At 26.2% G+C, this 57,671-nt stretch carries 53 protein-coding genes, 1 riboswitch and 1 other annotated feature (1 of these 55 running past the window's edge); of the genes, 43 read left to right on the forward strand and 10 right to left on the reverse strand.

What is annotated here, in order from left to right; genetic code table 11:
- Positions 1–270: 270 nt before the first annotated feature.
- The 7 genes from O212_RS0113830 to ribE (O212_RS0113860) all read left to right on the forward strand — a co-directional run bounded on the left by O212_RS0113830 (position 271) and on the right by ribE (O212_RS0113860) (position 8,126).
- Complete coding sequence (locus O212_RS0113830; protein WP_024615691.1) at positions 271–1,686, forward strand: alanine/glycine:cation symporter family protein; 1,416 nt, start codon at positions 271–273, stop codon at positions 1,684–1,686.
- Positions 1,687–1,823: 137 nt separating this feature from the next.
- Entirely contained in the window at positions 1,824–2,366 is a 543-nt protein-coding gene (locus tag O212_RS0113835; protein WP_024615692.1) for a DUF6512 family protein, read from the forward strand.
- A gap of 39 nt (positions 2,367–2,405) precedes the next feature.
- On the forward strand, positions 2,406–3,758 hold the full coding sequence (locus O212_RS0113840) for a PHP domain-containing protein (RefSeq protein WP_024615693.1): 1,353 nt from the start codon (positions 2,406–2,408) through the stop codon (positions 3,756–3,758).
- 100 nt (positions 3,759–3,858) lie between these two features.
- A riboswitch (FMN riboswitch) is annotated at positions 3,859–3,976 on the forward strand.
- A 349-nt stretch (positions 3,977–4,325) separates the two neighbouring features.
- Positions 4,326–5,522, forward strand: a complete 1,197-nt coding sequence (ribD, locus tag O212_RS0113845) for a bifunctional diaminohydroxyphosphoribosylaminopyrimidine deaminase/5-amino-6-(5-phosphoribosylamino)uracil reductase RibD (protein ID WP_024615694.1) — start codon at positions 4,326–4,328, stop codon at positions 5,520–5,522.
- A 96-nt stretch (positions 5,523–5,618) separates the two neighbouring features.
- The gene (gene ribE / locus O212_RS0113850) at positions 5,619–6,275 is read left to right on the forward strand and encodes a riboflavin synthase (protein ID WP_024615695.1); all 657 of its coding nucleotides are present in this window, start codon (positions 5,619–5,621) and stop codon (positions 6,273–6,275) included.
- 25 nt (positions 6,276–6,300) lie between these two features.
- Positions 6,301–7,590 carry a GTP cyclohydrolase II gene (ribA, locus tag O212_RS0113855; protein WP_024615696.1) on the forward strand — a complete coding sequence of 430 codons (1,290 nt, stop codon included), beginning with the start codon at positions 6,301–6,303 and terminating at the stop codon, positions 7,588–7,590.
- 74 nt (positions 7,591–7,664) lie between these two features.
- Positions 7,665–8,126, forward strand: coding sequence for a 6,7-dimethyl-8-ribityllumazine synthase (gene ribE / locus O212_RS0113860; RefSeq protein ID WP_024615697.1), 462 nt, complete (start codon positions 7,665–7,667; stop codon positions 8,124–8,126).
- 95 nt (positions 8,127–8,221) lie between these two features.
- Here the strand turns inward: ribE (O212_RS0113860) and O212_RS0113865 are convergent, their stop codons facing one another.
- On the reverse strand, positions 8,222–9,463 hold the full coding sequence (locus O212_RS0113865) for a hypothetical protein (protein ID WP_024615698.1): 1,242 nt from the start codon (positions 9,461–9,463) through the stop codon (positions 8,222–8,224).
- A gap of 154 nt (positions 9,464–9,617) precedes the next feature.
- Here O212_RS0113865 and O212_RS0113870 point away from each other — a divergent pair, with 154 nt between their 5' ends.
- Positions 9,618–10,970, forward strand: coding sequence for a tetratricopeptide repeat protein (locus O212_RS0113870; protein ID WP_024615699.1), 1,353 nt, complete (start codon positions 9,618–9,620; stop codon positions 10,968–10,970).
- A 196-nt stretch (positions 10,971–11,166) separates the two neighbouring features.
- Positions 11,167–11,440, forward strand: a binding site (T-box leader).
- A 197-nt stretch (positions 11,441–11,637) separates the two neighbouring features.
- Complete coding sequence (brnQ, locus tag O212_RS0113875; RefSeq protein WP_024615700.1) at positions 11,638–13,020, forward strand: branched-chain amino acid transport system II carrier protein; 1,383 nt, start codon at positions 11,638–11,640, stop codon at positions 13,018–13,020.
- A gap of 48 nt (positions 13,021–13,068) precedes the next feature.
- Here the strand turns inward: brnQ and O212_RS0113880 are convergent, their stop codons facing one another.
- A complete protein-coding gene (locus tag O212_RS0113880) occupies positions 13,069–14,091 on the reverse strand; it encodes a polysaccharide deacetylase family protein (RefSeq protein WP_024615701.1) in 1,023 nt (340 codons plus the stop codon).
- 154 nt (positions 14,092–14,245) lie between these two features.
- Complete coding sequence (locus O212_RS0113885; RefSeq protein ID WP_024615702.1) at positions 14,246–14,470, reverse strand: hypothetical protein; 225 nt, start codon at positions 14,468–14,470, stop codon at positions 14,246–14,248.
- A 222-nt stretch (positions 14,471–14,692) separates the two neighbouring features.
- On the opposite strand from O212_RS0113885, the gene O212_RS0113890 reads away from it, so the two are divergent.
- Positions 14,693–15,043, forward strand: coding sequence for a hypothetical protein (locus tag O212_RS0113890; RefSeq protein ID WP_024615703.1), 351 nt, complete (start codon positions 14,693–14,695; stop codon positions 15,041–15,043).
- 258 nt (positions 15,044–15,301) lie between these two features.
- The gene (locus O212_RS16305; protein ID WP_024615704.1) at positions 15,302–17,587 is read left to right on the forward strand and encodes an EAL domain-containing protein; all 2,286 of its coding nucleotides are present in this window, start codon (positions 15,302–15,304) and stop codon (positions 17,585–17,587) included.
- Between the two features lie 57 nt (positions 17,588–17,644).
- On the opposite strand, the gene O212_RS0113900 is transcribed toward O212_RS16305, so the two are convergent.
- A complete protein-coding gene (locus tag O212_RS0113900) occupies positions 17,645–19,066 on the reverse strand; it encodes an amino acid permease (RefSeq protein ID WP_024615705.1) in 1,422 nt (473 codons plus the stop codon).
- Between the two features lie 220 nt (positions 19,067–19,286).
- On the opposite strand from O212_RS0113900, the gene O212_RS0113905 reads away from it, so the two are divergent.
- From O212_RS0113905 to O212_RS0113915, 3 genes are all read left to right on the forward strand, one after another.
- Positions 19,287–19,757 (forward strand): methylated-DNA--[protein]-cysteine S-methyltransferase, encoded by a 471-nt coding sequence (locus O212_RS0113905; RefSeq protein WP_024615706.1) that lies wholly within the window; start codon positions 19,287–19,289, stop codon positions 19,755–19,757.
- A 458-nt stretch (positions 19,758–20,215) separates the two neighbouring features.
- Positions 20,216–21,811, forward strand: a complete 1,596-nt coding sequence (locus O212_RS0113910) for an alpha/beta hydrolase (protein WP_024615707.1) — start codon at positions 20,216–20,218, stop codon at positions 21,809–21,811.
- A gap of 144 nt (positions 21,812–21,955) precedes the next feature.
- Positions 21,956–22,525, forward strand: coding sequence for a carbonic anhydrase (locus O212_RS0113915; RefSeq protein ID WP_024615708.1), 570 nt, complete (start codon positions 21,956–21,958; stop codon positions 22,523–22,525).
- Between the two features lie 48 nt (positions 22,526–22,573).
- Here O212_RS0113915 and O212_RS0113920 read toward each other — a convergent pair whose 3' ends face one another.
- Positions 22,574–23,179 carry a DUF6143 family protein gene (locus tag O212_RS0113920; protein ID WP_024615709.1) on the reverse strand — a complete coding sequence of 202 codons (606 nt, stop codon included), beginning with the start codon at positions 23,177–23,179 and terminating at the stop codon, positions 22,574–22,576.
- A 121-nt stretch (positions 23,180–23,300) separates the two neighbouring features.
- On the opposite strand from O212_RS0113920, the gene O212_RS0113925 reads away from it, so the two are divergent.
- From O212_RS0113925 to htpG, 5 genes are all read left to right on the forward strand, one after another.
- Positions 23,301–23,693, forward strand: coding sequence for a zinc ribbon domain-containing protein (locus tag O212_RS0113925; RefSeq protein ID WP_024615710.1), 393 nt, complete (start codon positions 23,301–23,303; stop codon positions 23,691–23,693).
- 255 nt (positions 23,694–23,948) lie between these two features.
- Positions 23,949–24,611 (forward strand): MFS transporter, encoded by a 663-nt coding sequence (locus O212_RS16980; RefSeq protein WP_278244717.1) that lies wholly within the window; start codon positions 23,949–23,951, stop codon positions 24,609–24,611.
- The gene (locus O212_RS17055; protein ID WP_278244718.1) at positions 24,599–24,796 is read left to right on the forward strand and encodes an MFS transporter; all 198 of its coding nucleotides are present in this window, start codon (positions 24,599–24,601) and stop codon (positions 24,794–24,796) included. Before O212_RS16980 ends, O212_RS17055 begins: the two co-directional genes overlap by 13 nt.
- A 36-nt stretch (positions 24,797–24,832) precedes the next feature.
- Positions 24,833–25,084 (forward strand): hypothetical protein, encoded by a 252-nt coding sequence (locus O212_RS16985; protein WP_242829582.1) that lies wholly within the window; start codon positions 24,833–24,835, stop codon positions 25,082–25,084.
- Between the two features lie 223 nt (positions 25,085–25,307).
- Positions 25,308–27,179: a molecular chaperone HtpG gene (gene htpG / locus O212_RS0113935; RefSeq protein WP_024615711.1), complete on the forward strand. Its 1,872-nt coding sequence runs from the start codon at positions 25,308–25,310 to the stop codon at positions 27,177–27,179.
- Positions 27,180–27,239: 60 nt separating this feature from the next.
- On the opposite strand, the gene O212_RS0113940 is transcribed toward htpG, so the two are convergent.
- Entirely contained in the window at positions 27,240–27,671 is a 432-nt protein-coding gene (locus O212_RS0113940) for a DUF2680 domain-containing protein (protein ID WP_024615712.1), read from the reverse strand.
- A gap of 182 nt (positions 27,672–27,853) precedes the next feature.
- On the opposite strand from O212_RS0113940, the gene O212_RS0113945 reads away from it, so the two are divergent.
- The 6 genes from O212_RS0113945 (at position 27,854) to pfkA (ending at position 34,264) form a co-directional block, all read left to right on the forward strand.
- Positions 27,854–28,546 (forward strand): response regulator transcription factor, encoded by a 693-nt coding sequence (locus tag O212_RS0113945; RefSeq protein WP_024615713.1) that lies wholly within the window; start codon positions 27,854–27,856, stop codon positions 28,544–28,546.
- A complete protein-coding gene (locus O212_RS0113950) occupies positions 28,536–29,984 on the forward strand; it encodes a HAMP domain-containing sensor histidine kinase (RefSeq protein WP_024615714.1) in 1,449 nt (482 codons plus the stop codon). The genes O212_RS0113945 and O212_RS0113950 overlap by 11 nt, the downstream gene beginning before the upstream one ends.
- A 114-nt stretch (positions 29,985–30,098) precedes the next feature.
- Positions 30,099–30,476: a MerR family transcriptional regulator gene (locus O212_RS0113955; RefSeq protein ID WP_024615715.1), complete on the forward strand. Its 378-nt coding sequence runs from the start codon at positions 30,099–30,101 to the stop codon at positions 30,474–30,476.
- A 35-nt stretch (positions 30,477–30,511) separates the two neighbouring features.
- Positions 30,512–31,669: an iron-containing alcohol dehydrogenase gene (locus O212_RS0113960; protein WP_024615716.1), complete on the forward strand. Its 1,158-nt coding sequence runs from the start codon at positions 30,512–30,514 to the stop codon at positions 31,667–31,669.
- Positions 31,670–31,899: 230 nt separating this feature from the next.
- Positions 31,900–33,054, forward strand: a complete 1,155-nt coding sequence (locus O212_RS0113965) for an iron-containing alcohol dehydrogenase (RefSeq protein ID WP_024615717.1) — start codon at positions 31,900–31,902, stop codon at positions 33,052–33,054.
- Positions 33,055–33,313: 259 nt separating this feature from the next.
- Entirely contained in the window at positions 33,314–34,264 is a 951-nt protein-coding gene (gene pfkA / locus O212_RS0113970; RefSeq protein ID WP_024615718.1) for a 6-phosphofructokinase, read from the forward strand.
- 64 nt (positions 34,265–34,328) lie between these two features.
- On the opposite strand, the gene O212_RS0113975 is transcribed toward pfkA, so the two are convergent.
- The 3 genes from O212_RS0113975 to O212_RS0113985 form a co-directional block, all read right to left on the reverse strand.
- Entirely contained in the window at positions 34,329–34,616 is a 288-nt protein-coding gene (locus tag O212_RS0113975) for a phage holin family protein (protein WP_024615719.1), read from the reverse strand.
- A 90-nt stretch (positions 34,617–34,706) separates the two neighbouring features.
- Positions 34,707–35,570, reverse strand: a complete 864-nt coding sequence (locus tag O212_RS0113980) for a cation diffusion facilitator family transporter (protein WP_024615720.1) — start codon at positions 35,568–35,570, stop codon at positions 34,707–34,709.
- 281 nt (positions 35,571–35,851) lie between these two features.
- Positions 35,852–36,616, reverse strand: coding sequence for a DeoR/GlpR family DNA-binding transcription regulator (locus O212_RS0113985; RefSeq protein ID WP_024615721.1), 765 nt, complete (start codon positions 36,614–36,616; stop codon positions 35,852–35,854).
- Positions 36,617–36,766: 150 nt separating this feature from the next.
- Here O212_RS0113985 and O212_RS0113990 point away from each other — a divergent pair, with 150 nt between their 5' ends.
- The 5 genes from O212_RS0113990 to O212_RS16625 all read left to right on the forward strand — a co-directional run bounded on the left by O212_RS0113990 (position 36,767) and on the right by O212_RS16625 (position 42,842).
- Positions 36,767–37,669, forward strand: a complete 903-nt coding sequence (locus tag O212_RS0113990; RefSeq protein WP_024615722.1) for a glycyl-radical enzyme activating protein — start codon at positions 36,767–36,769, stop codon at positions 37,667–37,669.
- 16 nt (positions 37,670–37,685) lie between these two features.
- Positions 37,686–40,091, forward strand: coding sequence for a glycyl radical protein (locus tag O212_RS0113995; RefSeq protein WP_024615723.1), 2,406 nt, complete (start codon positions 37,686–37,688; stop codon positions 40,089–40,091).
- Positions 40,092–40,165: 74 nt separating this feature from the next.
- On the forward strand, positions 40,166–40,846 hold the full coding sequence (locus O212_RS0114000; protein WP_024615724.1) for a fructose-6-phosphate aldolase: 681 nt from the start codon (positions 40,166–40,168) through the stop codon (positions 40,844–40,846).
- A 345-nt stretch (positions 40,847–41,191) separates the two neighbouring features.
- Positions 41,192–42,691, forward strand: coding sequence for a sodium-dependent transporter (locus O212_RS0114005; protein WP_024615725.1), 1,500 nt, complete (start codon positions 41,192–41,194; stop codon positions 42,689–42,691).
- A 22-nt stretch (positions 42,692–42,713) separates the two neighbouring features.
- Positions 42,714–42,842: a MetS family NSS transporter small subunit gene (locus tag O212_RS16625; protein WP_152524878.1), complete on the forward strand. Its 129-nt coding sequence runs from the start codon at positions 42,714–42,716 to the stop codon at positions 42,840–42,842.
- A 103-nt stretch (positions 42,843–42,945) separates the two neighbouring features.
- Here O212_RS16625 and pnuC read toward each other — a convergent pair whose 3' ends face one another.
- Positions 42,946–43,731, reverse strand: a complete 786-nt coding sequence (pnuC, locus tag O212_RS0114015; RefSeq protein ID WP_024615726.1) for a nicotinamide riboside transporter PnuC — start codon at positions 43,729–43,731, stop codon at positions 42,946–42,948.
- A gap of 332 nt (positions 43,732–44,063) precedes the next feature.
- Here pnuC and O212_RS0114020 point away from each other — a divergent pair, with 332 nt between their 5' ends.
- The 13 genes from O212_RS0114020 to ssnA all read left to right on the forward strand — a co-directional run.
- Complete coding sequence (locus O212_RS0114020) at positions 44,064–44,567, forward strand: DUF4358 domain-containing protein (RefSeq protein ID WP_024615727.1); 504 nt, start codon at positions 44,064–44,066, stop codon at positions 44,565–44,567.
- 8 nt (positions 44,568–44,575) lie between these two features.
- Entirely contained in the window at positions 44,576–45,952 is a 1,377-nt protein-coding gene (locus O212_RS0114025; protein WP_024615728.1) for an MBOAT family O-acyltransferase, read from the forward strand.
- A gap of 9 nt (positions 45,953–45,961) precedes the next feature.
- Complete coding sequence (locus O212_RS0114030; RefSeq protein ID WP_024615729.1) at positions 45,962–47,062, forward strand: DHHW family protein; 1,101 nt, start codon at positions 45,962–45,964, stop codon at positions 47,060–47,062.
- 110 nt (positions 47,063–47,172) lie between these two features.
- Positions 47,173–47,559, forward strand: coding sequence for a YxeA family protein (locus tag O212_RS0114035; RefSeq protein ID WP_024615730.1), 387 nt, complete (start codon positions 47,173–47,175; stop codon positions 47,557–47,559).
- 125 nt (positions 47,560–47,684) lie between these two features.
- Positions 47,685–48,401, forward strand: a complete 717-nt coding sequence (gene yqeC / locus O212_RS0114040; RefSeq protein ID WP_024615731.1) for a selenium cofactor biosynthesis protein YqeC — start codon at positions 47,685–47,687, stop codon at positions 48,399–48,401.
- A 22-nt stretch (positions 48,402–48,423) separates the two neighbouring features.
- Positions 48,424–49,011, forward strand: coding sequence for an NTP transferase domain-containing protein (locus O212_RS0114045; protein ID WP_024615732.1), 588 nt, complete (start codon positions 48,424–48,426; stop codon positions 49,009–49,011).
- Positions 49,008–49,814 (forward strand): selenium-dependent molybdenum cofactor biosynthesis protein YqeB, encoded by an 807-nt coding sequence (gene yqeB, locus O212_RS0114050; RefSeq protein WP_024615733.1) that lies wholly within the window; start codon positions 49,008–49,010, stop codon positions 49,812–49,814. Before O212_RS0114045 ends, yqeB begins: the two co-directional genes overlap by 4 nt.
- A gap of 3 nt (positions 49,815–49,817) precedes the next feature.
- Entirely contained in the window at positions 49,818–50,627 is an 810-nt protein-coding gene (locus O212_RS0114055) for an XdhC/CoxI family protein (RefSeq protein WP_024615734.1), read from the forward strand.
- A gap of 31 nt (positions 50,628–50,658) precedes the next feature.
- Positions 50,659–52,443 (forward strand): sigma 54-interacting transcriptional regulator, encoded by a 1,785-nt coding sequence (locus O212_RS0114060; protein WP_024615735.1) that lies wholly within the window; start codon positions 50,659–50,661, stop codon positions 52,441–52,443.
- 366 nt (positions 52,444–52,809) lie between these two features.
- Positions 52,810–54,012 (forward strand): diaminopropionate ammonia-lyase, encoded by a 1,203-nt coding sequence (gene dpaL, locus O212_RS0114065; RefSeq protein ID WP_024615736.1) that lies wholly within the window; start codon positions 52,810–52,812, stop codon positions 54,010–54,012.
- 33 nt (positions 54,013–54,045) lie between these two features.
- Positions 54,046–55,233, forward strand: a complete 1,188-nt coding sequence (locus O212_RS0114070; protein WP_024615737.1) for a YgeY family selenium metabolism-linked hydrolase — start codon at positions 54,046–54,048, stop codon at positions 55,231–55,233.
- Between the two features lie 12 nt (positions 55,234–55,245).
- Complete coding sequence (locus O212_RS0114075) at positions 55,246–56,832, forward strand: D-aminoacylase (protein WP_024615738.1); 1,587 nt, start codon at positions 55,246–55,248, stop codon at positions 56,830–56,832.
- A 14-nt stretch (positions 56,833–56,846) separates the two neighbouring features.
- Positions 56,847–57,671, forward strand: the 5' portion of a protein-coding gene (gene ssnA / locus O212_RS0114080) for a putative aminohydrolase SsnA (RefSeq protein WP_024615739.1). Its footprint extends 504 nt past the window's final position; only the first 825 of its 1,329 coding nucleotides appear in the window; its start codon is at positions 56,847–56,849; its stop codon lies off the right edge, out of view.

The raw sequence follows: 57,671 nt of genomic DNA on the forward strand, positions 1-57,671 counted from the left end.
ATATAGGAACTTTTTTGTTTTTTAATTTTTTGTATATTAAATAAGTTTTTATTTTAAAATTAAATTTAAAAAGGGTGAAAATTAAATATATCAATAATTAGTGAATAAACAATGTATATGACTTGCACAATGAAGAAAAAATAACCAATAAAAGTATATAAATTGTGTCTACAAAGTTAAAAAATGAATAAATTATAATTGTTTCTTGCATTTTCAAAGTTCTTATTATAAAATGAATTAAAAGTTTTTATTTTTAAGGGGGCTAAATAAATGGAAACATTAAATGGAATAATATCGAGTATAAATGATGTCCTGTGGACATATATTTTAATTGCAATGCTTATAGCATTAGGTATTTATTTTTCTTTTAGAACAAAATTTGTACAATTCAGATATTTAAAAGAAATGATAAGATTATTAGGAGATGGAATAACATCATCATCGAGAAAAGATAAAAAGAAGGGGAGTATTTCATCATTCCAAGCATTCTGTATAAGTACAGCATCAAGAGTTGGTACTGGAAATATTGCAGGTATTGCAATTGCAATTTCAGTTGGAGGACCTGGAGCAGTTTTCTGGATGTGGTTAATAGCGCTTATTGGGGCAGCTTCAAGCTTTGTTGAATCAACATTAGCACAAGTTTATAAGCAAAAAAATCCAGATGGTACATATAGAGGTGGTCCTGCTTATTATATGGAAAGAGGACTTAATAAAAGATGGATGGGCGTAGCCTTTTCAATACTTATTTCAATTTGTTTTGGATTAATATTTAATTCAGTACAAGCGAACACTATAACAATAGCATTTAATAATGCATTTGGTACAGATAGATTATTAGTTGGAATAGTAATAACTGTTATAACTTGTTTTGTAATATTTGGTGGAGTTACTAGAGTTGCAAAAGTTTCAGAAGTAATAGTTCCAGTTATGGCAGTAGCTTATATTGCAGTTGCTATATTTATAGTAATTATAAATATAAATGAAATACCTTCAGTTATATCATTAATATTCTCAAATGCTTTTGGATTTAGAGAAATAGCAGGTGGTACTATTGGTGGAGCTATGCTTATGGGAATTAAGAGAGGACTTTTCTCAAATGAGGCTGGTATGGGTAGTGCACCAAATGCAGCAGCAACAGCTGATGTAAGTCATCCAGTTAAACAAGGTTTAATTCAAACTTTAGGGGTATTTACAGATACAATAATAATTTGTAGCTGTACTGCATTTATGATACTTTTATCAAATACTAATTATATGGATAAGTCAGCCACTGGTATAATTCTTGCACAAAATGCATTAACAACAGAGCTTGGTTCATGGGCAGGAATATTTTTAGCTATTTGTATTTTATTATTTGCATTTAGTTCCATAGTAGGTAATTATTATTATGGTGAATCAAATATAGAATTTTTAAATGATAAAAAATATTTTTTAGTTATATATAGAGTATTAGTTATTGGAATGGTTTTATTTGGTTCAATTGCTGAGCTTCAAATAGTTTGGAATTTAGCTGATCTTTTCATGGGACTTATGGCAATACTAAACTTAATAGCTATAGCAATGCTTAGTAAAAAAGCATTTTTAGTCCTGAAAGACTATACAGAGCAAAAGAAATTAGGAATAAAGGAGCCATTATTTAGAGCTTCATCTATTCCAGGTTTAGAAAATGTTTCAGAATGGAAATAAGATTTAGGCATATAAAAAATAAATAAAGTAAATAATAAATTATGAAGTAATTTAAGATTTTAATAATACTTAGATTACTTCTTTTTTAATTTTAACTAAAGAATAATTTTAATGATATAAAATTAGGAGGTTTTTGTATGTATAAGTCATTGTCACCGCAAAAAAAATGGATTATAAAAGGGATTCCAATTTTATTTATAATAAGCGCATGTATACATTCTTCGTATAAATTATTAGAAGGAAATAAAATAGCAGCAGCTTTTCTTCCTATGAATGAAAGTATTTGGGAACATTTAAAAATGATTTTATTACCTATAATTTTATGGTGGAGTATTTATTATTTAGTAAATAGCAAAAGGTATAATATAAATAAAAAGAAGTGGTTTACTGGTGCTTTAGTTTCATTAATAGTTTCATTAATTACAATTCCTTTAATATATTATTTTTACACAGGAGCTTTTGGAGTTCAGTCAATTATTATGGATATTATATTATTATTTTTATCTATTTTATTTGGGCAGTTATTAGGGCTTTATGCATATACAAGATTTAGAGGAATAAATGCAAATTTTTGTATAGTAGTATTTATTGCTTTGATATTAATTTTTGTATTATGTACATATTTTACACCTAAAATACCTATATTTATGGATAGTGCAACTGGTAAATATGGAATGTAATGAATATAATAATAAATTATTTTTTAACAAATAATAAGTTTGTTAGGAGGTGATTTTATTATTAATAAAAAGTTATTTTTAAAATTAATATTAGTATTTATTTTATCAATAAATTTATCAATTTATATTTTTTCAATATCTGCAAATGCTAGTGAAATAAATTATGTTGATTATAAAGTAAAAATAACAAAAAAACATACTATGTTAAAAGTAGGATTAATGGAAGATATTATTGTAAAAATTAATCCAAATTTATCTAAACAGATTAACAAAGGAAATTTAATATGGAAATCATCAAATGAGGATATTGTTGAAGTTAATATGGAAGGTAAAATATTTGGAAAGAATATTGGGAAATCAAGAGTAACAGTTCAAACTAAGGATGGTAAGTATAGTGATTTTGTAGATGTTAAAGTTGTAAATGATATAGATTATAAAATATATAATCCATATAAAAATATAAACTGGAGTAAAGTGAAAACTTTAAAATCAAATTTGCATTGTCATACTAATAAAAGTGATGGTAAAAATACCATTCAAGAGGTAGTTGATGCTCATGAGAAGTTTGGATATGATGTCTTATCAATAACAGATCATAATAAAGTGACTTATCCATGGAATGATTCTAGTAAAGGTGATTCAAGCTTAAAAATGACAGAAAATTTAAAAGGAATACCAGGAAATGAATATTCATATAAAGGTCAACATCATATAAATGGTTATTTTGTAAAGAAAAATAAAAGTTATGAAAAAGAAGTAGATGTATTAAGACATATAGCAAGGCAAGGAGGATTATCACATTTTAATCATCCAGGAGGGTACAAAAAAGATTATATGTGGTACATAAATTTTTATAAAAGATTTAATAGTTTAATTGGGCTTGAAGTAATAAATAATAGAGATGGTTGTTCAAAAGATAGAATACTTTGGGATGATATTTTAACTGAAATGATTTATAAGAGAGATATATATGGCTTTGCTAATGCAGATTTACATAGACTAGATCACATAGAATCAAGTTATAATATGATGTTACTTAATAATGAATTTACCAATAGAAGATATAAAAATGCTATGAAGAATGGTGAATTTTATTTTGTTGCTAGAGTATGTGAAGAAAATAATAGAATGTACGATGATGCTGTTGATTCACCATTTATAACAAATATAGAAGTAGATAATAAAAATGACACTATAAAAATAGAAGGAAAAAATATAAAGAACATTGAATGGATTGGTTCAAATAGTAGATATATAGGAAATGGAGATATTTTAAAATTAAATGAAGTAACTCAAGCTGAACCTTATGTAAGAGCTGTAATAAAAGGTGATGGTGGGGTTGCTTTTACTCAGCCTTTTAAGATTATTGCAAGAGAGAAAATTATAAGTTAATTTAGTTAGATAAAAAGTTATTATTATGTAATTTTAAAAATGTGATAAATATTAATGGTTTACATTAAAAAATTACTATGTTATAATATTAACAAATTTAATATATCTTCAGGGCAGGGTGTAATTCCCTACCGGCGGTAAAGCCCGCGAGCTATTAATTTAGCAGATTCGGTGAAACTCCGAAGCCGACAGTATAGTCTGGATGAAAGAAGAGAAATAATAATTAAGTATTTTTATATTATAATTTAATTAATAATAGTTTTATGTAAAAAAATTATTAATCAATAGTATAATTTTAATTTTGTATTTTAGCTCTGAAATATTTATATTTCAGAGTTTTTTAATTTTATACTTGAGAAGTTCCATTATAAATTTATATTTTACTATTAAGTATTAGTTAGTTGTATTTATAATAAGTTTATTTTAGAATAATTTTTAATATATAAAACTTAATTGTTTATATGTAGAAGTCATAACCAAATTAATTTAAGGCCCTGAGAAATTTTCTCAGGGCTTTTTTTATACCCTAAAGATTTATTAAAAATCTAAAAGAGAGAGATGATGCTAATGGATGAAAAGTATATGAAATTAGCTATGGAGCTAGCAAAAAAAGGAGAGGGAAAAGTTAATCCAAATCCTTTAGTTGGAGCAGTTATTGTAAAAGATAAAGAGGTGATTGGCAAAGGGTATCATAAAATATTTGGTGGCAATCATGCGGAAGTTGAAGCTTTTAATAGTTTGGATAATGAAAGTTATGGAGCAACTATGTATGTAACATTAGAACCTTGTTCTCATTATGGAAAAACACCACCTTGTGTGGATAAAATTATTGAAAATAAAATTTCAAAAGTTATTATAGGGTGCTTAGACCCAAACCCTATAGTTAAAGGTAATGGGTTAAAAAAACTGAAAAGTGCTGGTATTGAAGTTGAGATTAGTAAATTAGAAGATAAATGCAAAAGTTTAAACGAAGTATTTATGAAATATATAAGTAGTAAAAAGCCTTTTGTAGTTTTAAAAACAGCTATGTCATTAGATGGAAAAATATCAACATATACAGGTGAGTCAAAGTGGATAACTGGAGAAAATTCAAGAAAATCTGTGCATAAGTTAAGAAATAAATATATGGGAATAATGGTTGGCGTTAACACTGTAATTAAGGATAATCCGGAGCTTACGTGTAGATTAGAAAGTGGAAATAATCCTGTAAGAATTATAGTTGATAGTACACTCAGAATTCCAATGAATTCTAAAGTTATTTTAAATAATAAAAACTTATATGACTTAAATATATTAAAGAAAATTAATGGTGAATTAGAAAATAGTAGAGATTATTTTAGAGTTGATAATAATTTATCCTTTAATAATAAAAAAAGTTTAAAAAATATAACTATAATTGCAACAACTAATAAAGCAGATAAAGAAAAAATAAAGCTTTTAGAAAGTAAAGGTATTTTAGTTATAATTACAAAACAAAAAAATAATAAGGTAGATTTAAATGATTTAATGATTAAACTTGGAAGGCTTAACATAGATAGCATTTTACTTGAAGGCGGGTCAGAATTAAATTTTTCTGCTATAAATGAAAAAATAGTAGATAAAGTTATTTGCTATATAGCTCCTAAAATAATTGGAGGAACTTTGGCAAAGACTCCTATAGGTGGACAAGGAATAGGAAAATTAATTGATGCAATAAATATTAAAAATATGAGTTTAAAAAGTATAGGTGAAGATGTAGTAATTGAAGGATACATAGAAGGATAAAAAAGGAATAAGTTTAGTATTTAATTTTTATTACACTAATCTTAAATAAAAGAAGTTATTCAAAATATTTATATAAATATTTTTTTGAGGTGAAATATGTTTACTGGGATTATTGAAGAAATAGGAGAAATTAAATCTATAAAAAGTGGTATTAAGTCATCAAAGCTTTTAATAAAAGCAAGTAAGGTTTTAAAAAATACTAAAATTGGAGATAGTATTGCAACAAATGGAGTATGCCTTACAGTTACAAATATAAATAAAGATATTTTTGAAGCTGATGTTATGGCAGAAACTTTAAGAAGAAGTAATTTAGGAAGTTTAAAAAGTGGAAGTAAGGTAAATCTTGAAAGAGCATTAACACTAGAGAGTAGACTCGGTGGACATATAGTTAGTGGTCATATTGATGGAACTTCTAAAATAATATCATTTTTAAAAGAGGATAATGCGACTTGGGTAACATTAAGTGCAGATAAAAATATTCTTAAATATATTATTTTTAAAGGTTCGATTACGATAGATGGAGTAAGCCTTACTGTAGCTTATGTAGATGATGAAGTTTTTAAAGTTTCTATAATACCTCACACTGGGTGTGAAACTAATTTATTAAATAAAAAGGTTAATGAAACAGTTAATATTGAGTGTGATTTAATTGGAAAATATGTTGAAAAGTTATTAGGGTTAAATAAAAAATTTGAAGAAAAAAAATATGGTTCTATAAGTGAAGAATTACTTAGAAATAATGGATTTATATAAAAATTATAAAAATGGAGTGATAAAGATGTTTGAGTTTAATAGTATTGAAGAAGCAATAAAAGATATAAAAGAAGGAAAAATAGTTATAGTTATTGATGATGAAGATAGAGAAAATGAGGGCGATCTTTTAATGGCTGCTGAAATGGTTACAGGTGAATCTATAAATTTTATGGCAAAGCAAGGTAAGGGACTTATATGTATGCCAATTGAGAAAAAAATTGCAGAGAATTTAAAATTTCATCCAATGGTTTCAAATAATACAGATAATCATGAAACAGCTTTTACTGTCTCAATAGATCATAAAAATACTACAACAGGAATTTCAGCATTTGAAAGAGCTTTTACTATAAAAAAAGTTTTAGAGAGTAATAATTGTGATGATTTTAGAAGACCAGGACATGTATTTCCATTAGTTGCAAAGGAAGATGGTGTATTAGAAAGGTTAGGACATACAGAGGCAGCAGTTGACTTAGCAAAACTTTCAGGGTTTAAGGGAGCAGGAGTTATTTGTGAAATAATGGGTGATAATGGAGAGATGATGAGAACAAGAGAGCTTATAGAGTTTTCTAAAAATTTTGGATTGAAAATTATTACAATAGCTGATTTGGTTAAATACAGGAAAGAAAATTTAGAAGTATATAAAGAAAAATACAAAACTTTTAAAAATGTTATTGAAAAAGAAATTATTTGTGATAGTAAAGATTTTGAAAATAATAAAAGTAATTTTATTGTAGAAAGAGTTGTAGAAACTAAAATGCCAACACGATATGGTGAGTTCGTAATGTATGGCTTTATAAATAAATTAAATGGAGAGCATCACGTTGCATTAGTTAAAGGGGATATAAGTGATGGAAAAGATATTTTAGCAAGAGTTCACTCAGAATGTTTAACAGGAGATGCATTGGGTTCAAAAAGGTGTGATTGTGGCGAGCAATATGATGCAGCAATGAAAAAAATATCAGAAGAAGGAAGAGGAATACTTCTTTATATGAGACAAGAAGGAAGGGGAATAGGTCTTATAAATAAATTAAAGGCTTATGCACTTCAAGATGAGGGATATGATACTGTTGAGGCAAATATAAAACTTGGATTTAAAGCTGATATGAGGAAGTATGATGTAGCTGCTGATATATTTAAGGACTTAGGAGTTAAAAGTATAAGACTTATGACAAATAACTTAGATAAAATATATAGTTTAGAAAAAGAAAATATAGAGGTAATAAAAAGAGTTCCAATACAAATGAATCATAATGAAAATAATGAATTTTATTTAATAACTAAAAAAGAAAAAATGAATCACCTTTTAAATTATTAAATTAAATTTAAAAGTTATTATGAATTTAAAAAAGTAAATTTTATAAGATTAATAAAACTAGGGAGGAATTTATAATGAAAGTATTAGAAGGTAATTTAGTAGCAAGTGAGTTAAAGGTTGGTATAGTAGTTGCAAGATTTAATGAATTTATAGTATCAAAATTATTAGGGGGAGCGTTAGATGGACTTAAAAGACATGGAATGAATGAAGAAAATATAGATATTGCTTGGGTTCCAGGAGCATTTGAAATACCACTTATAGCAAAGAAAATGGCGAAGAAGGAAAAGTATGATGCTATTATATGTTTAGGTGCAGTTATAAAGGGTTCAACACCTCATTTTGATTATGTATGTTCAGAAGCTTCAAAAGGAATAGCACAAGTATCAATGCAAACAGAAAAGCCAATTATATTTGGGGTATTAACTACTGATACAATAGAACAAGCTATTGAAAGGGCTGGAACTAAAGCAGGAAATAAAGGTTATGATGCAGCAGTATCAGCCATTGAAATGGCAAATTTATTGAATAATATTTAAGAATATTTATAAAAAAGACTATAACTTTAAATTAGAATTTATTCTGTGTTAATGAATTAAAAAAAGTTATAGTCTTTCTTATATTTAATTAGTTATTAGGATTTTCTACCAACAGATGTATTATCACAAGTTCTGTCTTGAAATTCTGGAATTGGATTTTTGTCAATTTCAAAACGATAATCTTCTTTATTTTTACAAATGTAATCATTAATTACATTATGACTTGGCACAATATTATCTGAACTATTAACTATATTTTGGAACTTACAGAAATCACTAGTAGAAGAAATTTTAGAAACATTAATATATTGTTCTTTATCTGAAGTTTCATTTACTGTTTCTTTTAATATGTTTCTTACGTAGTCAACATTTGGTCTAAGTTCAAGAAGCTCAGGAAATTCACCATTTGGAATAACTTGTTGCCACTCTTTGTTTTCATATTTTTTAAGCAATTCTGCTGCTTTATGTAATTGAGAAATTTCCATATATAAATTTTCTTCCCATAAGGCTTTTATGTATGGATCTTTTTCAGTAATGTAACATGAGTAATATAAATAACATTCAGTATATTCATGGTTTAGAAGATTTTCAAGCCAAGTACAATTAGGGTCAAGTAAGCTTTCATAATGACTTACATGTTGCTCTTCTATTAATCCAATTTCTTGATATAATTTTCTTCCTATATCTTCTTTAGATGTATTAGAAACATTCATATAATAATTCATAGTTTGTTGTTCTGCAGCAGTTATAATAGATACATTTAGTTTTGTAATAGGATTAGCTTTAGAGTTATCTATAAAGCGTTTAACATTATCAAACGGATAACGATGTTCTGATATTGTTGGGCGTCCTGGCATGATTTCAGTAAATCCTCCAACTAGATGTTCAGCGCGTATACCTTCTTTCATTTCTAAAAGATCTGCATAACGATATAAGTGATCAAAATCTTCTAATAAAGCAAAATCTAAGGCTTTTTTTACATATGGATCTGGTTCTCTTTGAGCTAAAACAGCAGTTAAATCAACAGCTAATTGCTCATAACTAATTGTATGTTCAAGTGTTGATTCATTTTTAGGTTTTAAATTTGATATCTTCATTTGTTGTTGTTTTTCAATACGACGGGTAAGCGCAAGTTCTCTACGAAGATCATTGTTGTTACAATGTCTAGCAAATTGATGTGAGAACCAATTTGCCTCAAATTCTGCTCCATTCATAAGAATTATTCGAGTTTTAGTATATGGATCTACTTCATATTTATTATAAGGTTTTGGATAAATATTATCCCAGTTTTCAAATGTATTCCAAAGATCCATAGGTTTTTCATTAAATGGATTCATATCTATAATTTTACCTCCATAATCTAAGATTTAGTTTTCATTATTATTGTTACATAAGTTATATTAAATATGCACTATTAATACAAGTAAAATGTTTACAAAATATTGATGTAATGTTAATATTTAAATGGGTTTAAAGTGGAAGGGGATAAAAATGAAAATATTAAAAAGTATTGGGATTATTTTATTGTATATTATATGCTTAATAGCATATATGTTTTTAAGTGTGCTATTAAATTTTAGAGATAATATAATATTATCTGGAATATTAATAGCTATTTTTTTAGTAATAATATTAAAGCAAGGAATTAATGTATTTAAGAGATATAAAGGAAATAGTGTAAAGGTAAATTTTTTAAAATTAATTCTTAATATAATAGTTTTATTTATTTTATTTACATCAGTAGTTATGTTTAATGATACTTATAAAATGGAAGATAAAAGTGTTTCTTTATATGCAACAATTTTAAAATCAGAAGGTGAATCTGAAGAGTATAATAATAAATTTAAATCTTTAGATTATAAAAGTAATAAAATATTTTATACAGAAAAACAAGAATCAATTATAGATTTAATAAAACAATATATTGATGAAGGAAATAAGAAAAATATAAAGATTTTTGGTGATTTTGATACGAGTACATTAAGTATTAAATTGGATTATGATAAAGATGTATTTTATACAAGAAGTGATAACGATAAAGTTGGTGGATATTATCTTGTACATGCTAATAGCATGTATTTAAGTGTTGAAGATCCTTATAAAGATGTGTTACTTGGATATAATTTAAAAAATAACTTTAAATTTAAAGAAACTTTTTTACATGAGTATACACATCATATAGTCTATGAATTCATGGAAAAAAATAATATAGATATAAGCAAAGTTCCAATTTGGTTTATAGAAGGAATATCTGAATATGTTGGAACATCAGGTAATACTTTATATGAACCTGAAAAGATTTTAAGTTTTGATAAATTAAGCAATGAGGAAGATTGGAATGAAAGTTTAAAAGATGCTTATGTATATCTTCAAAGTAATTATGCTGTAAGTAAAATTGCAAATGAAAATGGAGACAGTATAATAAAAGATATACTATTAAATATTAAAGATATGGATTTTGATGAGGCTTTTAATAATGCAACAGGAATGGAATTTAAAGAGTTTGAAAAAATGTTTATAGAAGATTTTAAAAATGGATTTGTTGAATATTATGATTTAATTAAATACGAAGATAATGATATAAATGATGAAATAAGAGCAAAATGTTATGAAAAATACTTAGAGAGTAATGATAATATTGAAGCATATAAAATTTTATCAAATATATATAATTATAGTTTTAATAATTATGAAGATGCAGTAAAGACAATAAAAAAAGGAATAAAAAAATATCCAACGAATGCAGAACTTTGGAGATATCTTGCTATAATTTATGAAGAAAATGGTAAATGTGATTTGGCTGAGGAAGCTTTTGCTAAGGAAAAGGAATTTTTGAAAAAATAAGATATTTAATTTTAATAATCGTTTTATTAAAATTAATTTTAGTTAAGGATAGAGATGAATTTGAAACAAATTAGTTAAATTGTTTTTAATTTAATAGATAATATTAGAAAAAAACAAAGTATATTTAAAAAATTAAATGAATAGTTGACAAGTTGGAAAATAAAGTATAATATATATTTAAATTTTAAAAAAATTTATAAATTCTATGATGAGAAAAAGTAAGTTATATAATTGTTCTACAGAGAGTTGGCATCTTGCTGCAAGCCAATGTTCGATGTATTTCTGAAAATCATCTCTGAGAAGTAAAGCTGAACATTAATTTAGTAAGTTTTATCGGATTTTCACCGTTACAGGAAAAACGTATTAAGATGTACGTATTTAAGGTGCTATAAGCATATTTAATTTATAAGAAAATTATAATATATGTTTATAGAATTAGGGTGGTAACGCGATTTAACCTCGTCCCTTTTATTAGGGACGGGGATTTTTTATTTTCTTATAAGTTTTGTTTATATTTTAAAATAATAAATTTTGTAAATTTAAGTAAAAGCTTAGAGAAAGTATTATATTAATTATTAAAAATTAAAAGGGGGCATTTTTTATGGATATAGAAGGCGAGATACAACTAGAATGATTTGTAAAATTTAATTAATTGGGGGCGTTTTTAATGAAAAATTTATCAAAAAAAGATTTAGTATTAGTAAGCTTAATGCTTTTCTCATTATTTTTTGGAGCAGGAAATTTAATTTTTCCACCATTTTTAGGACAATCAGCTGGAGTTGATACTTGGATAACTATGATTGGTTTCTTAGTTACATCAGTGGGGTTTCCTATCTTGGGTGTTGTTGCAGTTGCAAAATCATCAGGATTGTATAATTTAGCAAGTAGAGTTAGTCCTTTATTTGCAACAGTATTTACTATTCTTATTTATCTTTCAATTGGTCCAGGACTTGGTATACCAAGAGCAGGTAGTTTACCATTTGAGATGGCAGTAAGACCATATTTACCAGAAGGTTTTGTATCTCATGGATTAGCATTATTTATTTATACATTTATATTTTTTTCAGTAGCTTATTGGCTTTGTTTAACACCGTCTAAATTAGTAGATCGTATGGGAAAAGTTTTAACTCCAACATTATTAATTTTGATTTTTTCAATATTTGTAGCTAGTATTTTTAAACCTTTAGGAGCTTATGGAGAAGTAACAGGTGAATATATTAAATCACCTTTAGTAAGTGGATTCTTAGAAGGATATATGACTATGGATACAATTGCAGCATTAAATTTTGGTATTGTTATTTATCTTGTAATTAAACAAAAAGGAATTAAAGAGGAGAAGGCAATTGTAAGAAATTCAGTAAAGGCTGGAATTTTTGCAGGTGGACTTTTAATTTTAATTTATTCAATGCTTGCTCATTTAGGAGCAGCAAGTGGTGGAAGATTTGGAGCAACTGAAAATGGAGCTCAAACTTTATCAAATATTATGTTATATCTTTTTGGAGATATGGGAGCTGTACTGCTTGCAGTAATTTTTACATTAGCATGTCTTACAACTTGTGTTGGACTTATAACATCATGTAGTCAATATTTTGTAACATTAAATTCAAAGGTAACTTATAAAACCTGGGTTAGAGTATTGGCATTATCAAGTATGATTCTTGCTAATATGGGACTTACAAAAATTTTAAGTATATCTGTTCCAGTGCTTGATGCAATTTATCCAGTTGCAATAGTTTTAATTTTACTTGCAATGTTTGATAAATTTTTAAAAGGAAATAGGTTAATTTATTCTGTAACAGTATTTATTACAGCTTTTGTAAGTATTATTTATTCTTTAAGTAATACGAAATTAAATATTTTATTCCTTCAAAATATGGTTAAATGGTTACCTCTTTATGCAGAAGGATTAGGGTGGGTTTTTCCAGCACTTTTTGGAGCCTTTCTAGGAGTTGTATTAACATTAGTTAAATACAAAGTTAATAGTAATAAAGTAGTTTTAGAAAAAGAAATTAGTGATGAAAAATCAGTTTTAAAAGAATTAGAACTTTAAAAATAATTAAAAAGAGTTGCTATTTTAGCAACTCTTTTATATGTAAATTTATTTTATTGTTCTAAATTCAAATCCTTTATCTTTAAAATATTCAATTATTTGAGGTAAAGCTTTTGCTGTTTCAGCTTTTCCATAAGTATCATGCATTAACACTACAACACTATCTGCATTTGGACCAAGTTCATTAACGCTTTTCTTTAAGAAATTAACTAATTCAGGTGCATTTTTCTTTTTACCTTCAGCATCACCATTTAATGCATTCCAATCAATGTTGCTTATATTAAGTTCAATCATTTTTTTCTTAAATGGTTCTCTACCATTCCATGACCAATATCCTCCAGGTAATCTAATGACTCTAGTTGAAAAATCTTTTCCTAATACGCTTTTCATAAGGTCATCATTTTTTTTGAAATCTTTTAGCATATTACTTACATTCATAGTTCTACCTGGATATAAATAATCATAATCATGGCTATAACTGTGATTTGCAATGGCATGTCCATTTTTAGCAATTTCTTTTAAAAGTTCTTTTGCTGTATTATTAGCAGCCAAAGATTTTCCCATTATAAAGAATGTACCTTTAACATTATACTTGTCCAAAGTCTTAAGGACTGTTGGTGTATTTGTAGTTGATGGACCATCATCAAAAGTTAAGTAAACAACTTTTTTACCATCAGTTCTAACTGGGTATTGTTTAGTTCCAGTTAGCAAATCGTTTGTATTTTTTGCAACTATTTTTGCATCGTCAGCATTTGGATCATCTTTTAAAGATAAATATCCACTATTATGTATCTTAACTTCTTCTTTTTTATTAGAAGAAGGATCCTTACTATTAATATCTTTACCGTTATCTTTACTGTTATCAGTATTTTTACTTGAAGAAGCTTTAGGTTTTGCCTCTTTATTTTCAGCTTTAACTATTTCGTTATCAGAACCTTTTTTATTTAAAATTAAAAATAATGGAATAGAAACAATTAATATAGTAATAAATGAAAGAGAAATTATTTTTCTTCGTCTCATTTCTTTTTTTCTTTTTATTATTTTTGATTTTCTGTTATTAGAACTTCTCATTACAATATCCCCCTTACTTTCATACTTAAACTATATATTATCTATTAAGATTAATAGTTACATAAGGGTTAATTTTTGGATACAATTGTTGAAAATTAAACTAAAATCTCTTATTTTAAAAGAGTTTAGTTTAATTTAGTAGAATATGTAGTAATTATTTTGTTTTAATAGAAATAGAGCTAGTTCTACTACGAGCTTTTATAACTGGAGTTTCTTCATCATTACTTGAATTATTATTAGATAAAACATTAAATGTAAAAATTGATATGGTAGTTAAAATCACAAAAAATGTAATTCGTCTTCTTCGAAGCATTTTTTTTCTGTAAAGAAATTTTTTTTTGTTAATTATTTTAGCTTTTGTATTTTGGCTTTTATACAATTAAAGCTCCTCCTTGGATATAACTTTTATGTAATTAAGTAAATAATTATTAATATATAATTAATAATTACGTATTTGATTACATTATAAATAAAATATGAAAAATTTACACAAGTAAATTATGGTAATTTAAAAGGTGTATAATAATGAATAAAAATAAGGAATAAAATATTAAAATTTGAATATATTTTAACTGATAATAAGTGTAATAGAAGGTATTACATGAAAGTAAAAACCTTTTTTATTAAAAAGAACATTTATACAATTGATGATAATAGAAATAATGTAAATTCAATTAGATTTAGAAAATGTCATATGGATGGTAAAGAAGTTTATGAAGTAATGTATACTTTCATTAATAAAGGATTTTTTTCTTATAAGTATGAAACTTTAAATGATTATGAAAAGATTATAATTATACATGAAAAACTCAAAAATATTGTTACAAATGGAACTTTTAGATATGTAAGTAGTTCAATAGAAGATATTTTAAATTTTATAAAAAAGACATATAGTATTGATGAGTATAAGGCAATAAGTAAAAAAATTAATGAATGTAAATATAATCTTTAATTTGACTAATTGAAAAATATGATGAAATATATCAATATCATTTTATAAAAAATCATCTTAAAAGAAGATGATTTTTTTATTTATATATTTTAAAACTATATTTTATGGTGGAATATATAACAAATTTATTGAAATGGTAAATTTAGTTAACCTTTTGTTAGTATTTATTTTTAATAAGGAAAAAAATAAATAACTTTGGTATTATATTTATGAAAGTCTATTTTATAGTGCTAGTTAACTGACTTAGGGGGAATTAAATTGAAGATAATAAGAGAGTTAAGAGCCTTTTTTGCTATTAATTTAATATTAGTATTTACTTTATTAATGTGTGAATATATATTCTCTAGAGCAATTATCAATAGGATAGATGAAAAATGTTATTTGAGCTATAGTCAACAAATAGAAAAATTATCCAAAGGAACATTTGATGGTTTAAACGAGCTTGTAGAAGACTTTGCAACTAATGAAGCACTAATAAAATTAATGGATAAAAAGGAACCTTATGAGAAAAAAGAAAAAAATATTATGAATACAATAAGGTATGCAAAAGGGTTATTAATAGCAACAAGTTTTGTAAAATCAATAGATATTATAGATAAAGGAGATAAAGAATTATATAGTTCTACAGGAGAACATTATAATTTTGATATGGAAACTAGGCCATGGTTTAAAGAAGCTTATAAAGAATCTTTAGCAGGAAAGAAAGTAATTATGACTCCTATGCATAAAGATTTTTTTAATGGGAGATATACAGTAGCAATAGTTTCTTTTATAAAGAATGGTAATAATAAAATAATTGGTTGTGTAATTTTAAATACTTATATGGATGCTCTTACAAAGTATATGGAAAATTTATATGGTGACAATGGAAATGTAAAAATATATGTAAAATTACTTAATGGAAATTATTATGGATATTCAGATGGGATAAAGACACTTGATGAAATAAAGTCTAATAAAAATAATTTTATTGTACAAAATAAAGACGTACTTTTTGCATATAATAAAAATTCTACATTGCTTCATAGAACAATGAGCAAAGTAAACAGAGTAAATTTATTTATGTTTTTAATATTCGTAATTGCAACTATTATAACCTTTTTTATTGTAAAAAAGAAAATTTTAGAATCAATTATTTTTAATATATCAAAATTAAAAAATATATTAAAGCAACTAAATAAATATGATGAAAAAGTTTTTGAAAGCAAAAAAGGATTTGAGCAATTAGATTTTATAGTTAATGCTTTTGATAATGCAATCAATGAAAAAGCTAAAGAATATATACAATATGATTCTCTTACTAAGGTTTTAAATAGAAGAGGGTTAGAAGAAGTATTTAATAAAGAAATTAAAGGTGAAGAAAGTGTTGCTATAATATTTATAGATTTAAATAAGTTTAAGAATATAAATGATGTATATGGACATTTAATTGGTGATCAATTTTTAAAAGAATTTTCAGAGTTGTTAAAAAAAGCATTTTTAGGCAAAGGACTTTTATCAAGGATTTCAGGTGATGAATTTATAGTTTTATATAAGAATTTTTCAACTGATAAGGAGTTAAAAGATTTTTATAACAAAAATGTAGTTGATTTATTTAAAAGAGTAAAATTAATTAATAATAAATTTTCTGTAAGCTTTTCAGCAGGTGTAGCAGTATATCCTAAGGATGGTACTGATTTAAGTGATTTAATAAAGAAAAGTGATTATATGATGTATACAAATAAAAAGAAAGGAATACTTAATGAATTAGTATTTTTTGATGATGAAGTATATAAAGAAATAGAAGAAGAGGAAACTATATCAATAGAATTAGGACAAGCTATAAAAAATAAAGAGTTAACAATGAAGTATCAACCAATAGTAGATAGAAATAAAAAAATTATAAAAGTAGAAGCATTAATGAGATGGAATAATAAAAAATTAGGAAATGTTCCACCTGATAAATTTATTACAATAGCAGAAGAAAATAGGGATATAATTAAGATTGGTTATTGGGCAATAAATAAAATATGTCAAGATATAAATACATTAAAGGAATATGGTATTGATGATTTAATTGTTAATGTTAATGTTTCTGCAATTCAACTTTTAGAAAATAATTTTGCTTATAAAGTAAAACTAATATTAGAAAAGAATAGAATAAGCTGTAATAAATTATGCATCGAAATTACAGAATCTGTTATGATTGAAGAAGATGAAGTATCATTAGAAAATTTAAGTTTATTAAAGAAATTTGGATTTAAGCTATCCTTAGATGACTTTGGAACAGGGTATACTTCTTTTGCATATTTAAAAAAATTTAAAGGTGAATCTTTAAAAATAGATAAAACATTATTAGATGATGCAAAGGACGATGAATATAGAATTATAAGAAGCATAAAAGAGATAGGAAATGAATTAGATTTTAAAACAGTTATTGAAGGTGTTGAAACTAAAAAACAATTTATAGCATTAAAAAATATTGGATGTGATTTATTTCAAGGATATTATTTTTCAAAACCTATTGATTTAGATGAATTAAAATCACTTATAAAGAAACATTAAGGAGTTTAATTATATAAAAAAAGGAGCTAAATTTTTAGCTCCTTTTTTATATTTAAATTATACTAATCCTTTTTGTCTTCTTTCTCTTTCAGCAAGTTTTGGCATTATTAATCCAAGTCCAACTAAAACGAAAGGAGTTATAATATTTAAAATTAATTGGAAAGTATTTTCTGAATACATACCACCTATACAAGCAAAAGCTGTAAAGAAGAAGCACCATGCTCCCATAAATATTCCAAGTCCCTTACTCTTTGTAAAACGGTATTCTGATTGGAATTTATCTCCGGCTTTCTTTAATGCAATGTAAGCTACAAATACCCATAAGTAACGTAATGGCATACAAACAGCATTTAATTTAACTAACCATTTAACTATAGCATCAACATTTCCTATTCCAAATGCAGGAATTATAATTAGTATTGAAACAATTATAGCAATTAATATATTACCATTTATAAATGCACCATGTTCATTTTGTTTAAGTAATTTTGATGGTATAAATTGTTCATCAGCATTTTCAAGTAAAATACGTAATGGAGCATCAATTGATAATATTAAAGTTGAAACTTGTCCAATAACGTTTGTTATAGCATAAATTACAACGAATGTATTTCCGATTCCGTAATATTCACCAAGTTTTTGGAATGCATAGTAAGCACCATTAGTTAATAGGTCTTTAGGTACATTGTTTGAATTAAACATCATACCAAGTGAGATAGTTCCTAAAATAGCACATACAGCAACCATAATTGCTAAAGCAATCATACCTTTTGGGAATCCTTTTGATGGATTGTCCATTTTGTTTACATAAGGTGAAATTTTTTCACATCCTCCAACAGCAAATACTAATATTGAAAGACTAGTAAAATACTTAACATCAAATGTAGGCATGAATGTTTTAAATGACCAATCAATATTTATTAATTTAGCATCAGTAATAGCAGGTGCTGCTATCATAAGAAGAATAAATAAAATTGACATAATAAACATTGATGTACCAGCAATAGTTGTAATTCTCTTTAAAGGTTTTATACCTTTTGAAGCAACCCATATTCCAATTAAGAATATGATTAAACAAAGTGTTTGTAGAACAACTGGATTTAAAGCACTAACTCCGTTATTTTGGAATATAGCCCAAAAACCAGCAATAATAGCGCCTTGTGGTTTTTGAGAAATATAAGGTAAATGTACAACCCAATAAGTCCAACCAGCGTAATATGCAAGTCTAGGTCCAATAGTTTCATTAATCCATGAACTTACACCACCACCTAAATCTTTAAAAGCAGAACCAAGTTCACCTACCATTAAAGCATAAGGTACAAAGTAAATAGCAAAAATAAGAATCCATGATACTATAGCCTTTAATCCACCAAATTCTGAGAATCCATTAACTACGTTTCCGAATCCCCAAACAGCAGAGAATGCCATAAGAGCAAGGCTATACCACATAATTTTTTTAGTTTCTTTAGTTCCTTCCATTTAAACTCCCCCGATTTTTAATTTTCTGTTGTGAATAAATACTGTATAATTTCTTTTTGTGTATATCATATTTGAATGATATATTTAAATGCATTAAAATAATTTTAATATAACGTATACAAATAGTCAAGGACATTTGTATATTATAGGCGAACAATTGTGGAAAACATATGTCTCTAATAGAAAAAGTTTGAATATTACTAAAAAGGAGAGATAGTAAATGATTAATACATATTGTTATGATACAAAATTGGGAGAAATCACTATTGTTGAAGAAAATGATTTTATAACAAAAATTTATTTTGGAAATAGTAAAGAGATAAATGCAAATTATATAGAAACGGAATTGATAAAAGATACTAAAAAGCAATTAGAAGAATATTTAATTGGAAATAGAAAAATATTTGATTTACCTATTAATCCAAAAGGTACAAAATTTCAAAGTGATGTTTGGAAATCACTTATAAAAATTCCCTATGGAAAAACAGTAAGTTATAAGGAAATTGCAATTTCTATTGGAAATGAAAAAGCTTCAAGAGCAGTTGGAATGGCAAATAATAAAAATCCAATACTTATAATAATTCCTTGTCATAGGGTGGTTGGGTCAAATGGGAAATTGATAGGTTATGCAGGTGGACTTTATATAAAGAAGAAACTTTTAAGTATAGAAAAAGAAAACTTTAATAAATAAATTCTTATAAGCCATAATTGTGACATAATTTTATAAAATAGTATATATAGTAAAATTTAAAGATTAAGTTAAAACATATAACAAATATTCATTTCATTAAATAATGAAAGTAATGGCTAAAGTAGTAGTGTTTATTAATGTATAATGTTGAAAGTTTATGTGGAGATATAACAGTAAAATAAAAAGTAAGAAAAGCAAGTATATTTTAGAAGAGAGATTTAAATAAGAGATATATAAGAAAATTTTCTTATATATCTCTTATTTTTACTTAGAAATTTCTTCTATGTAATTATTTAAAGAAGATATTTAAGGTAACAAAAATATTACAGTATACAATAAATAAAAAACAATGTTGTAACATACATTGTTTTAGTTTTTGGTGAAATATATAATCAAGCTAAATAATTAAATTTATAAAGTATATAATAAGGGATTTATTATAGTGGGGGAATTATTATATGAAAAAATTAATTTTTAGTACTTTAATTAGTTCTGTATTATTAATAACTGGATGTAGTGTTGGTGTAGAAATTAACAATACAAATAATGTTACATCTGTTGAAAGGGAATGCTTAGAAGTAAAAGCAAAAGAAAAAAGTCTAATAGAAATAGAAAAAAATGATTTTGATTTAGGAAAAAATTTTTATAAATCACAATCAGGAAAAGTATTGCCTTACAATGTAAGTGGAGCAATGTCTTTACCTAAAAAAGATGGAAAGAGTCCTTTAGCATTAATAATTCATGGTTCACATGATAATGATAATTTAAATACTCCATTGTATAAGGGATTTCAATATTTAATAGATTTTTTAGCTTCAAGAGGTTACGCTGCAGCATCGTTAAATGTACAACCAGCTTATGTTTGGAGCTATGGTGATAATGATGACAATGAAAAAATTAGAGCAATGTATAAAGTATATATAGATGACTTAAAAAAATCTAAATTCAAAGATAAAATAGATTTTGAAAATATAGTTTTAATTGGACATTCGAGAGGTGGACAAACAGTACTTGATATAGCAAAAGAGAATGAAAATATTAAGGGGATTATAAGTATAGCACCGACAGAACCAACGGATTTAAATAGTAAGTTTAAAGATATTCCATCAGCGATTATAATTCCAGAATTTGATGGCGATGTTATTAGTTTAGATGGTTTTCCAGTTTATGAAGCTATTGTTTCAGATTCAAGTAGATTAAGTAATGCTAGTTTAGTCCTATTAAAAAAGGCAAATCATAATTGGTTCAACTCAGAATTAAAAATTAACGACACCAAATTACTTTCTAATGAAGATAAATTAAAAACACAGTTAAAAAAGGAGGAACAGCAAGTATTTATTAAAAATTTTTCTGCTGATTTTGTAGATTATATATTAAATAAAGATAATAATATTTCTTTATTTGATGGACATAAAGCAGAACCATCAAAAATGTATGGAGTGGATGTAAAAACTAAAATATTTAAAAGTGGGAAGAAGAATATTATTGATTATAATGAAGTGAAAAACATACAAGCAAATGGTGTTGAATTAAATTCTTTAAGAGCTGATATTTTTTATAAAAAAGATGAAAGTGAAGGTTTTAGAATCCCTTTATCAGGACAAGATGGGTTTGATCATAAAAACTTAATTAAATTAGAATGGAAAAATAGAGGTGCATCAATAGATATTTTCTTAGAGGATTTAGATAATATAGAATTTAAAAATAAAAGCAGTTTATCTTTAGATATAGCCGTAAATGCAGCAAGTAAATTAAACGAAAAAAATAAAGAGCAGATGTTTACTATAAGAGTAGTTGACAAAAAAGGAAATATAGCTGATGTAGTTATAAACAATAAAAATAATTCTTTAGAATACGTAAAGGGATTTTTGGACTTTACTGAGATAGAAGGGAAGAAGTATTATTTTTGGTCTGAATATATTCCATTATCAACAATAAAAGTTCCAATTGAAAGTTTTAAAGAAATAAATATTAATGAGATAGAAAGCTTAAGTTTAATTTTTGATAAAACAGATAGTGGATCAATAATGTTGGAAAATATTAGTGTGAATTAAATATAAAAAAATAAATTTTTGTTGAAGATTATTTTTAGAATTTTTAGAATAATGTGATAAAAATTATAGTTTAAATTTAATAAATATTGTATAATACATCTTAAATATTTTAAACTATGGGGTGTTTGTATGAGAAAAGAAAATTTGAAAAGGTTAGATGAAATTTTAGTATATAATAAAGAATTTGTTGAAAATGGATATTATGAAAAGTATAAAGCTGATAAGAATCCGAATAAAAAGTTAGTAGTATTATCATGTATGGATACAAGATTAACGGAACTTTTACCAAAAGCAATGAATATTAAAAATGGTGATGCTAAAATAATAAAAAATGCAGGAGCTGCTATAATGCATCCTTTTGGAAGTATTATGAGAAGTATAATAGTTGCAATTTATGAATTTGGAGCAGAAGATATAGTAGTTGTTGGACATAGTGGATGTGGAATGAGTAATTTAAATTCTAAAGATATTTTAGAAAAAGTAAAGGAAAGAGGAATTTCAGAAGAAACTATAGGAACAATTAAAAACTGCGGAGTAGATGTTAATAAGTGGTTACGTGGATTTGAGTCTGTTGAGGAATCTGTTAGAGAATCAGTAAATTCAATAGAAAATCATCCATTAATACCAAGTGATGTTAATATTCATGGTCTTATTATGGATCCATACACAGGAAAACTTGATGTTATAGTAAATGGATATGAAAATAAAATATAATTAAAATAAAGAGAGTTCCATAATATCATATATTATGGAACTTTTTTATTAACAATCGAAATAGTGTATAGGTTCTTCAAACCAACCAAAAGCAACAGCTACATCTTCAAGTAGAGGGGCATTAAAATAAACTATAAGTTTTTGACCTGGTGCGAGTATTAGTTTTCCGTCATTTTCATCTACTAAAGTTGAAGATGGAGGTGCTATTCTAGTAAATATTTGAGAACCGTATAATGGTTTTTCATTAAGAGAAACAGAAGTAAATTGAATTTGGCCTTTAGGACATGGCTCAGGATAAATAGCAATATTTGAAGGACTTACTAATTGAGAGATTGTTATTTCAGAAGTTTTTGGAAAATCAGATCCAAGATATATATTAGCAATTATATTTTTTGATGTTCCAAAATTTGAAATAGTTATTACATTAACATGAAGTATTATATTTGAATCATTTGGATTTGCTATTGCAACCATTTTTGTACCATTTGAACTAGCATTTAACACTCCAGTTTCTCCTATAAAGTAATTTCCTTTTATAGATTCATACAAAATATAAGGAATAGATATTGTTTTTTGTGAATTAACTAAGGAGTTTTCAAAATCATAATTATTACATTTAAAATTAATACATTTATTTAAACAATGAGTAGTCATAAAATCATCTCCATAAATATCTATACTACATAATATTCATAGTGAATAGTTTAGTGATTATTATAGTATAAAAATATATAATATAAATAGATTAAAATTATAAGTATTTATAGGAGGAATTATGTTTTTTATAGGAATATTCGGTATAGAAAGTAAGTCAAAAGAAATAAAGAATTTAGATAATATACAATGTAAAACTTTTAATATGAGGAGAAGTGGAAAATTAATAAAAACATTTGATTTTTTTCATTTTTTCTTTATACCATTATTTAAATGGAATGAAAAATATTATGTAGTTTGTAATAGATGTAATTCAGTATATGAAATTCCAAAGGAAAAAGGAAAAGCGATAGAAAAAGGAGAGAATATTGATATAACATATTGGGATTTAAATGATGTAAAAAGTGAATATAATAGCAATTATTATGGATATGAAAGAAGATGCCCAAACTGTGGAAAAGTAATAGAAGGTGATTTTAAATATTGTCCATATTGTGGAGAAAAGATAAATTAATTATTAAAAGAAAAAAGTTTAAAGCATGTACACAGCAATCAATCAAAATATTAATAAGTTACCCTTGTAATGTGAATTAAATTGAAGAGTTTTTATAAGGAGTAAAGTTTTATGAATGATATAGTTAATGCAATTTCTAAAAGTAGAAAATCTAAAATATTGATGTGTGTTATAACAATGATATTTATGTAATGTATTGATGGGAGTATAGTAAATGTTGCCCTTCCACTTATAGCACATGATTTAAATGTTACAATGGCTAAAGTTGAATGGGTAGTTACAAGTTATCTTTTAGTAATTTCAGTATTAGTTTTATTAAATGGCAGAATTGGTGATATAAAAGGTAAATATAAAGTGTTTAAAATTGGTATTTTTATATTTACTATTGGATCAATCTGTAGTGGTATTTCAAAAGATATTACATTACTTATTATTTCTAGAGTAATACAAGGGATTGGAGCTTCTTGTACAATGGCAGTAATTATGGGAATAATAACTAGCATTTATAAAGAAGGAGAGGGAAGGGGAAAAGCACTTGGAACAATGATAGGACCATCTATAGGCGGAATACTTGCATCAATAAGATGGGATCTTATATTTTGGATTAATGTTCCTATTGGAATAATAAATTTAATAGTAGCAAGTAAAGTATTTAACAAAGATAATAGTGTAATTAATGAAAAGATTGATTTTAGAGGAACAATTGCTTTTGGAATTTTTATAGTTTCTCTTATATTATCAGTAACTAAGGGAGAATTTATAGGTTATACAAATAAATATATATTATGTGGATTGTTAATTTCATTAATAGGATTAATCATATTTATATATTTACAAAAGACTGTTAAATCACCGGTTTTAGATTTGAATTTATTTAAAAATAGATTATTCGCAACAAGTATAATATGCAATTTTTAACTTTTATTGGGTTAAGTTCAGTAACAATAATATTGCCATTTTACTTACAAGATGTACTTAAAATGTCAACATTACATGCTGGATTTTTCCTTATGATATATCCATTAGTATTAGGAATAGTTTCACCGTATAGTGGTAAGCTTTCTGATAAATTAAATCCTAAAATTATTTCAAATATTGGTTGATTTATATTATCAATAGGATTAATTCTTTTAGGAACAGTGAAGGAAAGCACTCCTTTATTTCAGGTTGCTATTTATAGTGCAATAATGGGATTTGGGAATGGATTATTTAAATCTCATAATAATGGACTTGTTATGAAAAAAATCAAAAAAAATCAACTTGGAATAGCTGGAAGTGTTAATTCATTACTTAGAACTGTTGGTATGGTATTTGGTATAACTCTTTCAACAACACTTCTATATAAGAGAATGAGTCATATTATTGTATATGAAGTTTCAAGTTATATATAAGGAAGAAATGATGTATTTATTTATGCAATGGATGTTGTATTTTTAACTACAGGAGTTGTATGTGTTATAGCAACAATATTAAGTATAATAAGATCTAAAAATTATTAAAATAAATTGATATTGACATAAATTTCAAATAGTGATATATATAAAATATGTATTAGCACTCTATGTGGTAGAGTGCTAACAAAATATCTTTTATGTTTGAAGGGAGAGATTTAAATTGGAAAAAAGACAATTTAAAGCAGAGTCAAAAAGATTATTAGATATAGTAATTAATTCAATTTATACTAACAGAGAAATATTTTTAAGAGAACTTATTTCAAATGCAAGTGATGCAATAGACAAGATTTATTACAAAACTTTAGGTGATAATTCATTATCATTTAATAAAGATGATTATTTTATAAAAATAGTTCCAAACAAAGAGAATAGAACTCTTACTATATCTGATACTGGTATAGGTATGACAAAAGAAGAATTAGATGAGAATCTTGGTGTTATTGCAAAGAGTGGTTCACTTAAATTTAAAGAAGAAAATGATTTGAAAGATGGATTTGATATAATAGGACAATTTGGTGTTGGATTTTATTCAGCATTTTTAGTTGCGGATAAAGTTACTGTTATAACAAAAGCTTTTGGAGAAGATAAAGCTTATAGATGGGAATCTGATGGAGTAGATGGATATACAATAGAAGATGCAGAAAAAGAAAATCATGGAACAGATATAATTCTTCATTTAAAAGAAAATACAGAAGATGAAAACTTTGATGAGTTTTTAGATGAATATAAATTAAGAGCTTTAATTAAAAAATATTCAGATTTTATAAGATATCCAATAAAGCTTGATGTTACAAAATCAAAGCTTAAAGAAGGAACAGAAAATGAGTATGAAGAATACCAAGAAGAAGAAACAATAAATAGTATGGTTCCTATTTGGAGAAGAAATAAAAATGAACTTACAGATGAAGATTACAACAATTTTTATTTTGAAAAAAGATTTGGATTTGATAAGCCATTAAAACATATCCATATAAGTGTTGATGGTATGATAAGTTACAATGCAATACTTTATATTCCAGAAAATATACCATATGATTATTACACAAAAGAATATGAAAAAGGATTAGAGTTATATTCAAATGGTGTATTAATAATGGAAAAATGTTCTGATTTATTACCAGATTATTTTGGATTTGTAAAAGGTATAGTTGATTCACAAGACTTATCTCTTAATATATCAAGAGAATTACTTCAACATGATAGACAATTAAGACGTATTGCTAAAAATATTAAAAATAAAATTAAAAATGAATTAGAAAATATGCTTAAAAATGATAGAGAATCTTATGAAAAATTCTATAAATCATTTGGAAGACAATTAAAATATGGAGTTTATGATGACTTTGGAGTAAATAAAGATACGTTAAAAGATTTATTAATGTTCTATTCATCAAAAGAAAAGAAAATGGTAACATTATCTGAATATGTAGATAGAATGGCAGAAGACCAAAAATATATTTACTATGCAGTTGGTGAATCAAATGAAAGAATAGAAAAAATGCCACAAACAGAAATGGTATTAGATAAAGGATATGAAATTCTTTACTTTACTGAAGATATAGATGAATTTGCAATTAAAATGCTTATAAATTATAACGAAAAAGAGTTTAAGTCAGTATCAAGTGGAGATTTAGGAATAGAATCAGAAAAAGATAATGAAAAAGTAAATGAGGAAAATAAAGATATTTTTGAAGCTATGAAAGAAACTTTAAATGGTAAGATAAAAGAAGTTAAAGCTTCAAGTAGACTTAAAAATTATCCAGTATGCTTATCAAGTGAAGGTGAGCTTTCAATAGAAATGGAAAAAATATTAAGTCAAATGCCAAACAATGGTGAAGTTAAAGCTGATAAGATATTAGAAGTAAATACAGATCATGAAGTATTTAATTCCTTAAAAGATGCTTTCTCAAATGATAAGAATAAGTTTAATCTTTATACAAATCTTTTATACAATCAAGCACTGCTTGTGGAAGGATTAAGTATTCAAGACCCAGTAGAATTTACAAATGATATATGTAAGTTAATGAAATAAATTTAATTAAAATAGAGATATCTCATATGGAGATATCTCTATTTTAAAAATAAATAGTTATTATTGATTTAAACAATTACCATTTTGAAAGTTTTTTCCTTTCCCTTTACCTCTATTTAAACCAAGTTTCATTTTAGTAGAAGAACCACTACCATTACAATTAGATTGATTTTCTTCAATAGTCTTAATTAATTTATTAGCTTCATCTTGAGTAATAGTACCATTAGTTACTTTTTCATTTATAGTTTCTTTCTTTAATTCAAGATTTTCTTTTTTAAACTCCTCAATTTTAGAAGCTTCATTTGCTATAGTTCCATATGTCTTATTCTCGTTAATATGTTCTTCAATTACACTATCAGTTGTACGTCCAGTTAATCCTGCAACTATATCTGCTGGTGAAGTATATTTTGAAGCTGCAAATGCAGTTACAGAAGTAACACCAACGCTTGTAATTAGTGCACCAATTGCCAAAATTTTAGTTAGGTTTTTCATTTTAAATACCTCCTAAGAATTTAATATTTATTATTTACATTTATAGGATACTAACAGGTTGTGACGAAATTATGTTTTTATTTTTCTTTTTTTGTGGAAAATATTTTATATAACATACAAAAGACAAACTTAACAAATATAATTAATTTAAAAGAGTTAAATTTTGAAAGGAATGAAGTTGTGTGGAAAATATACTTATTGCAGATGATAATAAACAAATATCTTCAGTTTTAGGGCAATATTCAAAAAAAGAAGGATTTAATCCAATTTTTGCATATGACGGAGAAGAAGCTGTAATTGAATTTAAAAGAAATAAGTTTGCTGTGATTTTATTAGATGTTATGATGCCAAAAAAAGACGGATTTGAAGTATGTAGAGAGATTAGAAAAGAATCAAATGTACCAATAATAATGATAACGGCAAGAGGAGAAGATTTTGAAAAAATTATGGGACTTGATATTGGAGCAGATGATTATATTGTTAAGCCTTTCTCACCAGGTGAAGTTATGGCGAGAGTTAGAGCAATACTTAGAAGAATAAATAGAGATAATAGTTCTACAAATATTATAGTTATAGATAATCTTACTGTTAATACAAATAATTTTATAGTTAATATAGATAATAATGAAATTTCACTTACTAAAAAAGAATTTGAAATTTTGTGGATGCTTTCAAGTAACAAAAATAAAGTTTTTACAAGAGATAATTTGCTTAATAGTTTATGGGGATATGAATATTTAGGCGATACACGTACTGTTGATTCACATATAAAAAGGCTTAGAGCTAAGCTTGATGTATATAATCATAAAAATTGGGATATAAAGACTATTTGGGGAATGGGATATAAATTTGAGGTAAACACTTATGAAAAATAAAATCGCTAAAAAGTTAATATTATATTTTTTAATATCTTTAACTATATTTTCAATAATAATAGGTGGAATCTTTTCGTATTTATTCAAGAAACATTCTGTAGAAATTTATAAAAATGATTTAGAAAAAAGAGCTATTAAAATATCAAATACTTTATCTGAATATTGGAGTGAATTTGGAGAAAATGGACATAAAAAGGGATCAGGATATGGAGCTTATATGAAGTTTTTAGATGATATAGCTATGTCAGATATTTGGATTGTTAATGAAAATAAAGAAATATTAACATATGATATGAGAAATAAGGAAATTTTATATAAGGATTTACCAACTGGGGCTGAAGACGGGATAGAGGAAGCTTTTAAAGGAAAAATATATTTTAGTGAAGATTTTACTGGATTATTAGGATTAGAATCAATAACCGTAGCAGTTCCAATAAAAAATAACACTAAGACAATGGGTGTGGTTTTATTACATTCTCCAATAGAAGGAATAGATTCAGCAGTTCAAGATGGTATTAAGACATTATTTATAAGTATTATAATTGCATTAATTATATCAGGTGGAATTGCTATGTTATTATCCTTTAAGTTTACTAGGCCTTTGAAGAAAATGAAAGATACAGCAAAACTTCTATCAGATGGCAATTATAAGGCTAAGACTGGAATAAGCCAAAATGATGAAATTGGAGAACTTGCAGAAACGATAGATATATTATCAGATAGACTATATGAAGCATCACGAGAAAGTGAAAAATTAGAAAAAATGAGACATGAATTTGTATCTAATATATCTCATGAATTAAGGACACCTGTGACTGTATTAAGGGGGTCTCTTGAGGCAATATGTGATGGCATTGTTTATGAAGATAATGAAATAAAAGAATACAATAATCAAATGCTTTTAGAAACAATACATTTACAAAGGCTTGTTAATGATTTATTGGACTTATCAAGATTACAAAATTCAGATTTTAAAATAGAGATGATGATATTAAATATTGAAAATATTATTGATGATGTAATAAGAAGTATGAATAGGTTATCTAGCTCTAAAAATATTAGAATAAGTAAGAATTATAATAGCTCTAATTTAAAAATAATAGGAGATTATAATAGACTAAGACAAATGCTTATTATTATATTAGATAATGCAATAAAATTCTCAGATGAAGGTTCAAATATTTATATAAATATTAAAGATAATGATGAATATTTTAGTTTATCAATAATAAATAGTGGGATTGGAATTAGTGAGGAAGAATTACCATATATTTTTGATAGATTTCATAAAGCACGTTCAGAAGAAAATAAAAATGGAACAGGACTTGGGCTTGCAATAGCAAAACAAATTGCAGATAGGCATAATATAAAAATAGAGGTTTATAGTAAAGTTAATAGTATTACTGAGTTTAAATTCAATATAAATAAAGTTATATAAATGAAATTATCTATATTGATTTGAAAAGATTAATATATAAGTATATTGACCTAGAGTAAACTCTAAGTAATACAATATAATAAAGAATATAATTAAAAAGTAGGAGTGTTATTTATGGAATATACTATAGGGCAAATTTCAAAAATAACTGGATTAAGTGAGCATACTATAAGATTCTATGAAAAAGAAAAGTTAATACCAAAGATAAATAGAAATAAAAATAGAATTAGAATATTTAGTGAAGAAGACTTAAATTGGGTTAATATAGTAAAGTGTTTTAGGGATACGAATATGTTAATTGATGATATAAAAAAAGTGGTATTACTTTATGAAGAAGGAGAACATACATTAGAGGAAAGAAAAACTCTTATAGAAAATCATAGACAAAAGATAGAATCTCAAATACAAGAATTAAAACAGTATTTAAATAGAATTGATGATAAATTAGATATGTATGAAGGTAAAATAAAAAATAGAAATAATAATATTTAGAGATATTTTAAAGAAACATAAAGGAGGAAAAAGTTATGGATAACTTTGATTTTTATAATCCAACTCATATAGTGTTTGGAAAAGATAGAATAAAGGACATTAATAATCTTGTGCCAAAGGATGCAAGAGTATTAATACTTTATGGTGGTGGAAGTGTTAAGAGATTTGGAACATTAGATAAGGTAAAAGAAGCATTAGGTGAGAGAGTAGTATTTGAATTTTCAGGAATTGAACCAAATCCAAAATATGAAACATTAATAAAAGCAGTGGATTTAATAAGAAAAGAAAAAATAGATTTTTTACTTGCAGTTGGTGGAGGATCTGTTATAGATGGAACTAAATTTATATCATTAGCTTCACATTATGATGGCAATTTAACTGATTTATTAATACCAAACTTTACTTTAGAAAATATAAAGGTTGCGCTTTCAATAGGAGTTGTATTAACATTACCAGCAACAGGTTCAGAAATGAATAGTGGTGCTGTTATAACATATGATAAGGGAAAGTATAGTGTATATAGTCCATTAGTATTCCCTAAATTTTCAGTATTAGAGCCTGAAATAACATTCACATTACCAAAGACTCAAGTTGCAAATGGAGTTGTTGATACATATGTTCATGTACTTGAACAATATTTAACATATCCAGTTGATGCAAAATTCCAAGATAGAATGGCAGAGGGAATATTATTAAGTCTAATTGAGATAGGGAGAAAGACAATTGATGAACCTGAAAATTATGATTTAAGGGCAAATCTTATGTTAAGTGCAACTATGGCTCTAAATGGATTACTAAAAATGGGCGTTCCAGGAGATTGGAGTACTCATAAAATAGGTCATGCACTTACAGCTTTATTTGAAATAGATCATGCTAAAACTTTAGCTGTAGTTTTACCTGCATTATGGACTGTAAGAAAAGATAAAAAGAAAGCTAAATTAGCTCAATATGCAGAGAGAGTATTTAACATTACAGAAGGTGATGATGATTATAAAGCTAATATAGCTATAGAAAAAACAAGAGAATTTTTTGAAAGCCTTGACATAACTACTAAACTTTCAAACTATAATATAAATAGAGAGAAAATAGAAGAAGTGGTTGAATCATTAAAGAAACAAAACTTAACTAATTTATCTGAAACTTGCGATTTAACTCCAGATATAGTTAGAGAAATATTAATAGAAGCATTATAGCAAAGAAAAGCAACTGATAATTATATTTTTATCAGTTGTTTTTTATTAAATTATATTAACTATAATTTTTAAAAAATAATATAAATAATTCATTGACTTAGAGTAAACTTTAAGTAATACAATTATATTAAAGCAAAAGAAAAATTATATACAATCATAAAAATACAATAAGATAATTTTATAAATAAAATAAGTTAAATATAAATTATAGTATGGAAGGAATGGAGAATATGAATAATTTTGATTTTTATAACCCAACTCATATAGTATTTGGAAAGGATAGAGTAAAAGATATTAATAATCTTGTGCCAAAGGATGCAAGAGTATTAGTACTTTATGGTGGTGGAAGTGTTAAAAGATTTGGAACGTTAGAAAGAGTTAAAGAAGCATTAGATGATAGAGCAGTATTTGAATTTTCAGGAATTGAACCAAATCCAAAATATGAAACATTAATAAAAGCAGTGGATATAATTAAAAAAGAAAATATAGATTTTTTACTACCAGTTGGTGGAGGTTCTGTTATAGATGGAACTAAGTTTATATCATTAGCTTGTAATTATGATGGAGATTTAACTGACCTTTTATTAAAAGGAGTATCAGGAAAAATTAAAAAAGCTATACCAATAGGTACAGTATTAACATTACCAGCAACAGGTTCAGAAATGAATAGTGGTGGAGTTATAACATATGATAAAGGTAAGTTTGTAATTGGAAATCCATTAGTGTTCCCTAAGTTTTCAATATTAGAACCAGAAATAACATTTACATTACCAGAGTCTCAAGTTGCAAATGGTGTAGTTGATACATTTATTCATGTTGTTGAGCAATATGTAACATATCCAGTTGATGCAAGATTTCAAGATAGAACAGCAGAAGGAATACTTAAAACATTAATTGAAATAGGTAAAGATACAATTGATAATCCTAAAGATTATGATTTAAGAGCAAATCTTGTTTTATGTGCAACAATGGGATTAAATGGGTTAATTAAAATGGGAGTTCCAGAGGATTGGAGTACGCATATGATAGGACATGAACTTACAGCTTTATATGGTATAGATCATGGAAAGACTTTAGCTGTAGTTCAGCCAGCATCATGGAGTGTTAGAAAAAATCAAAAAAGAGAAAAGTTAGTACAATATGCAGAGCGTGTTTTTGATATAAAAGATGGAGATAAAGATACTAAAATTGAAATGGCTATAAATAAAACAAGAGAATTTTTTGAAAGCTTAGGAGTAAAAACAAAACTTTCAGATTATGGGTTAGATAAGAAAAATATTGATGAAGTAATAAATTCATTAGAAAAACATGGACTTTTAAACTTAGGTGAGAATGGAGATGTAACTTTAGAAGTATCAAGAGAAATACTTAATAAAGCTTTATAATGAATTAAAATGTTAAAATAATAATATAAATAAATTAAAATGCTTTATGTTACCTTAACATAGAGCATTTTAACTTTTAAGATAATATGACAATAAGAGTAAAAAGTGTCAAATTTTTTTGGTGTTAATTACAAAATTCGTGAAAAATTTTATAAATTTACCGGTTAACTATTTATAAATTCACAAAAAAGTATTATTATAATAATATAGATGTATACAATTACATTGAGAAAATTATGGATATACAGAGGAGAAGTTTATGAAAATTGGAATTTTAACAAGCGGTGGAGATGCTCCGGGAATGAATGCAGTTATTCGTTCTATAGTAAAGGTTGCGAATAACTATGGTATTGAGACTTTTGGAATAAAGAGAGGTTATACAGGTCTTTTAAATGAAGAAATAAAAAAGATTGATGAGTTTGATGTAGATTATATTTCAGAAGTTGGAGGAACTATACTAAAAACATCTAGATGTCCAGAATTTACGACAGTTGAAGGAAGACAAAAAGCAGTAGAGAATTTAAAAAAATATGATATAGATGCTGTTATTGTAATTGGTGGAGATGGTTCTTTCCAAGGTGCAAATAAATTACATGAATTAGGTGTAAAAGTTATTGGAATCCCTGGAACTATTGATAATGATTTAGAGTATACAGATTATTGTATTGGTTTTGATACAACTTTAAATACAGTTTTAGAATGTATAAGAAAAATAAAAGATACAGATGCATCTCATGAAAAACCAACAATAGTTGAAGTTATGGGAAGATATTGTGGAGATTTAGCTTTATATTCAGCTATGGCTGGAGGTGGAGATATAATATCAACACCTGAGAAAAAGTTAAGTTTTGAAGAAATTGCAGCAAAGCTTAAAAAGAATATAGAAAAAGGAAAGCAAGACAGTATAATAATAATAACAGAAAGAATGTATGATATAGAAGAACTTCAAAAATATTTAGAAGAAACATTAAATATTGGAGTTAGAAATACAGTTTTAGGATTTATACAAAGAGGTGGAAATCCATCTGCTTTTGATAGAGTACTTGCATCAAGAATGGGAATTCATGCAGTAGAGCTTCTTAGAAATAATGAATCAGGTAAGGCTGTAGGAATACAAGATAATAACATGATAAGTGTTGATATAAATGATGTAAATAATAAAAGAGATATAAAAGAAAGTAAATATAACCTTATGGAATTACTTTTATAATATAAATATAGATTTAGTTTACGCTTAAAATAAAAAGGGCATTAAATATATGCCCTTTTTATTTTTATTCTTTATTACTTGTGCTATTTGTAAAATTAGATTCATTTATAAGGTTTTTAAACATTTGATGGACTCCTGTACTTGCAAGTCCTGAGAACATACCAGCAAGAATTATATCTAATGTAACTGCTTTGTTTATAAAAATATTTAATGATAAACCAAGAATTAGCATAATTAGTGGTATATATTTGTTTGGAATAAAATCTAAGCTACTTTTAATTACATAACCAATACATAGACAAATTCCAACTATAGTAGGAATACAATAATTTTGTAAAAAACTTAAATCCATAATAACCCCTCCACTTTATATAAATATTAATTAATTAAATAAAAATGACGGTTATATTTAAAATAAAAAAGCCATGAAATTCATGACTTTTTATTTTGGATCTACATGTATTGTAACTCTTACATTTTTAAATTTTTCATTCATAGCTTTTTTTATTTTTGATATTATATCATGGGATTCTTTTACTGTTACTGCAGGATCAAGAGTTATATGAAAATCAATATGTTTCATGTTCCCAGATTTTCTAGTTTTTAATTTATGATAATCTATAAACATATTATTATATTTTTCAATAATTGATTTTATTTCAAGTTCATCATAATCACTTAATCTTTTATCTAATATTTCACCGAATCCATTTTTAATTAAATCTATTGATTCTTTTATTATCATTAAAGCAACAATTATAGCTACAATAGAGTCTAAAATATGTATACCAGTTAATTTTATAAGTAATATACCTATACCAACTCCAAGAGATGTGTATACATCAGTTTTTAAGTGCAAGGCATCTGCCTCAAGTGCCATAGAATCTTCTTCTTTTGCAACTTTATATAAAGTTTTTGAGACAAAAAAGTTTACTAATCCTGAAATAAACATTATTAAAATAGCTAAGCTACTATTATTTATTTCAGATGGATTGAATATTTTTCTAACAGATTCAAATATAATCATAAATGATGCTAATAAGATTAGAATACCTTCAATTATTCCAGATATATTTTCAATTTTTCCATGACCATATGGATGCAAGTCATCAGCTGGTTTGGATGAAAGCCTAACAGAGAAAAAAGCAACTATTGATGCTATTAAATCTACTGATGAGTGTATGGCTTCAGATATAATACTAACAGAGCCACTTAAAAATCCAGCTACCAGTTTTAATAATATGAGTAATGTATTAGATAATATTGATAAAAATGCTACTTTGACTTTTTTATTAGAATTTGTCATAAATATTGTCTCCTTTAAATTTATATACTAAGTGTTAAGTATATATTTTATTCAAATTATATACTGTAAAAAAGTATAAACAATTAAGTTTAGGTTTAATTAAAACAAAATTTACAGTATATACATATTGAGTTAAAAAATAGATGATAATAATTATTATTCATAATAAAACTTATATAAATAATTCAATCAAAGTTATTATTAAACAAAATTGGATTATTTATTATTACTATAAAAAATAACCTTAAATAATTAATTATTTAAGGTTATTTTGAATTTATTTATATAATATTAACTCCAATTTTATTTATAAGTTTAACTATTTTATTATCTGGAGCACTTTCTGTAATAATATAATTTATATCAGAAAGTGTGCTAAATTTATAAGTACCGTCAAATTTAAACTTTTTATTTTCTATTAGAAGATAAGTTTTGTTAGAAGATTCTATTATTGCTTTTTTAGTATTACCTTCTTCTAAATCAAAATTACTTATACTTTTATCAAATATATTTATTCCACAACTACCTATAAAGGATTTATTAAATCTGTATTTACAAATACTTTGTATAGCTTCAGAACCAACAACTCCTCCAAGTTTTTTATTATACATGCCACCAATACATATAATTTCTATATTTAATTCAGGATTATTAAATAGGGAGGTTATTTCAACCATATTAGTAACTAAAGTTATCTTCTTGCTACTTTTAGATAGCAATTCAGCAAGTAAATAATTAGTGCTTGATATATCTAAAAATATAGTGTCATTATCGTTTATATTTTCAAATGCTTTAGTTGCTATAATTTTTTTTGTATCTATATTATTTATAAGTCTATTAGAAATATTAGTGCTTTCAGCCAAATTTCTAGGAAGGATAGCACCTCCATAAGTTCTTTCTACTAATCCTTCTTTTTCAAGTTTATTTAAATCTTTTCTTATCATACTTTCTGTAACATTAAATTTATTACTTAAATCTTTAACTAAGACTTTATTATTTTTTTTTACTAATTCTAATATTTCATTAAGTCTTTCTTCCATAAACATTTTAATTCACCTCATTATTATTATAACCAAAATGAGAATAAATGAAAACAAATAAGAACGAAATATATTGACAATATTATAAAATAAATATAAAATATAGACAAATGATAATAAATGATAATAAACAAAAATAAATGAGAGGTGAGTTGGATGACCAAAGCTGTTGTATGCGAAATAGAAAGATATGCTACACATGATGGACCAGGAATTAGAACAGTAGTTTTTTTAAAAGGATGTCCATTAAAGTGTATATGGTGTGCAAATCCAGAAACTCAAAGAAAAGAAAATGATATTTATTACAACGAAAATAAGTGTATAAAATGCCAAAGGTGTATAAAGAGATGTAGTAATGATGCAATTACTTTTGAAGATGGAAAAGTAGTAATAAACAGGAATAAGTGTAACTTATGTGGTGAATGTATTAAGGCGTGTCCAATGTCAGCATTAAATTTTGTTGGAAAAGAAAGAGATGTAAAAGAGGTATTTGAGGAAGTTTATAAAGATAATATATTTTATAAACAATCATCTGGTGGAATAACTATTTCGGGTGGAGAAGTTCTAATGAATAGAAAATTTGTAGTGGAACTTTTAAAAATGTGCAAAGAAAATTATATTAATACAGCAATAGAAACAAGTGGCTTTGGAGATTTTAATGATTTGAGAGATATAGCTAATCTTTGTGATCTTGTTATGTTTGATTTAAAAAGCACTGATGATAAGATGCATAAAGAATTTACAGGAGTAAGTAATAAAATTATATTAGATAATTTAAAAAAATTAAGTGAAATTCATAATAATATAATTATTAGAGTTCCTGTAATTACAGGGTTAAATGACAATGAAGAAAATATTTTAAAAACAGTAGATATAGCAATTGAAAATGGTGTAAAGGAACTTCATTTATTGCCTTATCATTCATTAGGTAAAGATAAGTATAGACAACTACAAAGAGATTATAAATTAAAAGAATTAAAGAACTTAAATGAAATTGACATAGATAATTTAAAAGTTATTGTTAAAAATAAAGGTTTAAAATGTGTAATTGGTGGATAAAGAGGAGGTTGAATTTATGAAAAATTATGAAATTAAAAGTGAGAGAGTAAAAGCTTTAAGGGAATCTGTTTTATCTCAAACACCTAGTGTTTGTATAGAGAGAGCTAGGTATATAACAGAAGCGTATAAAGAGTATGAAAGTGCTCCAGTATATATAAAGAGAGCTAAGGCAGTTGAAAAAATATTAGAAAATATGACTATATATATTAAAGATGGAGAGCTTATAGTTGGTAATCAAGCTTCAAATGAAAGAACTGCTCCAATTTTTCCTGAATATGCAGCAAAGTGGATGGAAGAAGAAATTGAAGAAAAAGGAAATTTTGATAAGAGAGAAGGAGATAACTTTCATCTTAGAGAAGAAGATATAGATGAATTATTAGAAATAGTAGAATATTGGAATGGAAAAACTTTAAGAGATAAATGTTATGGAGAAATGCCAAAGGAAATAGAAGATGCAATTTCAGTTAAAGTAATACATGGGGAAGGAAATATGACATCAGGAGATGGGCATATAGTTCCAGATTTTGAAAAGGCACTTAAATTAGGATTAAAAGGCGTAATTAATGAAGCAAAGGAAAAGCTTAAAACTGTAGATATAAGTGAAAATGATGGATTAAGAAAAAAATCATTTTTAGAGGGCGTAATTATAACTAATGAAGCTGTAATTAAATTTGCAAATAGATATGCAAATCTTGCTATGGAACTTGCTAAAAATGAAGACGATGAAAAAAGAAGACTTGAATTAATTAAAATAGCAGAAGTATGTAGTTTTGTTCCTGAAAATCCTCCAAGAAGTTTTTATGAAGCAGTTCAATTAGTATGGTTTATTCATTTAGTAATTCAAATTGAAAGTAATGGACATTCAGCATCACTTGGAAGAGTAGATCAATATTTATATGAATATTATAAAAAAGATATTGAAAGAGAAATTATAACTAGAGATGAAGCAAAGGAAATATTACAGTGTTTATGGATAAAACTTTACTCAATATTAAAAGTTAGACCAACATCACATGCGGGTTATGGTGCAGGATATCCAACATATCAAAATGTAACTATTGGAGGTTCTAACTTTGATGCAAGTGATTGTGTAAACGATTTAAGTTATCTTATTTTAGAAAGTGTTGGAGAGGCAAAGCTTACTCAACCCAATCTTTCAGCAAGATTACATTCAAATAGTCCAGAAAAGTTTATAAGAGAATGTGCAAATGTAATAAGAACAGGTTTTGGTATGCCTGCCATTCATACTGATGAAATAATAATACCAGCACTTTTAAATAAAGGTGTAAATTATAAAGATGCATATAATTATACAATGGTTGGATGTGTTGAAGTAGCGGTTCCAGGAAAATGGGGATATAGATGTACTGGAATGACATTTTTAAATATGATAAAAGCGTTAGAGCTTACGTTAAATGATGGTTTTGATAAGAGAACAGGAAAAACTCTTTTAACTGGAAATGGAAAACTTACAGATTTTAATAATTATGATGATCTTATAAATGCATGGGAGAAAAATATTAAGTATTACACAAAATTAACAGTAGCACTTGATAAATTAGCAGATACTCATCTTGAAGAGTTTCCGGATATGTTATGTTCATCACTTGTAGATGACTGTATAGGAAGAGCCAAAAGTATAAAAGAAGGAGGCTCTGTATATGATTTTGTTTCAGGTCTTCAAGTTGGTATTGCAAATGTAGCAAATTCATTAGCAGCATTAAAAAGTGTAGTATATGAAGATAAATATTTAAGTAGAGAAGAAATTATGAGTGCTTTAGATAATAATTTTGAAGGTGAAAAAGGAATGATAATTCAAAAAATATTATTAGAAGCACCTAAATACGGAAATGATATAGATTATGTAGATAATATAGCAAAAGAAGCCTATGATACTTATATTAATGAAATAATTAAATATGATACAACAAGAAAAGGAAGAGGTCCTATTGGATGCAAATATGGATTATCTACTTCAGGCATTTCATCAAATGTACCTATGGGAACAGTAACTGGAGCTACTCCAGATGGTAGAAAAGCTTGGACACCAGCGGCTGAAGGAGCATCACCAGTTCAAGGAACAGATATAAATGGACCTACATCTGTATTAAAATCAATAACTAAATTACAAACTATATTAATGACTGGAGGACAGTTGTTAAATCAAAAATTCTCACCAGAATTATTAAAGGGAGATGTTCAATTTGAAAAATTTATATCTTTAATAAAATCTTTTGTAAGCATGAAGGGATGGCATATACAATTTAATATAATTTCAACTGAGACTCTTAGAAATGCTCAAAAAGATCCAGAGAAGTATAGAGATGTAATAGTTAGAGTTGCAGGATATTGTGCACAATTTGTTACATTAGATCCAACAACTCAAGAAGATATAATATCAAGAACAGAAGAAGCGTTATAAAAAAATTAAAATAAAATAAATAATATATTTTATGATAAAGTGTAAAATTTATATATTAAAAGGAGAGATATAATATGATATACATGTTAGATACTGCAAATATAGCAGATATAAAGAGAGCTTGTGACTTATATCCAATAACAGGAGTGACAACAAATCCAACAATAATATCAAAAGAAAATAAAAAGTTTTTAAGACTTCTTAAAGATATAAGAGAAATAATTGATAAAGATACAATGTTACACGTACAAGTTTTAGGTAAAACTTCAGAAGAAATGATAAAGGAAGCTAAATATTTAAATAAAACTATAGGTGGAAATATTTATATAAAAATTCCAGTAACTAAAGAAGGAATAAAGGCTATAAAAATTTTAAGCAAAGAGGGAATAAATATAACAGCTACTGCAATATTTACAGCACAGCAGGCATTAATGGCAGCAGTGAGTGGAGCAAAATTTGTTGCACCATATGTAAATAGAATTGATAATATAAGTGGAAATGGTGTTCAAGTAGTAAAAGATATTATAGATGAAATAAAGCTTTATAACTTAGATTGCAAAGTTTTAGCTGCATCATTTAAAAATGTTCAACAAGTTCATGAGTTAAGTAAGTATGGAGTTCATTCAGTAACTGTAAATCCAGAAATAATGGATAAAATGATAGAGCATCCATTAACTGACTGGAGCGTTGATCAATTTATAAATGATTGGGAAAAAATATATGGAAAAGATAAATTAACAACTGATGTAAACTAAATTTGCAAACCTAAATGAGAATTTTTTAAAAGTAATATTTAAATTAAAAGTTATCTATAAAATTATATAGATAACTTTTTTATTTTAAACGTTTTCTAATGAACAAAATTTAATATTCGTATTTTTAAAATAAAAACAAATCACAATATGGCAACAAAATAATAAAATAGTAATTATATTAATAAAAAAATATATTCAAATGGAATAAATTAATAATAAATACTTGAAAAAGTTAATAAATTATAATAATATTAATAGAAATATTATTATTATATATTTAAATTAAAATATTGTTAATTAAGTTTATTGGGGGCAAATAACTTAATTAAATAAGGAGGGGGCTTTATGAAAGAGAATAGAGAACAATGGGGATCGAAAATAGGATTTATATTAGCTGCAGTAGGATCAGCAGTAGGTCTTGGAAACATATGGAGATTCCCTTATGTAGCATATGCAAATGGTGGTGGAGCATTTTTAATACCATATTTCTTTGCAATATTTACAGCAGGTATTCCATTATTAATATTAGAATATTCAATGGGACATAAATATAGAGGATCGACTCCACTTGCTGTTGCTAGAGCATCAAAAAAGTGGGAGTGGATTGGATGGTGGCCAACAATTACATCCGCATTTATTGTGGCGTATTATTCAATAATACTTAGTTGGGCAATTAATTATTTTGTACTTAGCTTCAAGAAAGGCTGGGGAAGTGATTCAAATGCATTTTTCCATAATGATTTTCTTCAATTAAGTAAGTCACCCTTTGAGCTTAACGGAGTTATTTGGTATGTGTTATTAGGAGTGGCAGTTATTTGGATAATTAATTGGATTGTCTGTTATAAAGGTGTTAAAAAAGGAATTGAAAAGATAAATAAAATTTTATTACCAACATTAGTTATTATTATGATAGTTATAACTGTCAGGTCAGTAACATTAGAAGGTGCTTCAGCAGGTCTTAATACTTTATTTACTCCAGATTGGTCAATGGTTTTTAAACCATCAGTTTGGATAGCAGCATATGGACAAGTATTTTATTCATTAAGTATAGCGATTGGAATTATGATGACTTATTCTAGTTATTTACCAAAGAAAACTGATATAAATAATAGTGCCTTTGTAACTGCATTTGCAAACTGTGGGTTTGAATTTTTATCCGCTATAGCAGTTTTTGCAATTTTAGGTTATATGGCAACAGCACAAGGAGTTCAGGTTTCAGAGGTAGTATCAAGTGGAATAGGACTTGCATTTGTAGCATTCCCACAAATATTTACAGCTATGGGGCCTGTAGGTAATTTTATTGGACCATTATTTTTCTTATGTTTAATTTTTGCAGGAATAACTTCTTCAGTATCATTAACAGAGGCAGTATCTGCACCTTTTAAAGATAAGTTTGGATGGAGTAGAAAAAAAGTTGTTACAATTATGTGTATAATAGGAGCTTTAATGAGTTCAGTATTTGCAACAGGGGCAGGGCTTTATATATTAGATATAGTAGATTCATTTATAAATAGTTATGGAATAGTTGTTGTTGGACTTTTAGAAGTAGTATTAATAGGTTGGATTATAGCTCCAAGTAAAATAAGAGAACATGCAAATTCAGTATCTCATTTCAGAGTTGGTAAATGGTGGGATATAACTATTAAATTTATAACACCAGCACTTTTAATATATATGGTTATACAAAGTATAATTACTGAAATTAAAGTTCCTTATGGTGGATATCAGTTATCGGAATTAATATCATATGGTTGGAGCGTTATAGGATTTGGAATTATAGTAGCATTAATAATATCAAGAAGGCCATGGAAAGATAAAAGTATAGAAGATTATATTGAAGAATAGGTATTTAAAAGGAGGAGTTTTTATGACATTAACATCAATAGTATTTTTTTTAATAGGTGCAATAGTTTTATGGGGAGGGCTTGGTGTAACATTAACTATGCTTCTTAAGAATGAAAGAAAAGAATCTTTAAGTGAAGAGTATAATAATTAATTTATTATAAATTAGAATACCATATAAATATAATTAATAATAAAAGAGGCTAAATTTTAATTTAGCCTCTTTTATATAAGTGAATATTTTAAATAGATAAAATCTATGGTGCAACATGTTGTTTCTTATCAATCTTTTTCCAGAGTATTATTCCATATACAGAGTTAACTGTAAATTGAATCCACATTAGTGCACCAGATAAAGCTGCAAGTGAAAATACTGGATCAGAGATTAATGATTTTAAGTATAATACTATTCCTACTGCATCAGATAATAACCAGAAGTACCAAGTTTCTTTAAATCTTTGAGTAGAAACTATAACAGCGCAAATGGTTAATGTGGCAGTAAATGAATCTATTAAGTAATTCCTGTCTGGCGGTATAATATTTCCAGTAACATTCTTTATTATATTTGGTAAATAATAAGCAAATCTAGAGTAAAGGAACCAAACTATTACTACAAATACAATTAATCCTATCCATTGTTTTTTATTTAATGATCTAACTTCTATAGTAGATGATTCAGAACCATTTTCTTTAGCTTTTAATGCACTTTTTCTCCAAGCATAGAATCCGTAACAATTCATTGGTAGCATATACAATGTATATAAAATAACCTCAGCATACATTGTACGAGATAGAGAAACAAATACGTAAAAGCAAGTATTAACAACTCCCCAAGCATAAGCTGCTGCTTCTGCACGAGCTGTATAAACTGCAGCAAGCAATCCACTTACTGCTGATAAAAGTCCTAAAATAGATAGTGGGTTTATTGTATCTCCAATAGTACCACCAGTATATAAAGGACTAAAGAAAAAGAATAGGTTTACAAGTAAGAAAAATATAAAATATATTTTATGAAATTTTGAAAACGATTTAAACCAACTCATTAATAATTCCCCCTATATTAACTTTAGTATATTAAAGTGTCAAAATACAAAGCTATTATACTGCTAAGAAATTTATAAAACAATATTATAAAAACCTATATAAGTAAAATAATGTAATAGTTTACAAAGAGGAAACGAAAGGACATAATTTAGAAACAAAATAAAATGGTTGCAATTAGCATTGCTAAGGAATTACAACTTATATAAAAATATTTAAATTATAAAATAGTAAATAAAAGTGAATAAATTTAATATTTTAAAAAGGTAGACATTGGATATTATAGATGGTAATATTTTATTACAAATATAGGAAATTGGGGTGAGAGAAAGTTATGAAGAGAAAGGTTGGGTTAATTGTTTTATTACTTATTACAGGGATTATTTTATTAGTAGGATGTTTTGGAGGTGAAAATTTATCAAAAAATGATAATAAAAAAATAAATATAGTAGAAGTTGTACAAAAAATAAAAACAGACATAGAAATGCGTGCTACTGAAAAAATAGATGATGAACTTGCAAAAGAAAAATTTCATTTAAATTTAGATGATATTAATGAATATATTATAGAAAATGGTCTTATAAATAGTGGACTAGAAACTATTGCTATAGTTAATGCAAAAGATGAGGATAGGGCTAATAATGTTAGCGATTCTTTTAAAAAAGTAATAGAAGATAAAAAATTACAACAGCTATATCCAGGAGAAGCAGAAAGCTTGGAAAATGCTAAAATAGTTAAAGAAGGTAACTACGTTGCACTTTTCATAATACCTGATTATGAAGGTGGAGAGGGTAATTCAGAAAAAGCAGTAGAAATATTTGAAAGTTACTTCAAATAAGTTTAACTATGGTATTTTCAAGTATATTATTTATATTTAGATTTTTACCTATAGCTTTAAGTATATATTATATAACGCCTAGTAAGTTTAAAAATCTAAGTTTATTAATACTAAGTTTATTTTTTTATTCATGGGGTGAGGGAAAGTATTTTTTTATACTTATTCTATCTATAATAGTCGATTATTTTATAAGTTTAGGAATAGAAAAGTATAAAGTAAATAGAAAGATAACTACTAGTTTACTTATACTTTCTATTTCTTTTAATTTATTTATATTATTTTTCTTTAAATATATTAACTTCTTTATAGAAAATCTAAATAATATTTTTAGTTTAAACCTAACTATTTTAAATATTACATTACCACTTGGAATAAGTTTTTATACATTTCAAACTATGTCCTATACAATTGATGTATTCAAAGGAAAAGTTAAAGCTGAGAGAAATATAATAAATTTTGGTGCATATGTATGTATGTTTCCACAGCTTATTGCAGGACCAATAGTTAAATATACTGATATTCAATGTGAACTAAATAATAAAAATTATAATTTAGATAATATTGAACAGGGGATAGAACTTTTTATATTTGGATTAGGAAGTAAAGTTTTAATCGCCAATAATGTAGGTCTGCTTTGGGATGAAACTTTAAATATTGGATTTAATAATATGTCTACTATTCTTGCGTGGATGGCTATTATAGCATTTTCTATACAAATATATTTTGACTTTAATGGGTATTCATTAATGGCAATTGGAATTGGAAAGATGTTAGGTTTCAACTTTCCAAATAACTTTAATTACCCATATATATCTAGAAGTATAAGTGAGTTTTGGAAAAGGTGGCATATAACTTTAGGAAATTGGTTTAAGGAATATGTTTATATTCCGCTTGGAGGAAATAAAAAAGGGATTTTAAGTACAGTGATAAATTTATTTATAGTTTGGGTTTTAACTGGATTCTGGCATGGTGCAAATTATAATTTTATAATTTGGGGACTATATTTCTTTGTTATTATAAGTTTAGAAAAAATCCTTTTAAAGAATTTTTTAGAAGGACATAAGTTTATATCACATTTATATACAATAATATTATTATTAATTGGCTTTGCTATATTTGCCTCAACAGATTTAAATAGTTTTTTTGAGTTATTTAATAGATTGTTTGTATTTAAATATGATTTAGATTTTATTTATTATGTTAGAAATTATGGAGTAATAATATTTTTAGGTGCGATTTTATCAACTCCAACAGTTGAAAATAAATATAGAAAAATAAAAGATAACAGTGTAATTAAGGTTTGTTTAGTTATTATGATTTTTATAATTTGTATAGCATATTTAGTTGATGGAAGTTATAATCCATTTTTATATTTTAGGTTTTAGGTGAAGTTTATGAGAAAAAATAAATTGCTTTATTCTTTTATTGTATTTATAGTATTGTTTTCACTTATTGATATTTTAGAACCTATAAATAAGTTTTCAGAATTTGAAAATAGAAAATTAAAAAATTCTATAAATTTTAATATAAATAAAGTTTTTAGTGCTCGGTTTAAAGAAAATTATGAAAAATATATAAATGATCAAGTTGCCTTTAGAGATTTTTTTATAAGCTTAAAATCATATAGTGAGTCAGCAATTTTAAAGGTTGAGAATAATGGAATAATATATGGAAGTGATGGATATCTTTTTGAAAAGTATAATTATATAGATAGGAATAGACAAGATAATAATATAAAAGCCATAAATGAATTTATAAGAAATACAAAGGCAAATGTAAGTGTAATAATAGCTCCAAATTCTTATGGAATATATAATGAAAAATTACCATTAGAATCACCAGTAATAAATATGGAAGAAGAACTTAAAAAAATATATTCAAAAGTAAATGGATCTAATAATATAAATATTTTTGATACTATGATAAAAAATAAGAAAGACTATATATATTACAAAACAGATCACCATTTTACGACTTATGGAGCATATTTAACATATAAAGATTTTATACACAGCATAAACAAAATTGCTGTTAATAATTCACAATTAGAAGCGAAATATGTGCATAATTTTTTGGGTACATATTTTTCAAAATCAAAGAAAATTAATATAGATGAAGATACTATATGCTACTATGAAATACCAAATATAGAGATGACTATTAATGATAAAAAGTATAATACTTTGTATGATTATAATAAATTCAATGAACGTGATAAATATTCTGGATTTATTTATGGAAACAATCCTTTAACAGTAATTAAAAATAAAGAAATAAAAAATAGAGAAAAGATTTTAATTATAAAAGATTCATATGCAAATAGCATGATTCCATTTTTAACTCAAAATTTTGAAGAAGTTCATGTTATTGATTTAAGGTCATATTCAAATAGTGTTTTAGAGTATATAAATTATAATAAAATAAATGAAGTATTAATATTGTATAATTTTATAAATTTTAATAGAGATGCTAATATAATTAAAATAAAAAAATAATCTTACGAAATTGTAAGCTGAATGAAAGATACTTAAATATGAGAAAATAACTTCTATATTTATAATGTTATTGCAAGGAAATAAATTAATAAATATAAGGAGTGAATACGTTGAAAAGAATATCAAAATTTATATTAGTAGCTCTATTTGGAGTCATTACAGTTGGAGCTTTTGCTGGGTGTAGTGATAGATTAAATGAAATTGGTTCAGATAAATATTATGTTCAAATAACAAAAGACGGAGATAGACAATATGAAGGTAAATATAATGGTAAAGACGTTTATGATTATTATTACAAAGATATAAAAGCATATAATAAAAATGGGGATGAAATAAAGGTTAAGTTTTCAGCAGAGAAAAATTTAAGAAAAAATGCTTTCCTAAAAGTAAAAGTTAAAGATCTAAAAAAAGATGAAAATAATGACATTTTATCTTATGAAGAAGTACAACGTGATGATTTACCAGATAAAGTTAAAGAAAAATTAAATGTAAAATAATCTAAGCTAATAATTTGCCTGTAAGTTATAAAATAATAACTTACAGGCTGTTTTTATTACATACAAAAAATTTGAAAAAATTTAAATAAATTGTATAATAAAACCAAGAGGCTTTGGAGGAATTTATGAAAAATTTATGTGACTTAATTAATTTAAAAAATGGTGATATAGTTTCTGTTGTTGGATCTGGCGGAAAAACAACATTTATTTATAATCTATCTAAAGAATTGTCTAAAGAAAAAGTTATTATAACTACCTCTACGAAAATGTTTATCCCAAAAGAAGAAGATGGATTCAATTTTATATATTTAAATGAATCTAAAGAAATTAATTTTAAAAAAGGAATAAATTTTTTAATTGGAGAAATTGTTTCTGAAAATAAGTGTCATACAGATATAAACTTTATAGATAAAGATTTATATGGTTTTGATTATTTGCTAATTGAAAGTGATGGTTCAAAAAGAAAACCATTAAAAGGATGGAATGAATCTGAACCAGTTATAAGTAAAAGGACAAGCAAAACGATAGGAATAATACCTATAGATATAATAGGAAAAATTGCTACAAAAGATATAATTCATAGAATAGAAAAATTTTCAAAAATATCTTCTATATCAGAAGGCGATGAAATAACTATTGAAGCAATAGCAAATGTAATTTCAAATAAAGATGGACTATTTAAAGATAGTATTGGAGAAAAAATATTATATTTAAATAAGGTTGAAAGTCAAAAGCAATATGAAATGGCATGTGAATTGCTAAAAATATTAGAGAGGAAAGATATAAAAATAAATAAAATAATTGGTGGAAGTCTCTTAAATGAAAATTATATTTTATTTTAAGATTTATATTGAGGTGTTTTAGGTGATAGCAATAATTATGGCATCTGGAAGTTCTAAAAGAATGAATAGAAATAAACTTCTTATAAATTTATTTGGCAAGTCTTTAATAGAATGGACAATTGAATTAACTAAAAAATGTGATTTTGAGGAAATAATAATTGTTTATAAAGACAAAGAGGTTAAAGAGATAGCAGAAAAATTAAATATAAAAACTATTTATAATAAAAGATTTGAATATGGACAAAGTGAAAGTATAAAATTGGCATTGAGTTCTTTAAAAAATAAATGTAATGGATATATATTTTTTACAGGTGATCAGCCTTTTATGAAAAAGGAAACTATTGAAAAATTAATGGAAACGTTTAGTGAAAATGGTGGAATAGTGCTTCCAAAGGTAAATGATAAAAATAAAAGTCCAGTAATTTTTTCAAGTATTTTTAAAAATGAATTGATGGAAATTGATGGAGATGTAGGCGGTAGGATTGTAATAAAAAATAATATTGATAAAGTTACACCTGTTTATTTTAATGATAGTCTACAATTTTTTGATATTGACACAGAAGAAGATTTAAAAAAAGCGAAGGATATATACGAGGGGGAGAAGTTATGAGAGATGAGATAATAGTAGTAAGAGGAGCTGGAGATATAGCAACTGGAACTATTCAAAAACTTAAAAGAGCAGGATTTTCTGTAGTTTCACTTGAGGTTTCAAAACCTTCTTCAATAAGGAGAAATGTTTGTTTAAGTGAAGCAATATATGATGGAGAATGTACTGTTGAAGATATAGTTGCTAAAAAAGCTGATTCATTAGAGGCAATGTATAATGTATTAAATGAAAATAAAGTATGTATTATGGTTGATTCAAAGGGGGATTTAATAGAAAAAATAAAACCAATTGCTGTTATTGACGGAACCCTTTGTAAAAAAAATATAGGAACTAATAAGAGTATGGCAGAAATAACTATAGCTTTAGGGCCAGGATATGAAGCAGGAAAAGATGTTGATATAGTTATTGAAACAAATAGAGGTCATAACTTGGGAAGGCTTATATTTGAAGGACCAGCTGAAAAAAATACTGGAATTCCAGGAGTTATAAAAGGATATGGAAAAGAAAGAGTTGTATATTCACCATGTGCTGGTAAACTTCACATAATTAAAGATATTGGTGATTTAGTAGAAAAAGGTGAACCAATATGCAAAATTTCAGATGAATATGTATATGCAACTATGAGTGGTTTATTAAGAGGTATGATAAGGGAAGGATTTGAAGTAACAAAAGGATTTAAAATAGCTGATATAGATCCAAGAATAGAAGAAAAGAAAAATTGTGATTTAATCTCAGATAAAGCAAGATGTATAGGCGGAGCTGTTTTGGAAGGAATACTTTATTTAAAAGGTATTAAGGAGGTTTAAATTATGGAAGAGAGAATTTTGAGAAACATAACTATGGAGTTAAGCAAAGGCAGAAAAGTTGCACTTGCAATTATAACTGAAGCTGGAGGTTCAACTCCAAGAAAAGCTGGCACAATGATGAGTGTTAATGAAGATGGAAGTATTGTAGGAACAATAGGCGGCGGAGCTATTGAGGGAAAAGTTATAAGAGAATGTGAAAATGCAATAAAAGAAGGCAAAGGTATAAACTTTGATTATAGATTAAATGAAAAGGGCGAACTTAAGATGACTTGTGGTGGTGATATTTCAGGTTACATAAAAGTATTTACACCAAAGCCAAATCTTATAATATTTGGAGCAGGACATATATCACAAAATATTATAAAAATAACAGATAGTATGAATTTTAGAAGAACTATAATAGAAGATAGAAAAGAATATAAAAATCACGAAGCATTTAAAAGTGTTGATGAATTTATAGTTACAAATAGTGAAGGGTACATTGATAATATTGATTTTGAAGATGCTTTTGTAGTATTAGCAACAAGAGGACATGCTAGTGATCGTAAATGGTTAAAAACTGTTATAAATAAACCATATAAATATATTGGTGTAGTAGGTAGCAAAAAAAAGGTAAAGGAATTAAAAGAATATCTTACAGAAAAAGGGATTGAAGAAAAAATAATAAATAATGTTCATATGCCTATAGGGCTTGATATATCAGATGGAACCCCAGAAGAAATAGCATTTAGTATAATTGCAGAAATATTATATGTAAAAAATAATGGAAGTTTAATAAGTATAAAAGATAAAGCAAAAAACAAATTTAATTAACTAAAATATTTCTAAAAGGGTGAGAAGTTATATGAATAAAGTAGGATTAAAAGATATTTCAGATGTTGTAAATGAGTATGTTGTTTTACTTTCTAATATATTAAAAATAGATGTTGAAATAGTAGACAAAAATATGAATAGAATAGCAGCAACTGGAATTTATGAGAATCAAAATGGTCAGAATATAGAATTTTCTGGATATGTATATAAAGAAGCCTTAATAACTGGAGAAGCAAAGGTTATTGAGAATCCAGGAGGTGATATACTTTGTCAGCATTGTAAGGATAAAGGAAAATGCAAAGAATTTATGGAAGTATGTGTTCCTATAATATATGGTAATGATAAGATTGGCGTTATAGGACTTATATGTTCAACTGAAGAACAAAAAAATAGATTGATGCTAAATTTAAATACTAATTTAGAGTTTTTAAAAAGAATAGCAGATTTTATTGCAATAAAAATAATAGAAGAAAGAGAAGTTTTAGATAATAAAAATAATCTAGACTTTTTAAAACAAATAATAAATTCTGTAGATGATGGAATTATAACAATAAGTAAAGATAGAAAGATGACTTTAATAAGCAATAAAGCATTAACTATGTTAAATCTTACTATAGATATATTAAATAAAGAAATAAAAATAGAAAATACCGGAGAATTTTATCCAAGAGGAGAATTATTTAATCTGAAAATAGATGGCAAGAAGTATTCAGTAGTCGGAAAAATAATTTATAACTATATAAATTTTAAAGATTGTGAAAAAATTTTAATATTTAAAGAGTTTAAGAGTGCACAAAAAGAAGCTGTTAATTTAACATTTGGTAAAAATAGAATTTCATGTGATGAAATAATTGGTGAATCTCATCCAATGGTACAGCTAAAAAGTAAAATAAAAAAAATAGCTTCATCTAAATCAACAGTGCTTATTACAGGAGATAGTGGAACAGGAAAAGAATTGGTTGCAAGAGCAATACATGCAGAAGGGGATAGAAGAAACAAACCTTTTATTGCTATAAACTGTGGTGCTATTCCAGAAAGTCTTTTAGAGAGTGAACTTTTTGGATATGCTAAAGGTGCATTTTCAGGAGCAAATTCAAATGGTAGGGTTGGTAAGTTTGAACTTGCTAATAAAGGAGTAATATTTTTAGATGAAATAGGAGATATGCCACTTTATTTACAAGTAAAATTATTAAGAGTACTTCAGGAAAGAACTCTTGTAAGAGTTGGATCAAATAAACTTATAGATTTAGATATAAGGGTTGTTGCAGCAACTAATAAAAACTTAAAAGAACTTGTTGAAAAAGGAGAATTTAGAGAAGATCTATATTATAGATTAAATGTAATACCAATAGAAGTACCTCCTCTTAGAAAAAGAGAAGATGATGTAATTTTAATAATAAATAAGCTTATTAAAAAATATAATAAATTATTTAATAAAGATGTTCATACTATAGAAAATGAAGTATATAAGATGCTAAAAGAATATAATTGGCCTGGTAATGTAAGAGAATTACAAAATGTAGTTGAATTTATGGTAAATGTTACTGGAGAAGATGGAATAATAAAAAAAGATATGATACCAAAATCTATATTAGAGTTTGAAAATAAAGATATGGATTTAGAAGTTAAAAGTATAGAAGAAAATATAAAATTTAATAGTAATGAAATAAAACCTTTAAAAGATATGGAAATGGAATATATAGAAAAAGTATTAAATCTATGTGGAAGAGATACAGCAGGAAAGAAAAAGGCAGCAAAAATGCTTGGAATAGGTATTGCGACTTTATATAGAAAGCTAGAATGTCATAAGGAATAGATTTATACAGATTATAATTTATCATTTTGATAAATTATAATATTATTTTGATATAAATTTATTTAAGATAAGTAAAATAAAGGGGTGTAGCCTAATTATCACTTTGACAATTAATTCTCAAAATGATAATTAGGCTTATTTTTTATGATAAATTTAAAAATTTTATTATATTAAATATAAATTTAAATAATAATATGAAACTGTTAGTTTTATTGACTTTATAGAAATATTTTTAAATTAATTAGCACTTTAATCTATCAATTAAAAAAGTATTTTTTTGGCATAGCAATTGCTATCAGATAGTTATAAGGAATAAACTCTCTTTTATAGAGTGGGGATAAAAATTAACTTTAGGAGGATAATGCTATGGAAAAAATATTATGGAAAGAAAACACTTTACCAAAGACAGATAAAGAAGGTTGTGTAAAATTTTTAAGTAAAGAGGAAGTATCAAAAGCTAGAAACTTTCACAAAAGTTTTTCAGAATATAAAGAAACACCATTAGTTAGTTTAGATCATTTAGCAAAAAAAATAGGACTTTCAGGAATTTATTTAAAAGATGAATCTTATAGATTCGGGTTAAACGCTTTCAAAGTTTTAGGGGGATCATTTGCAATGGGTAAATTCCTTGCAGATAAATTAGGCGAAGATATTGCAAACTTACCATATGAAGTAATCACTTCAGGAGAAGTAAGAGATAAATTAGGAGATATTACTTTCGTAACTGCTACAGATGGTAATCATGGAAGAGGAGTTGCGTGGACTGCAAATAGATTAAAACAAAAATCAGTAGTTTATATGCCAAAGGGATCATCAAAAACTAGACTTGAAAATATTAGAGCAGAAGGTGCAGAAGCTAGTATAACAGATATGAATTATGATGATGCTGTAAGACTTGCAGCTAAATATGCAGATGAACATAACGGAGTTGTTATTCAAGATACAGCTTGGGAAGGTTATGAAAAAATTCCTGCTTGGATAATGCAAGGTTATGGAACAATGGCTTTAGAAGCTGAAGAGCAATTAAATGAAAAGGGAATTAAAAAACCAACTCATATATTTGTACAAGCTGGTGTTGGTTCATTAGCAGGAGGAGTACAAGGATTCTTTGCATCAGAATTTGGTGAAGATTGTCCAAAAACTGTTATAGTTGAAGCAAATTTAGCAGATTGTTTCTATAAATCAGCAATAGCAAATGATGGAGATGCAAGAGCTGTTGGTGGAGATATGCAAACAATAATGGCAGGACTTGCTTGTGGTGAAGCTAATACAATAGGATGGGAAGTTTTAAAGAACCATTCAACTGCTTTCGTATCATGTCCTGATTGGGTATCAGCAAAAGGTATGAGAATACTTGGAAATCCTTTAAAAGGAGATACAAAAGTAACATCAGGAGAATCAGGAGCAGTAACAGCAGGTCTTTTATATGAAATTATGACAAATGAAGATTATAAAGATTTAAAAGAAGCTTTAGAACTTGATGAAAATTCAAAAGTATTATTATTTAGTACAGAAGGAGATACTGATCCAGATAAATATAGAGAAATAGTTTGGGAAGGTAAATATTAATTTAAAATATATTTTAGTATGGAGGTGAGCTTTATGTTAAATGAACAAAGAAAAGAAGAATTAATTAAAATCTGCCAAGAACTTATAAGAAATCAATCGCTTTCAGGTGAAGAAGAAAACGTTGCTTTAGCTATAAAAAATTCATTTGAAGAACTTGGATATGATGAATGTTTTATAGATTCTTATGGAAATATTATTGGACATATAAAAGGAAAAAGAGAAGGTAAAAAAATTCTTTTTGATGGTCATATAGACACAGTACCAGTTCCAGATGATACAAAATGGACTCATGCGCCTTTTAGTGGAGAAAGAGTTGATGGAAAGATATATGGTAGAGGAACTTCAGATATGAAGGGTCAGTTATCAGCTATGATGGCAGCAGCATCTTTCTTTGCAAAAGATACAAATAAAGATTTTGCTGGAGATATATTTGTAGCAGGAGTAGTCTTTGAAGAAATATTTGAAGGAGTTTCAGCAAGAAAAATAAGTGAAGCTATAAAGCCAGATTATGTAGTAATAGGGGAATCCTCAGAACTTAATTTAAAAATTGGTCAAAGGGGTAGAGCTGAAATAGTAGTTGAAACTTTTGGAAAACCAGCTCATTCAGCAAATCCTGAAAAAGGAATAAATGCTGTATACAAAATGTCAAAAATAATTGAAAAAATACAAGAAATAGAGCCAGTTGAACATGATATTTTAGGTAAAGGTATTTTAGTTTTAACTGATATAAAATCATCACCTTATCCAGGAGCATCAGTTGTTCCAGATTATTGTAAGGCCACTTTTGATAGAAGACTTTTAGTTGGTGAAACTAAAGAAGAAGTTTTAGCACCAATTCAAAAAATAATAGATGAGTTAAAGAAAGAAGATAATGACTTTAATGCAAAAGTATCATATGCAATAGGTACAGAAACATGTTATACAGGAGAAACAATTCATGGAGAAAGATTTTTCCCAGCATGGCTATATGATGAAGATGATGAATTTGTAAAAGCGGCTCTTAAAGGATTAAGAGAAGCTGGAATAGAACCAGAAATCACTCAATATTCATTCTGCACTAATGGCTCACATTATGCTGGAGAAGCAGGAATTAAAACTATTGGATTTGGCCCATCAAAAGAAAATTTAGCGCATACAATAGATGAATATATAGAAGAAGAACAATTATTTAAAGGAGCCGAAGGATACTACGGAATATTAAAATCTGTTTATAACAAATAGAGGGTGATTAACATGAGAATATTAATAAAAAATGGGTTTATAGCAGATGGAAGTGGACAAAAAGGATGGATTGGAGATATCTTAATTAACGATAATAAGATAGAAAAAATAAGTAAATCTATAAATGATGAATCTTATGATAGATTGATAGATGCTGAGGGGCTTGTTGTGGCCCCAGGCTTTATCGATACTCATTCACATAGTGATCTTAAGATAATTGAAAATCCATATAATGAAATAAAAATAAGACAAGGCGTGACTACTGAAGTATTAGGACAAGATGGTATATCTATGGCACCATTACCAAAGAAATATATTTCTCCTTGGAGAAAGAATTTAGCAGGATTAGATGGTGAATCAGATGATATAAATTGGGAATATGAGACTACAGATGGATATTTAAAACTTATGGAGGAAAATGGAGTAGGTTTAAATGAAGCTTATTTAGTACCCCATGGAAATATAAGAATGGAAGTTGTAGGTCTTGGAGATACAGAGGTTACAGAAAAAGAAATAGATAAAATGTGTGAAGTTCTAAGAAGAGAGATGGATGCAGGTGCATTTGGACTTTCAACTGGACTTATATATATGCCTTGTGCATATTCTAAAACAAAAGAGCTTATAGAGCTTTGTAAAGTTGTTGCTGAATATGATGGAGTATTTGTAGTCCATCAAAGAAGTGAAGCAAATGAAATAATATCATCAATGAAAGAAGTAATAGAAATTGGTGAAAAATCAGGCGTAAGAGTTCATTTTTCTCATTTTAAAATTTGTGGAAAGAAAAATTGGAAATATATAAATCAAGTTATAGCCCTTCTTAAGGAAGCGGAAGAAAAAGGAATAAGGATAACAGTTGACCAATATCCTTATATAACAGGAAGCACAATGCTTGGTGTAATTTTACCACCTTGGGCTCATGATGGTGGAACAGATAAGCTGATGAAAAAGCTAGCATCAAAAGAAATGCGTGAAAGAATGATATATGATATGAAAAATGGAATAGAAGGTTGGGAAAACTTTCTTGAATTCATACCACTTGATTCAATATACATAACTTCTGTCAAAACAAAAAAGAATGAAGATGTTATAGGAAAAAATTTAGTTGAAATTGGTCTTTTAAGAGGAAAGGATCCTTATAATGCTACATTTGATCTTCTATTAGAAGAAGAAAATGCAGTAGGTATGTATGATTTTTATGGAAAAGAGGAACAAATAATTGAATTTATGAAATTACCAGAACAAAATGTTTGTACTGATGGACTTTTATCTGGAAAACCTCATCCAAGAGCATATGGATCATTTCCAAGAATACTTGGAAGATATGTAAGGGAACTTAAAGTAATAACTCTTGAAGAAGGAGTTATGAAAATGTCCAGTAAAGCTGCTGATGCATTTGGTATAAAACTTAGAGGATATATAAAAGAAGGTTATTTTGCAGACGTAGTTATATTCAATAAAGATACTGTAAGAGATGTTGGAACATTTGATAATCCAACTCAATATCCAGAAGGAATAGAGTATGTAATTATCAATGGAAATATAGTTGTTGATAAAAATAAATACAATAGAGTTAAGGCTGGTAGGGTATTAAGAAAATAATAGGGGGAGAGTTTATGTTAGTTGTAGGTAATGGAAGATTAATAACTCAAAATAAGGAAAACCCATTTATAGACAATGGTGCTGTAGTAATTGATGATGGAAAGATAGTTGATTACGGAGACACTAAAGACATTCTTTCAAAATATAAAGAAATAGAATACTTAAATGCAGAAGGAAAGGTTATAATGCCGGGACTTATAAATGCACATGGTCATATATATAGTGCTTTTGCAAGAGGAATGAATTTAGATGGACCAGTATCTAAAAACTTTATTGATATACTTAATAACCTTTGGTGGAGATTAGATAAGTCATTAACATTAGAAGATATTAAGTATAGTGCTTATAGTACACTTATGGATAGTTTAAAGTATGGAGTAACAACATTTTTTGATCATCATGCTAGTCCACATGCTGTGGAAGGAAGTCTTTTTGAAATAGAAAAGGTTGCTAAAGAGCTAGGAATAAGAACATCTCTTTGTTATGAAGTTTCAGACAGAGATGGAGAAGAAATATTAGAAAAAGGAATAAAAGAAAATGTAGATTATATAAAGCATTGCAAAAAAGAAAATAATAATATGAATAAGGCAATGTTTGGATTACATGCAAGTTTTACTCTTTCAGATGAGTCTCTTAAAAAATGTACTAAGGCAGCAGAAGGATTAGATTGTGGATATCATATCCATGTGGCTGAAGGAATTGCTGATGAAGAGGACTGTATAGAGAAGTATGATATGAGAGTCGTGGAAAGACTTAATAAGTTTGGAATACTTGGAGATAAGAGCTTAACAATCCATTGCATACATGCTGATGAAGATGAAAGAGAATTACTTTTAAAA

Origin of the sequence: Clostridium sp. Ade.TY, from assembly GCF_000498355.1 — a bacterium.
Classification (GTDB): Bacteria; Bacillota; Clostridia; order Clostridiales; family Clostridiaceae; genus Clostridium.

Coding starts and splice junctions, on each gene's coding strand:
- O212_RS0113830 (WP_024615691.1), top strand. CDS start 271: ATGGAAACATTAAATGGAATAATATCGAGTATAAATGATGTCCTGTGG.
- O212_RS0113835 (WP_024615692.1), top strand. CDS start 1,824: ATGTATAAGTCATTGTCACCGCAAAAAAAATGGATTATAAAAGGGATT.
- ribD (WP_024615694.1), top strand. CDS start 4,326: ATGGATGAAAAGTATATGAAATTAGCTATGGAGCTAGCAAAAAAAGGA.
- ribE (WP_024615695.1), top strand. CDS start 5,619: ATGTTTACTGGGATTATTGAAGAAATAGGAGAAATTAAATCTATAAAA.
- ribA (WP_024615696.1), top strand. CDS start 6,301: ATGTTTGAGTTTAATAGTATTGAAGAAGCAATAAAAGATATAAAAGAA.
- ribE (WP_024615697.1), top strand. CDS start 7,665: ATGAAAGTATTAGAAGGTAATTTAGTAGCAAGTGAGTTAAAGGTTGGT.
- O212_RS0113865 (WP_024615698.1), bottom strand. CDS start 9,463: ATGAATCCATTTAATGAAAAACCTATGGATCTTTGGAATACATTTGAA.
- O212_RS0113870 (WP_024615699.1), top strand. CDS start 9,618: ATGAAAATATTAAAAAGTATTGGGATTATTTTATTGTATATTATATGC.
- brnQ (WP_024615700.1), top strand. CDS start 11,638: ATGAAAAATTTATCAAAAAAAGATTTAGTATTAGTAAGCTTAATGCTT.
- O212_RS0113880 (WP_024615701.1), bottom strand. CDS start 14,091: ATGAGAAGTTCTAATAACAGAAAATCAAAAATAATAAAAAGAAAAAAA.
- O212_RS0113890 (WP_024615703.1), top strand. CDS start 14,693: ATGAAAGTAAAAACCTTTTTTATTAAAAAGAACATTTATACAATTGAT.
- O212_RS0113900 (WP_024615705.1), bottom strand. CDS start 19,066: ATGGAAGGAACTAAAGAAACTAAAAAAATTATGTGGTATAGCCTTGCT.
- O212_RS0113905 (WP_024615706.1), top strand. CDS start 19,287: ATGATTAATACATATTGTTATGATACAAAATTGGGAGAAATCACTATT.
- O212_RS0113910 (WP_024615707.1), top strand. CDS start 20,216: ATGAAAAAATTAATTTTTAGTACTTTAATTAGTTCTGTATTATTAATA.
- O212_RS0113920 (WP_024615709.1), bottom strand. CDS start 23,179: ATGACTACTCATTGTTTAAATAAATGTATTAATTTTAAATGTAATAAT.
- O212_RS0113925 (WP_024615710.1), top strand. CDS start 23,301: ATGTTTTTTATAGGAATATTCGGTATAGAAAGTAAGTCAAAAGAAATA.
- O212_RS16980 (WP_278244717.1), top strand. CDS start 23,949: ATGGCTAAAGTTGAATGGGTAGTTACAAGTTATCTTTTAGTAATTTCA.
- O212_RS17055 (WP_278244718.1), top strand. CDS start 24,599: ATGCAATTTTTAACTTTTATTGGGTTAAGTTCAGTAACAATAATATTG.
- O212_RS0113940 (WP_024615712.1), bottom strand. CDS start 27,671: ATGAAAAACCTAACTAAAATTTTGGCAATTGGTGCACTAATTACAAGC.
- O212_RS0113950 (WP_024615714.1), top strand. CDS start 28,536: ATGAAAAATAAAATCGCTAAAAAGTTAATATTATATTTTTTAATATCT.
- O212_RS0113955 (WP_024615715.1), top strand. CDS start 30,099: ATGGAATATACTATAGGGCAAATTTCAAAAATAACTGGATTAAGTGAG.
- O212_RS0113960 (WP_024615716.1), top strand. CDS start 30,512: ATGGATAACTTTGATTTTTATAATCCAACTCATATAGTGTTTGGAAAA.
- O212_RS0113965 (WP_024615717.1), top strand. CDS start 31,900: ATGAATAATTTTGATTTTTATAACCCAACTCATATAGTATTTGGAAAG.
- pfkA (WP_024615718.1), top strand. CDS start 33,314: ATGAAAATTGGAATTTTAACAAGCGGTGGAGATGCTCCGGGAATGAAT.
- O212_RS0113975 (WP_024615719.1), bottom strand. CDS start 34,616: ATGGATTTAAGTTTTTTACAAAATTATTGTATTCCTACTATAGTTGGA.
- O212_RS0113980 (WP_024615720.1), bottom strand. CDS start 35,570: ATGACAAATTCTAATAAAAAAGTCAAAGTAGCATTTTTATCAATATTA.
- O212_RS0113985 (WP_024615721.1), bottom strand. CDS start 36,616: ATGTTTATGGAAGAAAGACTTAATGAAATATTAGAATTAGTAAAAAAA.
- O212_RS0113990 (WP_024615722.1), top strand. CDS start 36,767: ATGACCAAAGCTGTTGTATGCGAAATAGAAAGATATGCTACACATGAT.
- O212_RS0113995 (WP_024615723.1), top strand. CDS start 37,686: ATGAAAAATTATGAAATTAAAAGTGAGAGAGTAAAAGCTTTAAGGGAA.
- O212_RS0114000 (WP_024615724.1), top strand. CDS start 40,166: ATGATATACATGTTAGATACTGCAAATATAGCAGATATAAAGAGAGCT.
- O212_RS0114005 (WP_024615725.1), top strand. CDS start 41,192: ATGAAAGAGAATAGAGAACAATGGGGATCGAAAATAGGATTTATATTA.
- O212_RS16625 (WP_152524878.1), top strand. CDS start 42,714: ATGACATTAACATCAATAGTATTTTTTTTAATAGGTGCAATAGTTTTA.
- pnuC (WP_024615726.1), bottom strand. CDS start 43,731: ATGAGTTGGTTTAAATCGTTTTCAAAATTTCATAAAATATATTTTATA.
- O212_RS0114020 (WP_024615727.1), top strand. CDS start 44,064: ATGAAGAGAAAGGTTGGGTTAATTGTTTTATTACTTATTACAGGGATT.
- O212_RS0114025 (WP_024615728.1), top strand. CDS start 44,576: ATGGTATTTTCAAGTATATTATTTATATTTAGATTTTTACCTATAGCT.
- O212_RS0114030 (WP_024615729.1), top strand. CDS start 45,962: ATGAGAAAAAATAAATTGCTTTATTCTTTTATTGTATTTATAGTATTG.
- yqeC (WP_024615731.1), top strand. CDS start 47,685: ATGAAAAATTTATGTGACTTAATTAATTTAAAAAATGGTGATATAGTT.
- yqeB (WP_024615733.1), top strand. CDS start 49,008: ATGAGAGATGAGATAATAGTAGTAAGAGGAGCTGGAGATATAGCAACT.
- O212_RS0114055 (WP_024615734.1), top strand. CDS start 49,818: ATGGAAGAGAGAATTTTGAGAAACATAACTATGGAGTTAAGCAAAGGC.
- O212_RS0114060 (WP_024615735.1), top strand. CDS start 50,659: ATGAATAAAGTAGGATTAAAAGATATTTCAGATGTTGTAAATGAGTAT.
- dpaL (WP_024615736.1), top strand. CDS start 52,810: ATGGAAAAAATATTATGGAAAGAAAACACTTTACCAAAGACAGATAAA.
- O212_RS0114070 (WP_024615737.1), top strand. CDS start 54,046: ATGTTAAATGAACAAAGAAAAGAAGAATTAATTAAAATCTGCCAAGAA.
- O212_RS0114075 (WP_024615738.1), top strand. CDS start 55,246: ATGAGAATATTAATAAAAAATGGGTTTATAGCAGATGGAAGTGGACAA.